The 54,326-nt window shown below is 70.1% G+C and carries 56 protein-coding genes and 3 tRNA genes (2 of these 59 cut by a window edge); 32 read left to right on the forward strand and 27 right to left on the reverse strand.

From position 1 onward, the window contains the following. The 3 genes from rph to rdgB all read left to right on the forward strand — a co-directional run. Positions 1-348, forward strand: partial view of a ribonuclease PH gene (gene rph / locus ACIRF9_RS00720; RefSeq protein ID WP_403814199.1) — the end only. Its footprint begins 390 nt before the window's first position; 348 of the gene's 738 nt are visible here — the last part of the coding sequence; the start codon falls outside the window, past its left edge; it ends in the stop codon at positions 346-348. 96 nt (positions 349-444) lie between these two features. Beyond that, entirely contained in the window at positions 445-858 is a 414-nt protein-coding gene (locus tag ACIRF9_RS00725; RefSeq protein WP_403816052.1) for a hypothetical protein, read from the forward strand. A gap of 33 nt (positions 859-891) precedes the next feature. After that, positions 892-1,494 (forward strand): RdgB/HAM1 family non-canonical purine NTP pyrophosphatase, encoded by a 603-nt coding sequence (gene rdgB, locus ACIRF9_RS00730; protein WP_403814202.1) that lies wholly within the window; start codon positions 892-894, stop codon positions 1,492-1,494. A gap of 16 nt (positions 1,495-1,510) precedes the next feature. Here rdgB and ACIRF9_RS00735 read toward each other — a convergent pair. The 4 genes from ACIRF9_RS00735 to bcp all read right to left on the reverse strand — a co-directional run bounded on the left by ACIRF9_RS00735 (position 1,511) and on the right by bcp (position 3,474). Further along, positions 1,511-1,597: transfer RNA gene (locus ACIRF9_RS00735), tRNA-Leu, on the reverse strand. A 155-nt stretch (positions 1,598-1,752) separates the two neighbouring features. Then, positions 1,753-2,013: a hypothetical protein gene (locus ACIRF9_RS00740; RefSeq protein ID WP_403814205.1), complete on the reverse strand. Its 261-nt coding sequence runs from the start codon at positions 2,011-2,013 to the stop codon at positions 1,753-1,755. Between the two features lie 113 nt (positions 2,014-2,126). Further along, complete coding sequence (locus ACIRF9_RS00745; RefSeq protein WP_403814208.1) at positions 2,127-2,831, reverse strand: 2OG-Fe(II) oxygenase; 705 nt, start codon at positions 2,829-2,831, stop codon at positions 2,127-2,129. A gap of 175 nt (positions 2,832-3,006) precedes the next feature. After that, positions 3,007-3,474, reverse strand: coding sequence for a thioredoxin-dependent thiol peroxidase (gene bcp, locus ACIRF9_RS00750; RefSeq protein ID WP_403814211.1), 468 nt, complete (start codon positions 3,472-3,474; stop codon positions 3,007-3,009). A gap of 96 nt (positions 3,475-3,570) precedes the next feature. Between bcp and ACIRF9_RS00755 the strand changes: the two genes are divergently transcribed. Both ACIRF9_RS00755 and ACIRF9_RS00760 read left to right on the forward strand, forming a co-directional pair. Continuing rightward, positions 3,571-3,900 (forward strand): DUF3618 domain-containing protein, encoded by a 330-nt coding sequence (locus ACIRF9_RS00755; protein WP_403814213.1) that lies wholly within the window; start codon positions 3,571-3,573, stop codon positions 3,898-3,900. A 107-nt stretch (positions 3,901-4,007) separates the two neighbouring features. Next, the gene (locus tag ACIRF9_RS00760) at positions 4,008-4,310 is read left to right on the forward strand and encodes a co-chaperone GroES (protein ID WP_179123375.1); all 303 of its coding nucleotides are present in this window, start codon (positions 4,008-4,010) and stop codon (positions 4,308-4,310) included. Positions 4,311-4,493: 183 nt separating this feature from the next. On the opposite strand, the gene ACIRF9_RS00765 is transcribed toward ACIRF9_RS00760, so the two are convergent. Then, entirely contained in the window at positions 4,494-6,902 is a 2,409-nt protein-coding gene (locus tag ACIRF9_RS00765; protein ID WP_403814216.1) for a transglycosylase domain-containing protein, read from the reverse strand. A 213-nt stretch (positions 6,903-7,115) separates the two neighbouring features. Here ACIRF9_RS00765 and ACIRF9_RS00770 point away from each other — a divergent pair, with 213 nt between their 5' ends. The 4 genes from ACIRF9_RS00770 to ACIRF9_RS00785 all read left to right on the forward strand — a co-directional run bounded on the left by ACIRF9_RS00770 (position 7,116) and on the right by ACIRF9_RS00785 (position 10,577). Then, positions 7,116-7,916, forward strand: a complete 801-nt coding sequence (locus ACIRF9_RS00770; RefSeq protein WP_403814219.1) for an ABC transporter permease — start codon at positions 7,116-7,118, stop codon at positions 7,914-7,916. A gap of 139 nt (positions 7,917-8,055) precedes the next feature. Then, the gene (locus tag ACIRF9_RS00775; protein WP_403816055.1) at positions 8,056-8,820 is read left to right on the forward strand and encodes an ABC transporter permease; all 765 of its coding nucleotides are present in this window, start codon (positions 8,056-8,058) and stop codon (positions 8,818-8,820) included. Positions 8,821-8,822: 2 nt separating this feature from the next. Next, positions 8,823-9,854 carry an ATP-binding cassette domain-containing protein gene (locus tag ACIRF9_RS00780; protein ID WP_403814222.1) on the forward strand — a complete coding sequence of 344 codons (1,032 nt, stop codon included), beginning with the start codon at positions 8,823-8,825 and terminating at the stop codon, positions 9,852-9,854. A 9-nt stretch (positions 9,855-9,863) separates the two neighbouring features. Then, positions 9,864-10,577 carry a DUF1707 domain-containing protein gene (locus ACIRF9_RS00785; RefSeq protein ID WP_403814225.1) on the forward strand — a complete coding sequence of 238 codons (714 nt, stop codon included), beginning with the start codon at positions 9,864-9,866 and terminating at the stop codon, positions 10,575-10,577. 5 nt (positions 10,578-10,582) lie between these two features. Here ACIRF9_RS00785 and ACIRF9_RS00790 read toward each other — a convergent pair whose 3' ends face one another. Then, the gene (locus ACIRF9_RS00790) at positions 10,583-11,941 is read right to left on the reverse strand and encodes an SGNH/GDSL hydrolase family protein (RefSeq protein ID WP_403814228.1); all 1,359 of its coding nucleotides are present in this window, start codon (positions 11,939-11,941) and stop codon (positions 10,583-10,585) included. Positions 11,942-12,119: 178 nt separating this feature from the next. On the opposite strand from ACIRF9_RS00790, the gene ACIRF9_RS00795 reads away from it, so the two are divergent. Further along, the gene (locus ACIRF9_RS00795; RefSeq protein WP_403814230.1) at positions 12,120-13,442 is read left to right on the forward strand and encodes a DUF445 domain-containing protein; all 1,323 of its coding nucleotides are present in this window, start codon (positions 12,120-12,122) and stop codon (positions 13,440-13,442) included. Positions 13,443-13,761: 319 nt separating this feature from the next. Here the strand turns inward: ACIRF9_RS00795 and ACIRF9_RS00800 are convergent, their stop codons facing one another. Then, on the reverse strand, positions 13,762-15,243 hold the full coding sequence (locus ACIRF9_RS00800; protein WP_403814232.1) for an alginate lyase family protein: 1,482 nt from the start codon (positions 15,241-15,243) through the stop codon (positions 13,762-13,764). Between the two features lie 57 nt (positions 15,244-15,300). Beyond that, the gene (locus tag ACIRF9_RS00805; RefSeq protein ID WP_403814235.1) at positions 15,301-15,750 is read right to left on the reverse strand and encodes a hypothetical protein; all 450 of its coding nucleotides are present in this window, start codon (positions 15,748-15,750) and stop codon (positions 15,301-15,303) included. A 153-nt stretch (positions 15,751-15,903) separates the two neighbouring features. Here ACIRF9_RS00805 and ACIRF9_RS00810 point away from each other — a divergent pair, with 153 nt between their 5' ends. Next, positions 15,904-16,866, forward strand: coding sequence for a GlxA family transcriptional regulator (locus ACIRF9_RS00810; protein WP_403814237.1), 963 nt, complete (start codon positions 15,904-15,906; stop codon positions 16,864-16,866). A 16-nt stretch (positions 16,867-16,882) separates the two neighbouring features. On the opposite strand, the gene ACIRF9_RS00815 is transcribed toward ACIRF9_RS00810, so the two are convergent. From ACIRF9_RS00815 to ACIRF9_RS00825, 3 genes are all read right to left on the reverse strand, one after another. Continuing rightward, positions 16,883-17,185, reverse strand: a complete 303-nt coding sequence (locus ACIRF9_RS00815; protein ID WP_403814240.1) for a hypothetical protein — start codon at positions 17,183-17,185, stop codon at positions 16,883-16,885. 90 nt (positions 17,186-17,275) lie between these two features. After that, entirely contained in the window at positions 17,276-18,397 is a 1,122-nt protein-coding gene (locus ACIRF9_RS00820) for a CU044_5270 family protein (RefSeq protein WP_403814243.1), read from the reverse strand. Next, positions 18,394-19,050, reverse strand: coding sequence for an RNA polymerase sigma factor (locus ACIRF9_RS00825; protein ID WP_403816058.1), 657 nt, complete (start codon positions 19,048-19,050; stop codon positions 18,394-18,396). Before ACIRF9_RS00825 ends, ACIRF9_RS00820 begins: the two co-directional genes overlap by 4 nt. Positions 19,051-19,239: 189 nt before the next feature. Between ACIRF9_RS00825 and ACIRF9_RS00830 the strand changes: the two genes are divergently transcribed. The 3 genes from ACIRF9_RS00830 to ACIRF9_RS00840 all read left to right on the forward strand — a co-directional run bounded on the left by ACIRF9_RS00830 (position 19,240) and on the right by ACIRF9_RS00840 (position 20,530). Continuing rightward, positions 19,240-19,593: an ArsR/SmtB family transcription factor gene (locus tag ACIRF9_RS00830; protein WP_403814246.1), complete on the forward strand. Its 354-nt coding sequence runs from the start codon at positions 19,240-19,242 to the stop codon at positions 19,591-19,593. After that, a complete protein-coding gene (locus tag ACIRF9_RS00835; RefSeq protein WP_403814249.1) occupies positions 19,590-20,000 on the forward strand; it encodes an SRPBCC domain-containing protein in 411 nt (136 codons plus the stop codon). Before ACIRF9_RS00830 ends, ACIRF9_RS00835 begins: the two co-directional genes overlap by 4 nt. Before the next feature lie 167 nt (positions 20,001-20,167). Continuing rightward, a complete protein-coding gene (locus tag ACIRF9_RS00840) occupies positions 20,168-20,530 on the forward strand; it encodes a hypothetical protein (RefSeq protein WP_403814252.1) in 363 nt (120 codons plus the stop codon). 85 nt (positions 20,531-20,615) lie between these two features. Here ACIRF9_RS00840 and ACIRF9_RS00845 read toward each other — a convergent pair whose 3' ends face one another. Both ACIRF9_RS00845 and ACIRF9_RS00850 read right to left on the reverse strand, forming a co-directional pair. Beyond that, positions 20,616-21,002 (reverse strand): hypothetical protein, encoded by a 387-nt coding sequence (locus ACIRF9_RS00845; RefSeq protein WP_403814255.1) that lies wholly within the window; start codon positions 21,000-21,002, stop codon positions 20,616-20,618. A 94-nt stretch (positions 21,003-21,096) separates the two neighbouring features. Continuing rightward, positions 21,097-21,564 carry a hypothetical protein gene (locus ACIRF9_RS00850; RefSeq protein ID WP_403814258.1) on the reverse strand — a complete coding sequence of 156 codons (468 nt, stop codon included), beginning with the start codon at positions 21,562-21,564 and terminating at the stop codon, positions 21,097-21,099. Positions 21,565-22,496: 932 nt separating this feature from the next. Between ACIRF9_RS00850 and ACIRF9_RS00855 the strand changes: the two genes are divergently transcribed. Continuing rightward, positions 22,497-23,771, forward strand: a complete 1,275-nt coding sequence (locus ACIRF9_RS00855; RefSeq protein ID WP_403814260.1) for a transcriptional regulator — start codon at positions 22,497-22,499, stop codon at positions 23,769-23,771. On the opposite strand, the gene ACIRF9_RS00860 is transcribed toward ACIRF9_RS00855, so the two are convergent. Together ACIRF9_RS00860 and ACIRF9_RS00865 are read right to left on the reverse strand one after the other, a co-directional pair. Further along, positions 23,752-24,414: an HAD family hydrolase gene (locus ACIRF9_RS00860; RefSeq protein ID WP_403814263.1), complete on the reverse strand. Its 663-nt coding sequence runs from the start codon at positions 24,412-24,414 to the stop codon at positions 23,752-23,754. The two genes, ACIRF9_RS00855 and ACIRF9_RS00860, sit on opposite strands and share 20 nt — an antisense overlap. An 81-nt stretch (positions 24,415-24,495) precedes the next feature. Beyond that, entirely contained in the window at positions 24,496-27,657 is a 3,162-nt protein-coding gene (locus tag ACIRF9_RS00865; protein ID WP_403814265.1) for a DUF3427 domain-containing protein, read from the reverse strand. A gap of 109 nt (positions 27,658-27,766) precedes the next feature. Between ACIRF9_RS00865 and ACIRF9_RS00870 the strand changes: the two genes are divergently transcribed. Next, complete coding sequence (locus ACIRF9_RS00870) at positions 27,767-28,612, forward strand: DUF6602 domain-containing protein (protein ID WP_403814268.1); 846 nt, start codon at positions 27,767-27,769, stop codon at positions 28,610-28,612. A gap of 1,296 nt (positions 28,613-29,908) precedes the next feature. Here ACIRF9_RS00870 and ACIRF9_RS00875 read toward each other — a convergent pair. Beyond that, complete coding sequence (locus ACIRF9_RS00875; RefSeq protein ID WP_403814270.1) at positions 29,909-30,919, reverse strand: hypothetical protein; 1,011 nt, start codon at positions 30,917-30,919, stop codon at positions 29,909-29,911. An 85-nt stretch (positions 30,920-31,004) separates the two neighbouring features. Continuing rightward, positions 31,005-32,480 carry a beta-1,6-galactanase gene (locus ACIRF9_RS00880; RefSeq protein WP_403814272.1) on the reverse strand — a complete coding sequence of 492 codons (1,476 nt, stop codon included), beginning with the start codon at positions 32,478-32,480 and terminating at the stop codon, positions 31,005-31,007. Positions 32,481-32,714: 234 nt separating this feature from the next. Here ACIRF9_RS00880 and ACIRF9_RS00885 point away from each other — a divergent pair, with 234 nt between their 5' ends. Beyond that, positions 32,715-33,500 (forward strand): class E sortase, encoded by a 786-nt coding sequence (locus ACIRF9_RS00885; protein ID WP_403814275.1) that lies wholly within the window; start codon positions 32,715-32,717, stop codon positions 33,498-33,500. 62 nt (positions 33,501-33,562) lie between these two features. Here the strand turns inward: ACIRF9_RS00885 and ACIRF9_RS00890 are convergent, their stop codons facing one another. Beyond that, positions 33,563-33,946, reverse strand: coding sequence for a GntR family transcriptional regulator (locus tag ACIRF9_RS00890; RefSeq protein ID WP_403814278.1), 384 nt, complete (start codon positions 33,944-33,946; stop codon positions 33,563-33,565). Beyond that, positions 33,939-34,697: a hypothetical protein gene (locus ACIRF9_RS00895; protein ID WP_403814281.1), complete on the reverse strand. Its 759-nt coding sequence runs from the start codon at positions 34,695-34,697 to the stop codon at positions 33,939-33,941. Before ACIRF9_RS00895 ends, ACIRF9_RS00890 begins: the two co-directional genes overlap by 8 nt. Positions 34,698-34,896: 199 nt before the next feature. Between ACIRF9_RS00895 and ACIRF9_RS00900 the strand changes: the two genes are divergently transcribed. From ACIRF9_RS00900 to ACIRF9_RS00910, 3 genes are all read left to right on the forward strand, one after another. Continuing rightward, on the forward strand, positions 34,897-35,208 hold the full coding sequence (locus ACIRF9_RS00900; RefSeq protein WP_403814284.1) for a DUF6412 domain-containing protein: 312 nt from the start codon (positions 34,897-34,899) through the stop codon (positions 35,206-35,208). Between the two features lie 95 nt (positions 35,209-35,303). Beyond that, positions 35,304-36,005: a YidC/Oxa1 family membrane protein insertase gene (locus ACIRF9_RS00905; RefSeq protein WP_403814287.1), complete on the forward strand. Its 702-nt coding sequence runs from the start codon at positions 35,304-35,306 to the stop codon at positions 36,003-36,005. A gap of 114 nt (positions 36,006-36,119) precedes the next feature. Further along, positions 36,120-36,977 carry a fumarylacetoacetate hydrolase family protein gene (locus ACIRF9_RS00910; RefSeq protein ID WP_403814290.1) on the forward strand — a complete coding sequence of 286 codons (858 nt, stop codon included), beginning with the start codon at positions 36,120-36,122 and terminating at the stop codon, positions 36,975-36,977. A 107-nt stretch (positions 36,978-37,084) separates the two neighbouring features. Here ACIRF9_RS00910 and ACIRF9_RS00915 read toward each other — a convergent pair whose 3' ends face one another. Together ACIRF9_RS00915 and ACIRF9_RS00920 are read right to left on the reverse strand one after the other, a co-directional pair. Next, positions 37,085-37,591, reverse strand: coding sequence for a heme-degrading domain-containing protein (locus ACIRF9_RS00915; RefSeq protein WP_403814292.1), 507 nt, complete (start codon positions 37,589-37,591; stop codon positions 37,085-37,087). Next, a complete protein-coding gene (locus tag ACIRF9_RS00920; RefSeq protein WP_403814295.1) occupies positions 37,591-38,688 on the reverse strand; it encodes a Gfo/Idh/MocA family oxidoreductase in 1,098 nt (365 codons plus the stop codon). Before ACIRF9_RS00920 ends, ACIRF9_RS00915 begins: the two co-directional genes overlap by 1 nt. Positions 38,689-38,744: 56 nt before the next feature. On the opposite strand from ACIRF9_RS00920, the gene ACIRF9_RS00925 reads away from it, so the two are divergent. From ACIRF9_RS00925 to ACIRF9_RS00950, 6 genes are all read left to right on the forward strand, one after another. Beyond that, a complete protein-coding gene (locus ACIRF9_RS00925) occupies positions 38,745-39,851 on the forward strand; it encodes an ROK family protein (protein WP_403814298.1) in 1,107 nt (368 codons plus the stop codon). A gap of 173 nt (positions 39,852-40,024) precedes the next feature. Next, positions 40,025-40,861: a hypothetical protein gene (locus ACIRF9_RS00930; RefSeq protein WP_403814300.1), complete on the forward strand. Its 837-nt coding sequence runs from the start codon at positions 40,025-40,027 to the stop codon at positions 40,859-40,861. 464 nt (positions 40,862-41,325) lie between these two features. Further along, positions 41,326-42,105, forward strand: coding sequence for an HAD-IIA family hydrolase (locus ACIRF9_RS00935; RefSeq protein WP_403814303.1), 780 nt, complete (start codon positions 41,326-41,328; stop codon positions 42,103-42,105). 104 nt (positions 42,106-42,209) lie between these two features. Beyond that, a complete protein-coding gene (locus ACIRF9_RS00940; RefSeq protein WP_403814306.1) occupies positions 42,210-42,806 on the forward strand; it encodes a hypothetical protein in 597 nt (198 codons plus the stop codon). A 3-nt stretch (positions 42,807-42,809) separates the two neighbouring features. Further along, positions 42,810-43,466, forward strand: coding sequence for a class F sortase (locus tag ACIRF9_RS00945; RefSeq protein ID WP_403814309.1), 657 nt, complete (start codon positions 42,810-42,812; stop codon positions 43,464-43,466). A gap of 102 nt (positions 43,467-43,568) precedes the next feature. Further along, entirely contained in the window at positions 43,569-44,585 is a 1,017-nt protein-coding gene (locus tag ACIRF9_RS00950; RefSeq protein ID WP_403814312.1) for a glycoside hydrolase family 6 protein, read from the forward strand. A gap of 83 nt (positions 44,586-44,668) precedes the next feature. Here ACIRF9_RS00950 and ACIRF9_RS00955 read toward each other — a convergent pair. Then, a tRNA-Lys gene (locus tag ACIRF9_RS00955) sits at positions 44,669-44,742 on the reverse strand. A 184-nt stretch (positions 44,743-44,926) separates the two neighbouring features. Here ACIRF9_RS00955 and ACIRF9_RS00960 point away from each other — a divergent pair. The 6 genes from ACIRF9_RS00960 (at position 44,927) to ACIRF9_RS00985 (ending at position 51,163) form a co-directional block, all read left to right on the forward strand. Further along, a complete protein-coding gene (locus ACIRF9_RS00960; RefSeq protein ID WP_403814315.1) occupies positions 44,927-46,282 on the forward strand; it encodes a peptidoglycan-binding protein in 1,356 nt (451 codons plus the stop codon). A 114-nt stretch (positions 46,283-46,396) separates the two neighbouring features. Continuing rightward, positions 46,397-47,662 (forward strand): SPFH domain-containing protein, encoded by a 1,266-nt coding sequence (locus ACIRF9_RS00965; RefSeq protein ID WP_403814318.1) that lies wholly within the window; start codon positions 46,397-46,399, stop codon positions 47,660-47,662. A 111-nt stretch (positions 47,663-47,773) separates the two neighbouring features. Next, positions 47,774-48,379 (forward strand): lytic polysaccharide monooxygenase, encoded by a 606-nt coding sequence (locus ACIRF9_RS00970; protein WP_403814321.1) that lies wholly within the window; start codon positions 47,774-47,776, stop codon positions 48,377-48,379. A gap of 97 nt (positions 48,380-48,476) precedes the next feature. Further along, positions 48,477-48,899, forward strand: coding sequence for a DUF3592 domain-containing protein (locus ACIRF9_RS00975; RefSeq protein ID WP_403814323.1), 423 nt, complete (start codon positions 48,477-48,479; stop codon positions 48,897-48,899). Positions 48,900-49,008: 109 nt separating this feature from the next. After that, positions 49,009-49,476: a DUF3592 domain-containing protein gene (locus ACIRF9_RS00980; RefSeq protein WP_403814326.1), complete on the forward strand. Its 468-nt coding sequence runs from the start codon at positions 49,009-49,011 to the stop codon at positions 49,474-49,476. A 34-nt stretch (positions 49,477-49,510) separates the two neighbouring features. Beyond that, complete coding sequence (locus ACIRF9_RS00985) at positions 49,511-51,163, forward strand: AMP-binding protein (protein ID WP_403814329.1); 1,653 nt, start codon at positions 49,511-49,513, stop codon at positions 51,161-51,163. Here ACIRF9_RS00985 and ACIRF9_RS00990 read toward each other — a convergent pair. From ACIRF9_RS00990 to ehuC, 5 genes are all read right to left on the reverse strand, one after another. Further along, positions 51,129-51,202: transfer RNA gene (locus ACIRF9_RS00990), tRNA-Lys, on the reverse strand. The two genes, ACIRF9_RS00985 and ACIRF9_RS00990, sit on opposite strands and share 35 nt — an antisense overlap. 106 nt (positions 51,203-51,308) lie before the next feature. After that, complete coding sequence (locus tag ACIRF9_RS00995; protein WP_403814332.1) at positions 51,309-52,067, reverse strand: IclR family transcriptional regulator; 759 nt, start codon at positions 52,065-52,067, stop codon at positions 51,309-51,311. A gap of 224 nt (positions 52,068-52,291) precedes the next feature. Beyond that, positions 52,292-53,068 carry an ectoine/hydroxyectoine ABC transporter ATP-binding protein EhuA gene (gene ehuA, locus ACIRF9_RS01000; protein WP_403814334.1) on the reverse strand — a complete coding sequence of 259 codons (777 nt, stop codon included), beginning with the start codon at positions 53,066-53,068 and terminating at the stop codon, positions 52,292-52,294. Further along, entirely contained in the window at positions 53,058-53,708 is a 651-nt protein-coding gene (gene ehuD, locus ACIRF9_RS01005; protein WP_403814337.1) for an ectoine/hydroxyectoine ABC transporter permease subunit EhuD, read from the reverse strand. Before ehuD ends, ehuA begins: the two co-directional genes overlap by 11 nt. Beyond that, positions 53,705-54,326: the 3' portion of an ectoine/hydroxyectoine ABC transporter permease subunit EhuC gene (ehuC, locus tag ACIRF9_RS01010; RefSeq protein WP_403814340.1), read on the reverse strand. It continues 23 nt past the right edge of the window; the window shows 622 of its 645 coding nt (coding positions 24-645); its start codon lies off the right edge, out of view; it ends in the stop codon at positions 53,705-53,707. The genes ehuD and ehuC overlap by 4 nt, the downstream gene beginning before the upstream one ends.

The raw sequence follows: 54,326 nt of genomic DNA on the forward strand, positions 1-54,326 counted from the left end.
ATCACCGGCGCGTACGTCGCCCTCGCCGACGCCGTCACCTGGGCCCAGGGCAGGAAGCTGATCAAGGCCGGCCGCCAGCCGCTGACCGGAACCGTCTCCGCGGTCTCGGTGGGCATCGTCGGCTCGGTCCCCCTCCTCGACCTCTGCTACGAGGAGGACGTCCGGGCGGACACGGACATGAACGTCGTCTGCACCGGCGACGGCCGCTTCGTCGAGGTCCAGGGCACCGCGGAGGCCGAGCCCTTCGCCCGCGACGAGCTCAACTCCCTGCTGGACCTGGCCGTTTCCGGCTGTACGGAACTCGCGCGCATCCAGCGCGCGGCACTTGATACCGTCCTCGGAAAGTAAAACGCAGACCAAGAGGGGTGCTGCCCGGGGGCAACCCCGCAGCGCCCCCCGGCGTCTTCGGCATTACCACCAACGGGGAGGAACACAGCAATGGCCATGTCCGCGAGCCGTCGACACCGGGGCCGAGGCCGCCGTACCGCCATCGCCGCGAGCGCCGCGGCCGTCGCGCTCACCCTGGGCTTCACCGTGACCGGCTGCGACGCCGTCAACAAGGCCCTGGACTGCGTCCAGACCGCCGACGCCATCGCCGACAGCGTCACCGAACTCCAGCAGGCCGTCGAGAACGCGTCCAACGACCCGACGCAACTGGAGGAGTCCCTCACCTCCATCGACAACAACCTCGACGAGATCGGCGACAAGACCGACAACGCCGACGTCAACAAGGCGGTCGACGACCTTCAGACGGCCGTCACCAACGTCCGTACGGCGGTGGAGAACGGCGACAACACCCCCGACCTCAGCCCGGTCACGGACGCGGCGGGAGAACTGACGAAGGTCTGCACGCCGTAGGGGCCCGATGCCGGGACTCGGGATACTGGGGACATGACCCGCCTGATCCTCGCCACCCGCAACGCCGGAAAGATCACCGAACTGAGGTCGATCCTCGCCGACGCAGGTCTCCCGCACGACCTCGTCGGCGCGGACGCCTACCCGGAGATCCCCGACGTCAAGGAAACCGGTGTGACGTTCGCCGAGAACGCCCTGCTCAAGGCCCACGCCCTCGCCCGGGCCACCGGCCTCCCGGCCGTCGCCGACGACTCGGGCCTCTGCGTCGACGTCCTGAACGGCGCCCCCGGCATCTTCTCCGCCCGCTGGTCCGGCACCCACGGCGACGACCGGGCCAACCTGGAACTGCTGCTCGCCCAACTCTCCGACATCGCCGACGAACACCGCGGCGCCCACTTCGCCTGCGCGGCGGCACTCGCCCTCCCGGACGGCACGGAACGGGTCGTCGAGGGCCGACTGACCGGCACCCTGCGCCACAGCCCCACCGGCACGAACGGCTTCGGCTACGACCCGATCCTCCAGCCGGACGGCGACACCCGCACCTGCGCTGAGCTCTCCGCGGAGGAGAAGAACGCGATCAGCCACCGGGGGAAGGCGTTCCGGGGGCTCGTCCCCGTCGTACGCGATCTCCTCGGGTAGGAGCTCACGTGCATGATGGTGCGGCCGGAGGGACTCGAACCCTCACGGGAGTTACCCCACTGGGACCTAAACCCAGCGTGACTGCCAGTTCCACCACGGCCGCCTGACACTGCCCGGCCATGCTACTTGCCGGGCGGCCTGCCCTGATCCCCGATTCCGTGATGATCTTGGCCACGTGCCCGTCACGCGGAGGCCGGACCCGCCCGGCGGTCCCGGAGCGCGCCGTGCGTTCCGGGACCGCCGGGGCACTCGGCACCGCTACGGGGCGGGGCTGGGAACTCCTGGAACTCCGGGAACCCCGGGGGCGTGGTTGAACAGGCTGAGGTTGAGGATGCTGTCCAGGATCTTGGGCGCGAAGACATAGGTGTTGCCGCAGTTGCCCATCACTGCCTCCTGGGCCAGGGCGCATACGACCTGGGGTGAGCCGTGCTGCTCGCCCGAGTCGGCCACGGCCCAGCCGGCGTCCGCGAGGACGAGACCACCGGCAGCTGCCACGATGACGGCCGCTTTCCTGATCACTGTGCCTCCTTTCCGTGTCGGTGTTTCGGCATCGCTGTCTCGACCACAATTCCAGGGCCGCCCACCGCGCACGGGGCAGCGGGGACCGACAGGCCACGGGGCCGGGCCCGATTTCACCCGTGCCGCTCAACCGCGCTGTCGGAGCGGCGGCACAGCCAGCCGTTGACGGCGAAGCGGCTGTCCTCGGGCCGTCCGCTCGGGCAGCCGACCTCGCGGACCTCGTGCCAGGCGGTGGGCCGGAAGAACACGATGCTGTCGTGCTCGGGCTCCCAGTCCCGCCAGGTGCGGTCCTCCCACGTCCCGACCCGGTCCGAGCCGAGCGGCAGTGCCACGTCGAACACGCGCAACGCGCCGCCCCGGAAGGGCCGTGGGGTGCCGTGCAGGTAGTAGACGAAGGTGAGCAGACGGTCGGAGGCGTAGCCGACACCATCGGTGTCCTGGTGCACGCCGTAGAAGTCGCCGTCGTTGTGCACGTTGAGGCCGTAACTCGGCTCGGTGTCACGGCAGGAGACACCGAGCGTGTGCTCGACGGCCTCCAGCACCTCGTCGATGGCCGCCAGCAGCTCCGGCGCGGCGAAGTCGCCCGAACGGGAGCGACGTACGGCCGGGATCACCTTGTTGCCGTCGACCGTGGACGGTGTCAGACCGCCGCCGGCCGCGGCGACGGCCCGCTCCAGCAGGGTGGCCGACGTCCGCCCGCCCAGGAAGCCGGTGATGCGGCAGACCGTCACCGGAAGCCGCCAGACCGCGTCCGCCGACACGTGTGACGACAGCTCCTCCGTCTCGGATGTCGATGTCGTGGTGTCCTGCACTGTCATCGTGCCCTGCCTTCGCGATCGCGTTGAGCGGGCCGCCCGCACGGGCCGACCCGCCCAAGGGGTGCGGATGCCGCTCTGTCGAAACCCCCCACGCGGCAACGACCGGTCCGGATGGTCGGTCACCCTCCTGCATTCGGTTGGCGGACAGCCGTGCGCGCATCGCGAAAGCGGGAACTCAGATGCCGAGGTCCTTGATGATCTTGGCCACGTGGCCCGTCGCGCGGACGTTGTAGAGGGCGTGTTCGACCTTGCCCTCCTCGTCGACCACGATCGTGGAGCGGATGACGCCCAGGTAGGTCTTGCCGTAGTTCTTCTTCTCGCCGAAGGCGCCGTACGCGTCGAGGACGGTCTTCTCGGGGTCGGCCAGGAGGGTGACCCTGAGGGACTCCTTCTCGCGGAACTTGCCGAGCTTCTCGGGGCTGTCCGGGGAGATGCCGATGACGTCGTAGCCGGCGCCGGCCAGGAGGTCGAGGTTGTCGGTGAAGTCGCAGGCCTGCTTGGTGCAGCCGGGTGTCAGGGCCGCCGGGTAGAAGTACACGATGACCTTGCGGCCCTTGTGGTCCGACAGGGACACCTCGTTGCCGTCGGCGTCGGGGAGGGTGAAGGCGGGGGCCACGTCCCCGGGCTGCAGTCGCTCGCTCATCGGTCCAGCGTAACCGGGGGTCCTGACAGTGCGGGGACGACGGGAACTGACAGACTGTGCAGAACAAGCATCAGCGGTGATTTCGGAGGCCTTACCGTGGCGGACACGTCGGACACCAGAACCCCGGCGCAGATCGAGGCGGACATCAAGGCCCGCCGTGTGAAGCTGGCCGAGACGCTGGACGAGATCGGGGTGCGGGTGCACCCGAAGACCATCGTCGGGGACGCCAAGGCCAAGGTCGTCGCCAACGTCGATCACACCCTCGGCAAGGCCTATGTCCAGGTCAACCGGGTCGTGACGGACGTCAGGGCGCAGTTCGTGGACGAGGACGGCGCGCCGCGGCTTGAGCGGGTCGTGCCGGTGGCGCTCGTCGTGGTCGGTGTGGTCGGGCTGCTCGCCCTCAGCACCCGGCGCCGGAAGTCGTAACGGCCCACCCGGCGGCGTTCCCGTACGGCGAAGGCAGGTAGGTTCGAGGCGTGAGCGGTAACAGAAGCGACCACAGCGGTCCCCAGCACGACAAGCTTCCCATTCGGATGCTCCACGACCGTGTCCTGGTGCGCCAGGACGCGAGCGAGGGCGAGCGGCGTTCCGGCGGCGGGATCCTGATTCCCGCGACGGCGGCCGTGGGCCGTCGGCTGGCGTGGGCGGAGGTCGTCGCGGTGGGGCAGAACGTACGGACCGTGGAGCCGGGCGACCGGGTCCTGTACGACCCGGAGGACCGGGCCGAGGTGGAGGTGCGGGGCGTGGCCTATGTGCTGATGCGGGAGCGCGACCTGCACGCGGTGGCCGCGGACCGGTTCGAGGGCTCGGAGGACACGACCGGCCTGTACCTGTAGATCGACGTACCTGCAGATCGACGCACCTGCAGATCGACGCACCTGCAGATCGACGCACCTGCAGATCGACGGCGAAAGGGGCCGGTGACCATCGTCACCGGCCCCTTTCGCTGCCATGCTCCTCGCCCTGTTCCTGGTCGCCGTGATCGGTCTCAAGGCGACCAGCGGCCACTGAGCCGTGTCCTAGTCCAGCTCCCTGCGGGTCGTGAGCTGCGTGCCCGTGCCCGTCGTCGTGCCCTGCGAGCCGCTGCCCGGGGTGCCCGCGTCGCCGGTGCCGGTGGAGGTGCCCGCGTCGCCGGTGCCCGTGGAGGTGCCGGCGTCGCCGGTGCCGCCGTCGGCGGTCCCGGTGGAGGTGTTGCCGTCGGTGGTGCCCGAGGAGGTGTTGCCGTCGGTGGTGCCGCCGTCGGTGGTGCCCGTGCCGGAGGTCGTCGAGCCGCCGTCCGTCGTGCCGCTGCTGGTCTGGCCCTGGGTCTGGCCCTGCGTCTGACCCTGGTCGCCCTGACCGCCGGGGGTGGGGGAGCCACCGGTGCCGGGGCTCGGGGAGGACGGGCTGGAGGGGATGCCGGTGTCGGCCGAGCCCGGCTGGACGTCGAGGTCGAAGTCGTGGGCCGTGGTGCCCTTCAGGGCCTCCTTGATGAACTGCGCCCAGATCTCGGTCGGCGCGCCGCCCCCGTTGATACGGGCGAGGCCCATGGCGCCCTTGAGGGACTTGTGGGCGGCGGTCTCGGGGTCCTGGCCCATGACGGCGACGACGGTGGCCAGGTCGGGGGTGTAGCCCGCGAACCAGGCGGCCTGGTCCTCCTCCGCGGTGCCGGTCTTGCCGGCGGCGGGGCGGCCGGCGGCGAGGGCGGCGGTGGCCGTGCCGTTGTTGACGACGCTCTGCAGGACGGCGGTCGTGGTGTCGGCGGCCTCGCGGCTGACGGCCTGGGTGGTCTTCCGCTTGGGCAGGTCGACGCTCTGGCCGTCCTTGGTGACCTTCTCGATGATCGTGTACGTGCCGTGCTTGCCGTGGTTGGCGAGCGTGGCGTACGCCTCGGCCATGTCGAGGACGCTCGCGGTGGCGGTGCCCAGGGCGATGGACGGGTAGGGGTGGAGGTCGGGGGTGTCGGTGGGCAGGCCGAGGTCGATCGCGGTCTGCTTGACCTTGGCGGGGCCGACGTCGACGGCCATCTGCGCGTACACGGAGTTCACGGACTTGTCGGTGGCCTGGCGCACGGTGATGTTGCCGTAGTTGACGTAGTCCTCGTTCTCGGGCGCGTAGGTGCCGCCGCTCCAGCCCTGGACGGGGCGCCTGTTGGTGCCGTCGTAGATCGTGTTCGGGGTGATCGTGCGGCCGTCCTGGGTGGTGGAGTCGTTCTCGACGGCCGAGGTGAACACGAAGGGCTTGAAGGTGGAGCCGACCTGGAAGTCCTGGCGGGTGGCGTTGTTCGTGTACTGCTTGATGTAGTCGATGCCGCCGTACATCGCGAGGACCTTGCCGGTCTTGGGCTCGACGGCGGCGCCGCCCGCGCGGACGTAGGTGTCGACCTTGCGGTTCTTCTTGTCGAGCTTGTCCATCAGCTGGTCGTTGACGGCGTCGACGAAGGCGTCCTGCTTCTTCTTCTGGATGGTGGTGGTGATGCGGTAGCCGCCGGCCTCCAGGTCCTCGGAGGTGACGATCTTGTTGTCCTTGAGGTAGTCCTTGATCGCGTTGACGAGGTAGCCGCGCTGCCCGGACATGCCGGTGTCGGCGCCGGAGGTCTCCTTGGGCGTGGGGAACTTCATGCCCTGGCGCTCGGACTCGGAGAGCCAGCCCTTGGTGACCATGCCGTCGAGGACGTAGTTCCAGCGGGCCTCGGCGGCCTTCTTGTTCTCGGGGTGGGCGATCACGTCGTACTCGCTGGGCGCGTTGACGAGTGCGGCGAGGTACGCGCCCTGGGCGGCGGTGAGTTCGGCGGCGTCGATGCCGTAGTAGGCCTTGGCGGCGGACTGGATGCTGTAGGTGTTGCGGCCGAAGTAGCTGGTGTTGAGGTAGCCCTCGAGGATCTCGTCCTTGGACTTCTCACGGTCCAGCTTGATCGCGATGAAGAACTCCTTCACCTTGCGGGTGACGGTCTGTTCCTGCGCGAGGTAGTAGTTCTTGACGTACTGCTGGGTGATCGTGGAGCCGGACTGCTTGCCCTTGCCCGTCGCGGTGTTCCACCCGGCCCGGAGCATGGCCTTGGGGTCGACGGCGGACTCGCTGTAGAAGTTGCGGTCCTCGGCGGCGAGTACGGCGTGCTGGGCGTCCTTGGAGATCTGCGAGAGGTCGACGTTCTCCCGGTTGATCTCGCCGTCGCGGGCGATCTCGGTGCCGTCCGCGTACAGGTAGACGTTGGACTGCTTGGTGGCGAGCGCGTTGGCCGGCGGGATCTTGACCGTGGAGTAGCCGAGGTAGAACAGGCCGACGAGGAGCAGCACTCCGAGGACGAAGGTGCCGAGCACCATGCGCCAGGTGGGGATCAGCCGCCGCCAGCCGGTGCGCTTGGGACGCTTGGGCTTCTTGGCGTCCCCCGGCGGTTCACCCGGTGCCCAGCCCTCGGTCGGCTGCTGCGGCTGCGGCTCGTCACTCATGTGTTGCTCGGACTCCTGTTTCGCGTCGTACGTTCCCGTACGTCTCGTACGCCTTCTGCGTCCCCTGTTGAAGACTCTCGCACCAAGCGTTCCGTTCCCGGCAATCGGCACGCGTTGTGCCCGAAAACGCGTGGCACGTCACAGTGCCCGCGGACTAGGCTCCTGCGCTTCGGTGTCGTAGAGGTGGACGAACGGGCGAGGAGGAAGGTTGCCGTGGGTTCGGCGCGGTTGTACGCGGCCGTCGCAGCGGGGGGTTTCAGAAGGTACGCGACCTATCGGGCGGCGACCGCCGCAGGGGTGTTCACCAACACCGTTTTCGGCCTGATCCTCGTCTACACATACCTGGCGTTGTGGGACGAGCGGCCGCACCTCGGGGGCTACGACCAGGCGCAGGCGGTCACCTTCGTCTGGCTGGGCCAGGCGCTGTACGCGACGCTGGCGATCCAGGGCGGCGGCTTCGAGATCGATCTCATGGAACGCGTCCGTACGGGTGAGATCGCGATCGATCTGTACCGCCCGGCCGATCTGCAGGCGTGGTGGCTGGCGAACGACCTGGGGCGGGCGCTGTTCCAGCTGCTGGGGCGGGGGGTGATCCCGTTCGTGTTCGGGGTGTTGTTCTTCCCGTCGGCGCTTCCGGACGATCCGGTGACGTGGCTGGCCTTTCTCGTGGCGCTGTCGCTGGCGATGGTGGTCAGTTTCGGGATCCGGTTCCTGGTGGCGTTGAGCGGTTTCTGGCTGATGGACAGTCAGGGGGCGCTGCAGGTGCTGATGGTCACCGGCATCTTCTGCTCGGGGATGACGCTGCCGCTGAACGCCTTCCCGGGCGGGCTCGGCGAGGTCGTACGGGCGCTGCCGTGGGCGGCGCAGTTGCAGATGCCGGCGGATCTGCTGATGGGGGAGGCGGACGCGCTGCCGGTGTTCGCCTTCCAGGCGGTGTGGGCGGTGGTGCTGCTGGCGGCGGGGCGGCTGGTGCAGTCGGCGGCGACGCGCCGGGTGGTGGTGCAGGGTGGGTGAGAACATCCGGTCGGTGGAGGACGTCCGGGCGGTGGAGGACGTCCGGGCGGTGGAGAACATCCGGTCGGTGGAGGACTTTCCGCTCACCGGGGGCAACCGTCTCGCGGAGGGGCTGCGGGCCTACCGGCTGATCGCCGGGATGTGGATCCGCTCCACGCTGGCCTACCGGGTGTCGTTCGTGATGACGGCCTTCGGCGGGGCGCTGGTGACCGGGCTGGACTTTGTCGCGATCTTGCTGATGTTCTCCCGGGTGGACACCCTCGGCGGCTACACGCTGCCCGAGGTCGCGCTGCTGTACGGGCTGTCGGCGACGTCCTTCGGGATCGCGGACCTGATGATCGGTTCGGCGGGCCGGCTGGGCACCCGGGTGCGGGACGGCACGCTCGACACACTGCTGGTGCGGCCGGCGCCGGTGCTGGCGCAGGTCGCCGCGGACCGGTTCGCGCTGCGCCGGCTGGGCCGTATCACCCAGGGGATCCTGGTCCTGGGCTATGCGCTGGTCGCGCTGGACGTCGGCTGGACGCCGTCGAAGGTGCTGCTGGTGCCGGTGATGGTGGTCTGTGGCGGGGTGATCTTCTCGGCGGTCTTCGTGGCGGGCGCGGCCTTCCAGTTCGTGGCGCAGGACGCCTCCGAGGTGCAGAGCGCGTTTACGTACGGCGGTCAGACGCTGCTGCAGTATCCGCCGACGATCTTCGGCAAGGAGCTGGTGCGCGGGGTGACGTTCATGTTCCCGCTGGCCTTCGTCAACTGGGTGCCCGCGGCCCATGTGCTGGGCCGGCCGTATCCGCTGGGGCTGCCCGAGTGGGCGGCGTTCGCGCCGCCGTTGGTGGCGGTGGTGTGCTGGACGGGGGCCGGGCTGGCGTGGCGGGCGGGGCTCAGGTCGTATCGGAGTACGGGGAGTTAGCCGTGGCAGACAACAGTGCTGAGCACGCGTTCATCGAACTGGACCGGGTGGAGAAGGTCTTCGACGTGCGCAAGAAGACCGGCTTCCTGAAGCGGGAGGTGCGGCGGGTGCGGGCCGTCGACGCGATCTCCTTCACCGTGGCGCGCGGCGAGATGGTCGGCTACATCGGGCCGAACGGCGCCGGGAAGTCGACGACCATCAAGATGCTCACCGGCATCCTGGTGCCGAGCGGCGGCCGGCTGCGGGTCGCGGGCATCGACCCGTCGCGGGAGCGGACGCGCCTGGCGCACCGCATCGGGGTGGTGTTCGGGCAGCGTACGACCCTGTGGTGGGACCTCCCCCTGATCGACTCCTACCGGCTGATGCACCGCATGTACCGCATCCCGGACGCCCGTTACCGCGAGAACCTCGACCGTCTGGTCGAACTCCTCGATCTCGCCGACCTGTTGGACGTCCCCGTACGGCAGCTCTCGCTCGGCCAGCGGATGCGCGGCGACATCGCGGCGGCCCTGCTGCACGATCCCGAGGTGCTGTACCTCGACGAGCCGACGATCGGCCTGGACGTCGTGTCCAAGGCGCGGGTGCGGGAGTTCCTGCGCGAGCTGAACGCCGAGCGCGGCACGACGGTCCTGCTCACCACGCACGACCTCCAGGACATCGAGCAGCTGTGCTCCCGGGTGATGGTCATCGACCACGGGCGCCTGGTCTACGACGGTGCGCTCGCCGGTCTGCACGAGGCGGGCGAGAGCGAGCGGACCCTGGTGGTGGACCTGGAGCGGGAGCTGCCGCCGATCGAGGTGGTCGGCGCGCAGGTGGTGAGGGTGGAGGGGCCGCGGCAGTGGCTGGCGTTCCCGGCATCGGAGTCGGCGGCTCCGCTGGTGGCGCGGATCGCGGCGGAGTATCCCCTGGTGGATCTGTCGGTCCGCGAGCCGGACATCGAGGCCGTGATCGCGCGCATGCTGTACTCGTTGGGGGACACCCCCAAACCCCCGCCGGAACGGGAGACCGTAGTGCCGGGCGCGCAGAGCTCGTAGGCTGCTGACATGACCGACGACGCAGTCCCGGACCTCCGCGCCTCCGACGCCGATCGGGAGCGGGTCGCCGAGGTCCTGCGGGACGCCCTCGCCGAGGGCCGTCTCGACATGACGGAGTTCGAGGAGCGGCTGGAGCAGACGTATCAGGCGCGGACGTACGGGGAGTTGGCGCCGATCACCCGTGACCTGCCGGTCGCCGGGGTGACGCCTGCGCCGCCCGTGGTGTCGCTGCGGAAGGATCCGCCGGCGGACGGGAGTTGGGCCGGGCGGATCACGGGCGGCGAGGGGTCGTCGACGTGGGCCGTGGCCGTGATGTCCGGCTTCCAGCGCAAGGGCCGCTGGATCGTGCCCCGGCGGTTCAACTGCTTCGCCTTCTGGGGCGGCGGGGAGATCGACCTGCGGGAGGCGGACTTCGCCGCCGGTGAGGTCGAGATCAACTGTGTGGCGATCATGGGCGGGGTGCAGATCGTGGTGCCGCCGGGGGTGGAGGTCGTCGTCCGGGGGATCGGGATCATGGGGGGCTTCGACCAGCGGGAGACGGGGGTGCCGGGGGAACCGGGGGCGCCTCGGGTGATCGTCACCGGGTTCGCCTTCTGGGGCGGGGTCGGTGTGGAGCGCAAGCTGACGCGGGCAGCCCGGCGGCAGGCGAAGCTGGAGCGGAAGGCTGCGCGGGCGGAGCTGCGCGAGGGGCGTCGGGACCGGGACCGTCACTTGGGGCACTGATCCGGTTACGCGGGAACAGCCGTGCCCTTCAGGTCCTCCAGGTCCAGCGTTTCCGCCATCACCCGGTACCCCCGGTCGCTCGGGTGGAGGTGGTCGCCCGAGTCGTAGTCGTCGCTCAGGCTTCTGGGGTCGTAGGGGTCCCTCAGGGCCTGGTCGAAGTCGACGACGGCGTCGTACACGCCGCCCTCGCGTATCGCCTCGTTGATCCGCTGTCGCACGCCCTCGCGGGCGTCGGTGTAGCCGCGGTGGCCGCGGAACGGGGTCAGGGTGCTGCCGACGACCTTGATGCCACGGGCGTGGGCGCGGTCCACGAGCGTGCGCAGGCCGGCCACGACCGCGTCCGGGTCGGCCAGCCGGGGGTTGCGGAGGATGTCGTTGATGCCCAGGTCGATGACGACGACCTTGACGTTCGTACGGCCGAGGACGTCCCGTTCGAAGCGGTTGAGGCCACTGGCGCCCCGGCGGGGGTCGTCGGCGAGGACCTGGTTGCCGCTGATGCCCTCGTTGACGACGCCGTAGCGGGGCGCGTCCCCGCCGGACCGCACGGTGGTGCGCAGGCGGTCGGCGAGGACGTCGGGCCAGCGGCGGTCGGCGCCCGCGGTGGAGGTGATCCCGTCGGTGATGGAGTCGCCGAAGGCGACGACGGTGCCGTCGGCCTCGTTGCTGAGGACGTCGAGCGCGGTGAGGTAGCGCCAGTACTCGGTGGTGCCGGTGTACGCGGCGCCCGTCTCGTCCTCGGTGTGCTCGCCGTCGGCGACATAGCTCGTCTGCCGCGCGTGCGGGTGGTAGGTGACGGGGCCGGAGGAGGTGGGGGAGTAGGTGCTGACGAGGATGTCGGAGTCGTGCGGGAGGGTGACGGAGACGGCGTCGCTGACGGTCTCGCCGCCGGGCGGGACGGTGACCGTGGCGGCGCCGCCGAAGGTGAGCCGGCGCAGGGTGCCGGTGGCCGCCGCCGCGCTGTCGTCGCCGGCGGCGACAGCGAGGGTGGCGTGGGTGACGGTCAGCGGGCGGGTGCCGTAGAGATTGGACAGCGTGACGCGGGCACTCGTACCGCCGACACTGGTGTGCACGACGTTGCGGACGGTGCGGCCCGCCATACCGGTGGTCCCGGTGCCCGGTTCGCCGCCGACGGGGGAGGCGGCCCAGGTGCCGGCCCAGACGCCGGTGGAGACGGGGGCGGCCGGGTCGTCGGGCGCGGCCGGTGCGGCCAGGGCGCTGTCCGCGCGGCGGCCGGGGCCGTGGTCGGCGGCGACTCCGACGTACAGCGCCGTGGACAGGGCCACGACAAGCGCGACGATCGCGCCCAGAAGGGCGCCGTGCCGTGTGGGGGACACCCCCACACCCCCGGCGTACTGCCTGGTCATGCGGGTCCGGTTCTCCTCGGTGAGGGAGCTGTGCCGCTCCGAAGGTCCTGCGTAGGAGTTCTCACCGTTGAGTCCCCCGTTTGAATGACGCCGGGAACTCTTGTTCCGTTCCAGGAGTCGGTCAAGTAGGGACAATGTTTGCGTGCGGGACGCGGGGGATGGGGAACGGGTGGAGTTGATGGATCGTACGGAAGCGGAACCGACCGTGACGGACCCGGCACGCGCGTCGTATCGCGCCATGACCGTCTTCAGCGCGGCCGACGAGGAGAAGCAGCGCGGGGTGCGGCGCATGAAGCTCACCGCGGCCGGGCTGCTGCTGTTCGTCGCCGTGGTCTACGTGCTGGCCGAGTGGGCCTCCCACCAGGGCGCCGGCGCCTGGGCCGGGTATGTGGCGGCGGCCGCGGAGGCGGGCATGGTGGGCGCGCTCGCCGACTGGTTCGCGGTCACGGCCCTGTTCCGGCACCCGCTCGGCCTGCCCATCCCGCACACCGCGATCATCCCGAACAAGAAGGACCAGCTGGGCGTCTCGCTCGGCGAGTTCGTCGGCGAGAACTTCCTCTCCGAGGACGTCGTACGGCAGCGGCTGCGCGCCGTCGGCATCGGCACCCGGCTCGGTGCCTGGCTCGCGGAGCCGGAGCACGCGGACCGGGTGACCGAGGAGCTGGCGACGGCCCTCAGGGGCGCCCTGACCGTGCTGCGCGACTCGGACGTGCAGGCGGTGGTCGGGGAGGCGATCACCCGGCGGGCCGACGCCCAGGAGGTCGCGCCCGGCATAGGCAAGATGCTGGACAGGGTCGTCGCGGACGGCGGCCACCGGCGGGCCGTGGACCTCGTGGTGTCCCGGGCGCACGACTGGCTCGTGTTCCACGGCGACTCGGTGATGGACGCGGTGCAGGGCGGCGCGCCCGGCTGGACGCCGCGTTTCGTCGACCGGAAGGTCGGCGAACGGGTCTACAAGGAGCTGCTGCGGTTCTGCGCCGAGATGCGGGACATGCCGTCCCACCCGGCCCGGGGCGCCCTGGACCGCTTCCTCGCCGACTTCGCCTCCGACCTGCAGTCCGACACCGACACCCGGGCGCGGGTGGAGCGGCTCAAGGGCGAGGTGCTGGGCCGGGGCGAGGTCCAGGACCTGATCGCGTCCGCCTGGACCGCCGTCCGCTCCATGATCGTGGCGGCCGCCGAGGACGAGCGCAGCGAGCTGCGGCTGCGGGTGCGGGCCTCGCTGCTCACGCTGGGCCGGCGGATGGCGACCGAGCCCAAGGTGCAGGCGAAGGTCGACAGCTGGGTCGAGGGCGCGGCGGTGCACGTCGTGACGACGTACCGGAAGGAGATCACCTCCCTGATCACCGACACGGTGGCGAGCTGGGACCCCGAGCACACGACCCGCAAGATCGAGGCCAACATCGGCCGTGACCTCCAGTTCATCCGGATCAACGGCACGGTGGTGGGCTCACTGGCGGGCCTGCTGATCTACACGGTGGCGCGGGCGCTGGGGGCGTAGGCCGCACCCCGGCCGAGGGCAGTCGTGCCGCCCACCCGGCGGCGGCCGTCACACCTCCCCAGCGCGGGCAGTCGTGTCGCGGGGCTGGCGCCCACCTGGCGGCGGCTGCCGTATCTGCTGAGCCGCGGGCAGTCGTGTCGCGGGGCTGGCGCCCTCCCGGCGGCGGCTGCCGTATCTGCTGAGCCGCGGGCAGTCGTGTCGCTGGGGCGATGGGGGTCCCCCGCTCGAGCGAAGCCGAGAGTGGGGGAGGGTGGGCGCGGCGGCACCCCTCAGCGGGCAGCGCCTCGACCCACCCCCGGCCCGCGCCAGCAGGCGGCGCCTACTCGGCCGCCCGCCTGGCCCGGTCCCTCCGTCGCAGCAGCAACAAGCCTCCCGCGAGGGCCGTGAGGCCGGTGGTCGCGGTCCAGGCGACGACATCGCTGGAGCCGGTGGCCGCGAGGTCACCGCCCTTGCCGGAAGCAGCCGTCGCAGAGGCGGAGGCCGAGGCGGCAGCTGGGGCCGTGGGCGACGGATCCGCTGCCGCCGACGAGCCGCTCGCGGAGGGCGAGGGCGTCCCGGACGCAGCGCCGGCGGACGCGACCCTGTCCCGCGTGAACGCCAGCGTCCCGAACCCGAGCTGGTCGTAGCCCCCGCTGTTGGGCCCGTAGTCCCCACCACCCCCCTCGGGCGCCGCCTTCGCCGCGATCCGCGTGAGGTAGGGCGCGGACACCCCCCGCCGCTTGGTGTAGTGATTGGCGATCATCGCCCAGATGGGCCGGGTCATCGCAGGGTCCACCCCCGCCGCGTCGGCCGCCGTCTCGGTACCCGACCACCCCCCGATCGCGCCCTTCTTACGGGTATTGGCGGTGTAGCTCACCTCGCCGCCCAAGCTCCACTTGGCCACGTACTGGGCACCCTTGAGGAAGCGGCTGTCGTCGTAGCCGTACAGATCGATGCCCTGGTTCCACGCCATCTCGCAGAACGTGCCCATCAGCCCGACCCCGAGCAGCGCGTGCCCCTGGTCGCGCCCGGCCTCCAGCCACTCGGCGAGGCCGTCCTCCTGCACGACGGGGATGGCGTTCTTCACCGAGCCGAGCCCGGCACCGTGCTTGAAGTACTCCACGGCCTGCTCGACCTTCGCCGTGTCGTCGCAGAAGATGCCGGTGGCCAGGACGCAGGCCATGGCCGTGAGGTCCCAGTTGGGCCAGTAGTTGGTGACGACGGCGCCGTTGTGCTTGACCAGGAAGCTCTCGCTCAGCGGGGAGAAGACGGACGTCAGCATCTTCTGGAAGCGTTCGAGCTCGAAGTCCGGCCGGTCACGGACGAGCTCGGCGGCGTTGGCGGCCTGGTAGCCGTACAGTCCTGCGGCCAGGAACCGGTCGGCGTTGCCCGCGAGCGAAGTCAGCTTCGCCGACCAGGCGTTGAGGATCGCGACGGCGGTGTCCGCGTGCGCGCTGTCGCCGCTGACGTGATACCGCAGGCCGTTCTGGTACGCGGCGTGGAGGTCGTTGTAGAGGATCGCGTAGTTCTGGCCGGTGCCTCCCCGGACCACGGTCGTCTGCGGGTTCGCCGCCCAGCCGCTCTGCGCGTGCCGGTTGGCGGTCAGCTTGGCGTACCCGGCCGTGTAGGGCGCGGCCCCCGCCTTCACCTTGGCGGCCATCCGCTCCAGGTCGGCGCGGGTGTGCAGCAGACCGGGGTGCGCGTAGCCGGCCGCGGCGGCCGGCGGGGCCGTGGCGGCACCGACCGCGGCGGCCCCGGCCGCCACGCCCGCGGCCTTCAAAACGCTCCGGCGGCTGATCTGTCGAGGTCGAGTCAGGTGCATGCCCAGGGAGACGGGCAGGCCCCGCACCGATAACGAAAACTCGACCGCCCGAAGCCGCTACGCCCCCGTCGTCGACCCCGGCCGTACGATCATCAGGACCGTCACCGCCGCCCACAGCAGGTTGAACATCCCGGTGAACATGGCGAGCCGGACGGTGGTCTCCCGCGTCCCTCGGCCCTCGACCAGCACCTCCTGCCGGGGCAGGACGAGCACGAGCAGCACACCCGCGGCCAGGACGGTCAGCACGATCGACGCGATCAGCCAGGCGTCGCCCATCACCCCCATCGCGCCCGCCGTGGCGAACCCGAAGACGGGCACGGCGATGCCGACGGCCGCGTACACCTGGCAGATGCGGTGCAGCAGCCGTACGGTCGCGCCCGCCCGTTCGTCGTCGGGCGCGGCGAGGAACTGGCGGGCGGCCGGCGGGAACATGCTGGCGGCGACGGTGACGGGACCGATGGCGACGATCGCGGCCAGCACATGCACGGCGAGCAGAAACTTGGTCACGGACCGACGCTAGGCGGCACGCGGATCTTGGAGAAGTGGCGCAAGTGCCAGGGATCAACGGATTCCCGCCAGCCCCGCTCGTCAGGGGCGACGTGCCCGGCACTGCCAGGAGGCCCGGTTGGCGGAAAGCCGTCGTATGCCTACGCTCTCGCCATGCACACCGTGGCCGTACTGGCGCTGGACGGGGTCATCCCCTTCGACCTCTCCGCCCCGATAGACACCTTCGGCTGGGCGCGGCTGCCCGACGGCCGCGAGGCCTACCGGGTGCGGGTCTGCTCGCCGGATCCCGGCGGGGAGGTGCGGGCGGGGACGTTCACCGTGCGCGCGCCGCACGGGCTGGAGGCGCTTGCGGAGGCGGACACGATCGTGCTGCCCGGCGTCGCGCACCCGCCGGAGGTGCTGCCACCGGGCGTCGCCGAGGCGCTGCGGGACGCGGCGGCGCACGGCACGCGCATCGCCTCGATCTGCGTGGGGGCGTTCCTGTTCGCCGCGACGGGCCTGCTGGACGGCCTGCGCGCCACCACGCACTGGATCGCCGCGCCGGACCTGGCGGCGAGGTACCCGAAGGTCACCGTCGACCCGCACGTCCTGTACGTCGACAACGGCCAGTTCCTCACCTCGGCGGGCGCGGCCGCGGCCCTGGACATGTGCCTGCACATGATTCGCAAGGACCACGGCTCGGCGGTCGCCGCGCACGCGGCGCGGATGGCGGTCATGCCGCTGGAACGGGAGGGCGGCCAGGCCCAGTTCATCGTCCACGACCCGCCGCCCGCGCCCGCCGGGGCGACCCTGGAGCCGCTGCTGTCCTGGCTGGAGGACAACTGCGGACGCGACCTGACACTGGACCAGATCGCCGAGCAGGCCGGCATGAGCAGTCGTACCCTCAACCGCCGCTTCCGCGAACAGACCGGCACGACGCCGTTGCAGTGGCTGCACCGGGCGCGGGTGCGACGGGCGCAGTACCTGCTGGAGACGACGGCGCATCCCGTCGAACGGATCGCCGTCCAGGCCGGTTTCGGCTCGCCGACGGCGTTCCGGGAACGCTTCCGCAGGGTGGTCGGGACGAGCCCGCAGGGGTACCGGAGGACGTTCCGGTCGGGGGCGGCGCGAGCATGATCACCGCGGTGCGCCGTCAGCCCCGCCGGTCCGCCACCGCCCAAGAGGCCAGCGCGACGGCGCCCGCGACCCCGAAGACGGCCGGCCAGGCGCCCACCTTCTTCGCCAGCGGATGGGACCCGGCGAAGGCGGCGACATACGCGGCGCTCAGCGCCCCCGCGGCCTTCCCGCCCGCCCGCTCCCGCCACTGCTGCGCGGCCGCCGCCCCCGCGACGGCCAGCACGGCCCCACCGAGCTGCCGCTTCTTCGTCCACCGGGCCACCCCGTACCCACCGACGAGCCCACCGGCGGCGATCACCGAACTGGGAACCTTCGCCATGCCTGCCTCCTCCAAGGTCATCTCAGTGGTTACGAGGCTAACGGGACCCGCTCGGAGGTCCGGTGTCGGCGTGACCGTCCCGGACTCCGCTCAGCTCCGCCCCGCCCGACGGCGCTCGCCCGGCTCCTGGCCCCGCTTGTCCATCACAGCTCGCTCCAGCACCGCGCTGGTGAAGAGGACCGTCCCCTTCTTGCCCCGCTTGGTGTCCCGGCTGAAGACGGTGCGTTCGCCGAGATAGTCGAGGGTGGTGCCGTCGAAGATCCACTCCGTACGGGTCCCGTCCGCCGTGTCCTCACGGGCGATCGCGATCCCGTGCCGCCCCGCCGCGTCGACGGCGTCGGGCAGCTCGGTCACGCCGGGAATCCGCGCGGCGGCCCGGTAGAAGGCGGCGGCAGTGGCGGAGGGCATGATCTGCTCACTGATGAGGTCGCCGATCTGATTGAAGACGGCCTGGCCCCGGTCCGCACGGGTCTCGTCCCGCGGCGTCTCCTTGTAGAGCAGCTTCAGCAGCGCGTCGGGATCGGCGGGCAGGGAGGCGAGCCAGGCGTAGGTGGGCCGTCCGATGCCGGCCGGATACCCGGCGTCCTTCGGATCCATGCCGTCCGGCACACCCACCTCGATCGGCCAGTCCTGCCCGTACTCGCGGATCAGCCCGATGTCGATCGTCGACTCCTCCCGCTGCGAGAACCACACCTGCCGCTCATGCGGCTTCCCCAGCTTGACGGGTCCTTCGAAGACACCTTCGTTGTCGGCCGTCCTGCTGCGCACGTACACGAACTGGTCCTCGCCCACCGGTGTGACATCGGTCCGCATGGCGACGGCGGCGATCCGGTCGAGGGTCACGGCGGCGCTACGACTCCCCCCTCCCGTACGGGCGGCACCGGGCCGCGTGGCTGTGCCGTCGCCGTGCTGCCCCGCGCCGATCCCCACGGTCAGCCCGGCGGCCAGCGCGACGGCGACGGCCCCCGCGACGAGAGCGGGCCGGGAGAACCTGCGGGGCCTCGGCAGGGAACGGTCGCTGTCCGCACGCCGGTCGCGGGCGTGGTCGCGGGCGTGGTCGCGGGCGTGGTCTCGATCGATGAGCTGCATCAGTACGTCCTTGTGATGGGAGTGACGCCCGGAAGGCAGCTCCCGCTCGACGGCCCCGGCGGGCAACAGCCGTGCCAGTTCCTCGAGTTCCTCCTGCTCGGATCCGGCCGGAGTGGAGTTCATCGGGCTTCCTCCTGAATGGGCAGGGCCACGAACGCGGCCTCACTCCCTACCTCTCCGCGACGAACCCGCGGTTCCATAAATCCTCTATGCGAGTTAGATGGCGTACGTCCCGCGCGCGCGTCCCCGTCCACGAACCCCCGCAGCCGCGCCCGCGCCCGCGACAGCCGCGACCGTACGGTCCCGACGGGCACCCCGAGCGCCTCGGCGGCCTGCGCGTAGTCGAGCCCACCCCACACGCACAGCGCGATGACCTCCCGCTCGTGCCGCCGAAGCCGCCCCAGCACCCGCCGTACGTCGGCGAGACGCCGAGCGTCATCGACCCTCCCGGCGACCTCCTCGGCGAAGTCGTCGACCGCCTCGGCCTCCACCTCCGGTACCCGCCGGGCCAGAAAGGCGAGCCGCCGCCGCAGACTCCGGTCGGCGTTGCGCGCCTTGTTGGTGGCGATCCCGAACAGCCACGGCCGCAACGACCCCCCTTCGGCCTCCACGTCCCCCCGCCCCCGCCAAGCGGCCAGAAACGTCTCCGACATGACCTCCTCGGCCGCCGACCAGTCGCCGGTCAGCCGCAGGGCATGGTGGTAGACGGCCGTGGCATGAAGCTCGTACAGCTCGGCGAACGCCTCACGTTCCCCGCCCCGCACCCGCCTCCGCAGCCGCCCGTCGTCGTCATCGTTGGATCTCTCGGACCTCACAGACCTCACACATCTACCTCTCCGCGCCCCGGGAGCCGGTTCCCGTGGCGTGGCTCACATGCGCGACCGCCGCTCCCGCTGCGCCCGGGGGCGGGTCGACGCGTCGGAAATCATTGACGTGTCGGAAATCCCCGACGTATTGTCGATGCCATGCCCCAGGACGTCTTCGGCGCACTGGCCAACCCCGTACGGCGCCAACTCCTCGATGCCCTACGGGACGGCCCCCGGGCGGTCAACGACCTCGCCGGCCGCTTCGAACTGAGCCGCCCCGCCATCTCCGAGCACCTCCAGGTCCTCCGCCAGGCCCGCCTCGTCCGCGAGGAGCCACGCGGCCGCCAGCGCTTCTACCACCTGGAACCCATGCCACTGGCCGAGGTCGGCGAGTGGCTGCACCCCTTCGAGCACTACTGGCGGGCGAGGATGCGCTCACTGGGCGACGTGCTCGACGAACAACGAAACGAAGCACACCGGAACGACCACCCCACCAAGGACCCCCAGCCATGACCCCCGCCCCCTCCGCGATTCACTGCGACCAGTTCCTGCCCCACCCCCCGGCCGCCGTCTGGAAGGCCCTCACCGACCCGGACCTGCACGCCCGCTGGTGGGCCGCCGGCGACGTACGCCCCATCGTCGGCCACCGCTTCACCCTCGACATGGGCCCCTGGGGCCAACAGCCCTGCGAGGTCCTGACCGTCGACCCGGAACGCCTCCTCCGCTACAGCTTCGCGGAAGGCAACCTCGACACGACGATCACCTGGCGCCTCGAACCCGAGGGCACCGGCACCCGCCTCTTCCTCACCCACGAGGGCTTCGACCTCGACTCCCCCCTGGGCAGGGCGGCCTTCGAAGGAATGGGCGAGGGCTGGCCGCACGTACTGGCGAGCCTGTCGAAGACCCTGGATCAGGCGTAGACGGACCCACGACGGCTCGCGAACGATCTCCTTCCGGCGAGTACTGATCACCTGCGGAGAGGTCCGCGTGTCGCGCGCCCGACGGTGCTGACCTGGGGACGCGACATGACCCGGGACGACGAGAGTCGGATCCCGGCGTCACCCTCCACCACACCGGAAGGAACCGCATGAGCGACATGACCGCCGCTGCCCGCCGGCCCGCCTACGCCCTGGCCGCGGTCACCGCGATCCTCCTTGCCCTGGTCGCGTTCAACTCGTTCCCCTCGTTCTCGCCCTCCGCCGACGCCGCGGCCGCCAGGCCCGTCGTCAAATCGAAGTACTTCTTCTCCGAGACCACCATCTCCTGCCCGTCCGGCTGGAAGGCAACGGGCGGCGGCGTCGGAGCCGACGACGAGTTCAACGTGTTCGTCTCCCGCACGGAACCGACCCGCAACTCCTCCGGCAGGCCCGTCGGCTGGAAGGCCAACCTGAAGCAGAGGTCGAACGGCAGCGGGGCCAACGGCACGATCTATGTGATCTGCGCGCCCTGACCCGACCGTTCGCCGTAACGAAACGCGAAGGCCGCGGCCCTGTGGGGCCCGGCCTTCGCCTCCAGTACGCGCGGATCGCGGTCTGTCACTGTCCCTGAATACGGCCCGAGCCAACTGAGCTACGACCGGTCATCAGCACTGCATGATTCGCGAAGAGCGAGTCGAGTTCGAAGCGTCGGCGGATGTGTGCCGTCCACTTGGCGTCCGGAAGATCGGTGTACGACGTGACCATCCGGGCCCGGCCGGCCTGGGTGAGGATCCATCGGGCCTGATCCGCACCGCTGGCGCGACCGCCGAGGTCGCGCGCGAGGCGCCACAGCTCCTCCCCGTCGGTCTGTTCATCGACGACGGTGACGAGCCCGATGTCGCCGAGGCCGCGTTCGTCGCTGGACTGGGTGGTGTAGGCGACGGTGAGGTCTTCGAGGGGGAAGACGGTGACGCGGCTGGTGGCGGTGAGCTCGGTCAGGCGCACGCGATGAGTCCGTTCTGGCACTGGGACTGGCACTGGGACTGCGACGGGCGGGGCGACCGTGAGGACGGCCGACCCGCACTGTCGGCGGAAGGAATCAGCAGCCGTCGCCGTCGCCGCAGCAGGCGGGCGGGTTGCAGTCGGCGGCCGTGCCCCACAGCCGCTCGTCGACCTCGAAACCGGCGGCCCGAATCCTGTCGACGACGTCGACCATGAGCCCACGCGTGCGGACCTTGCCGTTCGGCTGGTGGTGCAGGAAGTAGCCGAAGCTGCGCTCGCACCACTCGGCGTACCAGCCGGTGTGCAGGATGAGCGTGTGCCAGCCGGGATCGACCCGTTCCGACGGCGCCATGCTCGCCCCCTCACCACTCGTCCCCATCACGAAGACGAGCGCGAGCGCCTGGTCGACGACCCGGTCCGCGACACAGCGCTCCAGGCCGTACTCGTCGGCGCAGAACGCGGCAAGCGTGTCGAACTCGGCGTTGGTGACGAGGGAGCGGCCGGTGCGGGGATGGGTGGCGATGGGGACGGAGGGGAGGCTGGGAGCCGGGATGGTGTGGAGCAAGGGTTCACCTCACAGGGGGAGAGGACCATCGGACAGGTACCGGGGGCATTCGGCGCGGTGGCTGTAGGTCGTGTACGGCGGTCCGGATGCCCTGTCGTGGATATGGCTGTCGTACGTCTCAGCCGACTGAATGCGGAGCTGGCATCTACAACAGATGAGAACCAGCGAAGGGCTTCGCGGGGCGGCAGCGGCGGCAGCCGTTCCGTCCCAGGAGCTGATGGAGGGCAAGGTCAGCTCCCTGCTCAGCCAGCCTCAGCCTGGCTGGTCAACCGCGACCGCCCAGTCTGGACCAAGGCAACGATCGACCGCGGCGGGACCAAGTCGCCCTCATATCGCGGTGGGACCACCCAGTACGTGCCTGGAGGCTGCTGCTGGTCGAGACGTGGCACTCCCAGGTAGGTGCCTTGGCTGAGACAAGTAGCGACCTCCCCGTACGGCCAGACCAGACCCACGTGACCCTGGATGAGGGCGTAATACGTTCCGCCAGAGACTCGGTGGTCGTAGATGATCGATCCTCCGAGTAACGTCCCCAGGCGAACCGCTACTTCGTCCCGATCCTCGGTTCTGACAGCAGCATGGACCACGACACCTGCCATACGTACTGCAGCGAAGCGCTCGCCGAGAGGCAGCAGCGCCACGCCTTGTGTCACCCATTCCCTTCGCGGCCGCTGCGGTACTGGGTGGGCTCTGGCGAGCCACTCGGCGATTGCTCTGTCCAAGGCCGCTTGTGTGTCCATGGTCTGCCCTGCTCCCTTTCGTCGTTCGGCGGTGGGGCATGACTAGAGTCCAGGACCTAGGCGTGCGATTCGAGGACTTCAGTAGGCCTCTAAACGGACTTCAAAAGGGCCTTAATGACGCCCCAGGGGTGATGTACTGCTTCACAGAGGACTTACTGTGGGAAGGTGGGAGCGTCCGTCAATGGGAGGTGTCTCGTGCCTCGACCTGCAGGCAACATTCGGCTCAAAGCCGCCCGCGTGGCTGCTGGCTTCAACTCACAACAGGACTTGGCCGACGCCCTGACCGAGAGCGCGAAACCCCTGGGCATCCGTGGCCTGTCCATCGGCGTGCGCCAAGTGCGTCGCTGGGAGTCGGAGAGCCCGCCCTGGCCGCAACCGGACTGCCAGCGAGTACTCGTACATCTCCTGGGCCAGAACATGGAGTCGCTCGGCTTCACACCCCCATGGGGTTCCAGTGGGCCACAGCCCGACCAGACACGGCGCACTATGGTCGCCGGCGGAGCTGCCGCACTGGGACTGGCAGTCGTGCAGAGCCGAGCCGTAGCCTCACCTCAACCGCCAACGGCTGGCACGGACTTCGAGACCGTGACGCGGTCCCACCGTCGGCTCTACTGGTCTGTCGCCCCCAGCAAACTGCACCCCGCAGTCGTAGCGCACGCAACGCTGGGCTGTTCCCTGCTTCCTGAGACCACCGACTCCACGCGGCGCACGATCGCAGCCGCGCTCGCCGAGACTTATCTCCTCGCAGGACGCATCGAGTTCTTCGACCTGCGCGAACCGAGCACCGCGAGCGAGACGCTTCTTCTGGCCCTGCAAGCCGCGGGCGAGGCCGACGACCAACTGCTCGGCTCGGCGATCATCGCGCACATGGCGTTCATCCCTGGTTGGGCGGCCGATCGCGAAGCGGTCCTGGAGCGTATGACGGCGGCGCGTACCTACGCCCGCCGTGCCTCCACGTCCGCTGAGTTCCTCGCATGGCTCGACGCGGTGGAAGCCGAATGTGAGACCCGTTGTGGCAATACCCGGACGGCCCTCCACCTCATCGGTCACGCCGAGGACATTTTGAAGGCCGGTAACGACCACCCGTCGCCCGAGTGGATGGACTGGTTCTCGCCGGCACGCCTCGCTGCCTTCAAGGGAAACACCCAGCTCATCGCGGGCCACCTCCCGCAGGCCCGCGACACTCTGCTGGGAGCCCTGGAGGCGATGTCACCTGCAGAGGACAAACAACGCACAGTCATTTACGGCGACCTGGCGGCGGTCGAAGCAGCGGCCGGAAACCTCGAACGCGCGTGCACGTACGCGGGCAAGGCCCTCGATCAGCTTGCCGTCACCTGGTATGCGACCGGTATGGACCGGGTACGTGAAGTGCGACGAATGCTCGCCCCTCATCAGCACGATCGTTGTGTACGTGACCTTGACGATCGTCTGTATGACTGGCAGACGACGGTCAGCGCTCTGACCCGTTGAACTTGCTTACCAAATCCGGAAGTTCAAGCAAGCTGTCGACCCGGAACGTCGGCAACTCCCGGGCCTCGGTGCTGTTCCACTGGATGGTCGCCCACGGCCCGCGACGCACGAGCGCTGTTGGCATACCCGCCTCCCGCGCCGGGCGGATGTCGTTGTCGCACCGATCCCCGACGTAGAGGATCGAGTCGACTGCGAAGGGCACCACGTGGGCAACGCGCTTGAAGAACTCGGGATCGGGCTTACTGGCCCCCCAGTCGTCCGACGTGCCGATGAGATCGACGTCCCGGGAGAACAAGTCACGCAGAATCCGCCCCGCCCGCACGGTCTGGTTGCCCGCGATGCCGAGCCACAGCCCAGCGCCCCGAAGCTGGGCCAGCGCCGGCCGAACATCCGCGTACAGATCTGTCTCACCGAACGCCTCCGCCTGCCCGGCGGCAGCCCGCTTCTCACGTTCCTCGTAGAGATCGAACCCCGGCTGGAACTCCTGGAAGGTCTCTCGGTAGTCCCGACCCTGAGCGATGACAGCCCCAAACATGGCGTGGAATGTGTGCCTCGGCACCCCCAGCCAGTCGGCCCATGTGCCGTACTCCCGGGTCTCGTCCACCAGGCACTCACCGACGTCAAAGACGACTGCGCGAATCATGGGGGCAGGGTATCGAGGCACACCGCGCACTTACTGGTCACGAGCAGCTTCCATGGGGCTCAGCCCCACCGAAGTGAGATGTCACCCTGCCGTGATCGCCGAGTACATCCAGACGTCCGCCGGGATCTCATGTCTCAACTGCCATGTGATCGCCATCGGCTTGCTGCCTGTGTGTTCGACGTACTGGGCTGGTCCGAGCAGCATCCACGGCTGAGCTCCTCCGATGTCCGTGTTCTTGTAACGGCGCACGAAGAGCAGGACGTGGCTGCCTTCTGCGACGTGATGCTGGTAGCGGAGGCCAGTCGGGGACGTTGCCGAGGTCTGGTTCTGGGACTCCCAATGGAAGAGCGTCTCGCTCTGGGCGTAGTCGTGGTAGCGGGTCTGTGGGGAGAAGTCCTTCTCGTCCTTCTGCAGGGTGATGAGGAGAGCGTCGGTCTTGATCGACTCGCACCACTTCACCCCCTCGCGGAAGTCGCCCGGCATGAAGCCGCCGACGACGGACTGACCGAGGGCGGGGAGGATCTCTTCGCGGCTGTACGAGGCGTGTACGGTCAGCGGGATACCGTTCTGCCCACCAATCCCGACCAACGGGATCGGGACGTGTTCGGTACGGGCGAGGTTGTACTCCAGCACCTGGCGGAGTTCGCTGCGTACAGCGTGCTGCTGTCGCAGAGTCGCAAATCCGGCGTCGTAGTGCGCGAAGCCCTTGCGTGTGATGCCACCGAGCGGCCACAGCTGGAAGAAGAGCATGCGGGCGTAGGCCTGTCCCTGTTCATCGAGTGCATCGTAAGCAGGGGCGTCGTCCTCCAACATCCGCGTGTACGCCGCGACACGCAGCGGATCATCCACGTGTAGGAAGGAGGAGACCCTCTTCAGGAGGGCCGCTTCACCTTCCGGTGCTTCTCCCTTCAACAGTCCAGACCGGCGCAGGAGTCCGGTCCATGAGTTTCCGCTGCCTCGGTAGAGCTCTTTGAGCTCACGCCCGCTCTCGCCGAGGTAATGACTCAGCTTGGGCTCGGCGTAGTTGGCGACCTCGCGCGCCAGCGCAGTGACGTTGACGCCGATCTGCTCCTTGATGTTGGCGAGGATGGTGTTCTTCGCCTTCTCCTCAAGGATGATCTGGCAGCCGGACGGAAGCTGCGGGAAGTCATGCTCGATGTGGTCCAGGAGCCGCTTGCGGGTGAGGTTCGTTAGCGCTCGGAACTGGTTCTCGAAGCGGAATTCCTTGCGATGCTGGCCGATGAAGTCCAGAACAGTCAGTACGGCTTTGCCTTCGGTCCGACGGAGACCTCGGCCGAGTTGTTGGAGGAACACCGTTGCGCTCGAGGTGGGGCGCAGCAGGAGCAGTGTGTCGACGTCTGGGATGTCGAGTCCCTCGTTGAAGAGGTCGACCGAGAAGATCACTTGGAGCGCCCCCGACCTGAGGGCATCCAGGGCGTGCTTGCGTTCCTCGGCTGGACTCTGACCAGAGAGGGCGATGGCGTTGAGGCCGGCGGTTTGGAAGTACTCCGCCATGAACTTCGCGTGCTTGACCGACACGCAAAAACCCAGCGCTCGCATGGCACCTGGGTCCACAACCGTATCCTCGACGGCTTTCACGATCAGCCGGGCCCTCGAATCGTCTCCGGTGAGCACATTGCTCAGACCGATGGCGTCGTATGCCCCGCTTTGCCACTTCACCGCGCTCAGGTCAGTGTTGTCGCTGATGCCAAAGTAGTGGAAGGGGCTGAGGAGATCGTTCTCCAGGGCCTCCCATAGCCGCATCTCCGCGGCGATGCGGCCATCGAAGAACTCGTCCTGGATGTTCTTGCCGTCCATACGCTCGGGCGTCGCTGTGAGGCCGAGCAACTCCAACGGCTGGAAGTGATCGAGGATCTTCCGATACGTCGGAGAGGTCCCGTGGTGGAACTCATCGATCACGATCACGTCGAAGTGATCAGCCGGGAGTCGGTCCAGTGCTCGCGAGTTCAGCGACTGCACGCTGGCGAAGACGTGTGTCCAGCGCTCCGGGATCTCGCCGCTGTGGAGGGGCTCGCCGAAGTTCGCGTCCACCAAGACGTCTTGGTACGTGCGCAGAGACTGCTGCAAGATCTCTTTACGGTGGGCAACGAAGAGCAGCCGTAGATCACGGCCATGCTTCTTGCGCAATTCCTTGTAGTCGAGCGCTGCCATCACGGTCTTGCCGGTGCCGGTCGCGGCCACCAGGAGATTCCGGTGTCGGTCATGCACTTCGCGTTCAACGTCCAGTCGCTCCAGCATGTCTCGCTGGTGTGGGTAGGGGCGTACCTCAAGGCCGGACAACGTGATGCCGCGTTCCGCCGAGGGCTTCGAGGAGGTACCTCCGGCGATCGCCAGCGCTTCCTGCAAGCGGGCTCCATCAGTGTGCGGGTCGTACGCCTCGAAGGACGGGTCGCTCCAATACGACTCGAAGGTCGCGTCGAACTTTCGTAGAACATCTGGCGTGGCGATGGACGACAGCCGGACGTTCCACTCAAGACCATCGAGCAGCGCGGCTTTGGAGAGGTTGGAGCTGCCGACGTAGGCAGTGTTGTAACCGCTCTTACGGCGGAACAGCCATGCTTTGGCGTGCAGGCGCGTCGACCGCGTCTCGTAGTTGACCTTGACCTTGGCATTGAACTCCTGGACCAACCGATCCAGCGCACGCCGCTCTGTCGCGCCGATGTACGTAGTCGTGATGACGCGTATCGGCACATTCCGCTCGCGGGCCGCCTTGAGGGACTGCTCGATGATGCGCAGCCCGTGCCACTTCACGAAGGCGCAGAGCAGGTCGACGTGATCAGCGGTAGCCAGCTCGGCGCGCAGTTCGAAGCCGAGGCTGGGGTCCTCTGGCGAGTTGGTGATCAGCGCGGTGTCGGAGAGAGGGATAGCGGGCCTGACGGCGAAAACACCCGGTGCCTCCTGCCGGGTCAATGCAAGGAGTTGGCGAGGCCCTTCGGCCACCAGGTCCACCCACTCCTGGGCCCCTTCAAGAGTGCTGATGGACTCCAGGATGTGGTTCGCCGCGTGCACCCGCTCCTGGGCGGGGAGGGAGTCCAGCACGCGCCGCACGGTCCCGGCGACGTGTCTTGCGAGGACATGGGGGACCGATTCGGTACCGACCGCGTCGCTCACTGGCAGCCACCCGAGGCTTGCGAGCTCCTTCAGTTTCTGCTCGCACCGAAGCGTGACGAGTTCCTCGTACACGCCCGCCGCAGGCTGTGACACATCCACGGCATCGGACACCCTGGCCCCCCTCGGTCGCTTTGGACAGCTGCGCTCATATGTAACAGAAGCTACTGACACCTCACGCGAGGGGGGTGGAGAAGCGAGTGGCGCGCTCTACGATCTCAACATGACTCAGGAGAAGCTCGGCCCCATCCTCAGCTCGGTTGCCAAGAGAATGCGAGCCGACTTTGAGCAATCCAGGAATTTCAATCATAACGGCGAGGCCGGCACCTCACGCGAATTGATAATTCGCGACTTCTTGGCGGGATATCTGCCGTCTCATGTCGAAGCGGTGCATAATGCGGAAATAGTGACGGCTAGCGGGGAAGTCTCCCCGCAGAGCGATATCGTGCTCGTTGACCGCGGGGCGCCGTCTTTCACGACCTTGGGTGGATATCGAATAATCCCCAATGAGTGCGTATATGGGGTCGTGGAAGTGAAGACAAAGCTGGATGGCAATGAGCTTGTAGATGCCTGCAATAAGATAAGTAAGCTACGCAAGTTGCCTAAGGACTCTTATCGCCCAACGCCGGGTCTAGTTCCGAGATACACGTCAGCGTATGGGAAGGTCCACGAGTTCTTCCCGACTTCTGGAATCATCGTCGCCTTTGACAGTCTAAGACTTGAGACTATTGGAAATCATCTGGTGAGGTGGTGTAGTGGGCGAGATCCTGTTGAGTGGCCGGACAGCGTCTGGGTGCTAGGTAAGGGGCAATTGCAGTGGCAGAACCCGGCGAATCATTACATTGAAAGGTCTCCCGAGCCGGGTGCATCGCTCCTCCAGATCGATGCGATACCTGAGCAAGATATCTTGCTGGCCCTTGCGCTCCACTTAAACGTTCACTTTTCGGATGCGTGGATGAAGCCTCTGGACCTTATTCCGTACTCAGGTGCCACCCGACTCGGAGAAATCTCCCGTCGTTGGCCGTCGCCCGGAACTAGGCGTCAGGCTAAGGCGCTAGAGCAGCCGTAGCTTCCCTCGGGGGATCTGTAGGGCCGACAAACCGCCCGCTTTCCGAGCGATGGATGATCCCAACCGAATACCTCGCGCAAAGATCGTACATGTCTGCGTCAGGTGCAGCGGGTAGCAGGATTAATTTCCGAGGGGGCTCAGGGTGTGTTGCAGTGTTCACGTAACGACTGTAATCCAAGAGTTGACCGAGGGCCATTCTCACATCCTCCCGGGCGCTTGCACCCTTTGCCTCGTAGAGTGTGTGGGCCGTTGCGTCATACAGGCCGGTCCGAAGTATGGAGCTCAAGCCTTTGACCTTTATTTGGAAAGCGCCAACTTCGTGCCCCAGAGACTCTAGGTGGGCCTTGTATTCCTGCGTGAGCTCCGCCTTGCGTCGCACGGCTATCAGAGATGCTGTGGCGGAGCGAAGGCTCATTCTTGTGTTGAATGCCTCTGAAACGACAAAGGTCCCACTGGTTGCTGTGTTGGCCGACCTGCTTCGTTGGCTCTTCTTCTTTCGTTGCTTCGGAACTGATAGCCCGCCAGTTGTTGCCGGGGCAGGTTGCAGCATGGCCGCTGTCACTACCGTCAACGGAACTAGCTCCGCGATGGTTTCCTCGGCTACAGGTATCAATTTCCTTTCGGAGCGTTGTATCACCTCGCCATCGGGCCTTAGTCGAAAGACTATTACGCTGCGGACTTGATTGCTGGAATCGTGTACTCGTCGCCAAACGTACGGCTGTAGATGGTCCAGGGAGAACTCGCCGAGATATTTGTGCGTCTTGGTGCCAGTCCCCGGTATTTTGCCTACCTGTGTGAATACTCTAAGGGTGCGCCCTTGCTCGGAATGCTGCAGGATTGCTTTGTTGCCCGACCCTGCCTGCCCTTCGAAAGTTTGATCTCCCGACTTTCCCGCACCGGTGTATTCGAAGGTCGGACCTAGGTCGTCATCCTCTGCAAGCCATCCATCGTAATAACCTAACCGCTCGCCTACGCTCGGGTCGGAAAAGAGATTGATGCTCTCTTTTTCGGTGGAGGCGCAGATTCCGCCTTGTGGGCTCCCCCCGAACACCTTGCGGATCTGGGCTCGAGTGACAACGTCCCCAGGAGTGATCCTGCTAGCGCTATCTGTCATGCCTCGATCATGCCACTGCCGGTTTGGAGCTCAACAGGTATCGAGGCTGCGTAAATCGTTTCTTCCGCCTCAGGGAGACACCAGCTTGTTCCCCATTGTCGGCAGAGCGCACCTGGATTCACCAAGACCGGACCGGCTCGCGAGCGATGCCGGCCCAGTGGTTGAAGGACGGGGCTCGGCCGTTACACCCCGTGGCACCCCTCATATGCGCTCCCCGATCCGCACCAGCAGGACGCCCCCCTCTGCGGCGGCCAAGCCACAGCCCGCCCCCGTGCTGCCAGCGTCGTCGCGTACTGCGGCAGCAGGTCGCCGTCCCCCGGGGAGGCGCCCTCCGAGGCGGCGAAGGCCTCGTAGGAAGGGACCGTCCCTGTGACGATCCCGAGGTTCGGGGTGCCGGAAGCCGACAGTTCCCGCAAGGAGCCTTCTATCGTCTCGAGGTGCTCCTCGTGGGAGGGGTACTCCGTTTCCAGGGTCGGGTAGGCGGCGAGGAGTTCCGTCAGTTCGCCGGACGGCCAGTGGAGGACCGCGACCGGGAAGGGCCGGGAGAGAGCCTCCCGGTATGCGCCCAGTTCGGCCCGCAGGCGGGAGATTTCTGCCGCCAGTTCCGCGGGGTTGTCCGAGCCGAGGGACCAGACGCGTTTCGGGTCGTGGAGTTCGTCCAGGGAGACCGGGGAGGAGTGGAGGGTGTCGGCGAGGAGGTCCCAGTCGTCGTGGGGGGCGCCGAGCATCCGCCGTACGCGGTGGCGGCCGAAGAGGAGGGGATGCGTGGAGTACGGGGGCTCCGTCACGTCCGTCAGGAGCAGGCCGGCTCCTTCCGTGAACGCCGCCTCCGCCGCCTCCAGCTCGTCGTGGGACTCCAGGGACTCCGCGACGATCACCCAGGGGGCCGGGTCGCGGGGGGCGGCGGCGCGCAGGCCCTCGATGATCGCTCGGGCCTCTGCCTCGTGGCCGTACTCCCAGAGGTTCGAGGCCTTCAGGGCCCGGACCAGGTGGGGGGTGTCCAGGCTCTCAGGGGAGGACAGGAGGCGGTCGTAGAAGGCCGTCGCCGCGGGGCGGTCGCCGGCCAGTTCCAGATGGGCCGCGGCCTGCAGGAGCAGGGCTTCCGCGTCCTCGGGATACAGGCCGGCGGTTCGCTCCAGGCGTGCCGCTTCGGCGGTGTGGTCGACGTTTTCGGCGGGCGTGTCGGGGCGCATGCACGACACCGTACTGCCCGCCGGTGACGAAGGTGAGGTATCTGCAGGCCAGAGGCCTCACCTCGCGGGGGGACCGGTGACCGTCCTAGATCGTCACCCCGTCCACCTGCAGCGTCTGCACCGACTTCGCCGGGAAGGACAGTGCCACCGTCTTGCCGCTGAGGTAGGTGTCCGAGCGGGCCGTGTACAGGTCGCCGCCGCCCGTGGTCAGGGTGCTCCAGCGGGGGACCAGGCCGCCCGTGCCGCCGGTCACCGTCGTGAAGTTCGAGAGGTTGAAGGTGAGGGTCTGGGCGGAGGTCGAGGTGTTCAGGGCCACGATCACCAGGCGTTTCGCCGAGGAGTCGTAGGCGGCCGTCGCGTAGCTCACGCCCGTGTCGAGGATCTTCATGCCGGGGCGGATGTGGCGGCTGAACTGGGCCATCACGTAGTACTTCGTCTCGACGGCGCCGGCCTGCAGCGTGCTCGCGTCGTACTTGATCACTCCCCAGCCCGCCGTCGGGTCCATGACCTGCCAGTAGACCCAGGCCGTCGGGTGCAGCCAGCGGAAGTCGTAGAGGAGGTTGAAGGCCATGGTGTAGCCGGTGCCGTCGCCGTCGCCGGTCTCGGAGTTCCACAGGGCCTTGCCTGCCGTGGTGACGACGTCCGTGTAGAGGAGGTCCCGTCGGCCGCCCGAGCCCTGGTAGCCGTGGACGTTGACCCGGTTCACATAGCCCTTCGTCGTCGACGAGAAGGAGTTCCAGGTCGTGCGGGCGAGGTCGTAGCTGGTCTCGTCGCTCGCGGAGATCTTCGTCGACGTCAGGCCGCGCTTGTCCAGCTCGCTGCGCATGTACGGCAGTACGGCCGCCTGGACGGTCGAGTCCATGTGGCAGCCCTCCTGGGTCCCGGTCGCCGTCCACCAGGACGAGGACGGTTCGTTGAAGGGGTCGACCGTCGCGAAGTTCACGCCCCAGTTGTTCTTGGCGTACAGGGCCACGGCGGCCAGATGGGAGGCGTGCTGGCGGTAGTTCCAGGACTGGAGGTTGTTGCCGCCGCCGGAGGCGCCGGAGGGGTTGTGGTTCAGGCACATCCACCACATGGGGGAGTTGGCGAAGAGCTCGGTGGTCGCGCCGCGCGCCACCGCCTTCTGCAGCATCGCGCGCTGGGTGGCGTCCGCCGTCCAGTCCCAGGCCGAGGACGTGGGGTCCTCGTTGTTCCAGTCCTGCCAGTAGCCCTCGATCTGCTTGAAGGCGGGGATGTTGGCGGAGGCCACCATCGACTCGCCGTTCACCGTGTTCCAGCTGCACGCGCCGAGGTTGTAGCGGGCGATGTTCAGGCCGAGGCCGGGGAGGGTCGTGCCGTTGTAGGACACGGAGTTGGTCGTGAAGAAGGCGTCGGCGAAGTCGTTCCGGGTGCCGAAGACGTTCGCCCACCAGGCGAGGGAGGTGCCCCAGCCCTCCCAGGTGCCGTAGTTCGTCGACGGGTTGACGGAAATCGTCGCGTCGGCGTGGGCGGTGCCCGTGGCCAGCGCGCTTCCGAACAGCGCGCCGCCGGTGGCGGCCAGCAGTGTCCTGCGTCGGATCATGGCTACTCCGCTCCGAGTCATGGCCGATTGCGTTCGGCCGAGTGGCCGGTCCCGTTCGGCCGACACGAAGCATCGGGTGTGGCGTGTGGGGTTGTCGAGAGTTATGACAGCCCTTTCTCAAACCTGTGGAGAAAGGGCGTCCGCGGGTTCGAGGGGACGAACGGGGCGGAGTGGGAGCGGGTGTCGTATGTACGGGTCTGGAGACCTTGTCCCGCTCCCCTTATCGTGCCCGGCGTGCGGATCCCCCTTGTGCAGCACAGCACCCGCCGACGGCGCGCCCGGTATCGGAGGGTGCTCTGGACCGGCGCGGAACTCCTCGTGACCGGCGGGGTGTTGGTGCTGCTCCTGGTCGCCCATCAGCTGTGGTGGACCAACCGGGAGGCGAGGGAGGGGGCCGAGCGGCGGGTGGAGGCGCTGGAGCGGGAGTGGGAGTCGGGGGTCGGGGCCGACGACGGCTCCGGGGACGCCGGCGGTGAGAGCGGCAGCGACGGCGAGTCCGGCTCGGGTGACCGCGACCCCGCCCGGTCCGGCGGCACCACCAGGGCGTCCTCCTCCACCCCCCGCCCCTCCCAGGCCTACGCCGTCCTCCGCATCCCGAGCCTCGGTCTCCGCGTCCCCGTCGCCGAGGGCACCAGCAAGCAGAAGGTGCTCAACAAGGGGTACGTCGGCCACTACGCCCACACCCAACAGCCGGGCCAGGCAGGCAACTTCGCGCTGGCCGGGCATCGCAACACCCACGGCGAGCCGTTCCGGTACCTCAACCACGTGGGGAAGGGGGACAAGGTGGTGGTGGAGACCAGGGACGCGACGTACACGTACGTCGTCGACAAGATTCTGCCGCAGACCGCACCCCGTGATTCGGGCGTCATCCAGCCCGTGCCCCGTTCCCTCACCAGGCCCGCCTACGGCTACACCACCGCCGGCCACTACCTCACCCTCACCACCTGCACACCCGAGTACACCTCGCGGTTCCGGCTGGTGGTGTGGGGGAAGCTGGTGGCGACGCAGCCGCGTGCGTGACGGAACGCGTTCACGGCCGTCGGCGGTGGGTCGCTGGTCGCGTCGGACGGCGGGTCCTCGGGCTACGACCGCTCCCGCAGCGCCTCCCGTACGGCGGTCAGGATGGCGTCGGTGCCGGCGCCCAGGGCGCGGGCGGCCGAGGTGAAGTCGCGGGCCAGGGTGGCGAGTCGGGCGGCGTCGGGGTGCTGGGGCTCGGAGGGCAGGGCCGCGACCCGGGTGCCGGCGCCGCGGCGGGTGCGGATCAGCTCGGCGGCCTCCAGTTCGCGGTAGGCGCGGGCCACGGTGCCGGGTGCCAGGCCGAGGTCGGCGGCGAGCTGGCGTACGGTCGGCAGGCGGTCGCCCTCGGTGAGCCGGCCGGTGAGGATCAGGGCGGCGAGCTGGGCGCGGATCTGCTCGTACGGCGGCACCTGGCTGGTGGTGTCGACGCGGACGGCGGGCTCATTCATCGTCCACGGCCCGGGGGACGACGATGGTGAACAGGCACCAGCCCAGGGTGAACAGGCTCAGCAGGCCCAGGGGGTAGATCACCAGGGCGGTGATGTTGCCCAGCATGCCGGCGCATCGCGAGTAGAACAGCACTCTGCCGATCATCCCCAGGACGAGCAGCAGCTGGCTGGAGACCAGCAGCCCCCAGGCCGCGGTGATCGCCCAACTGCGGTCGTGGCGCTGCTGGTTCTCGCCGGGGCGGTGGGCGATGCGGCGCAGGGACCAGACGCAGGCGGCGGTGCCGAGGGTGAGGGAGACGAGGATGAGGGGCGCGTAGTACAGGCCGGGCCAGGGGCCGAGGAGCCGGGTGGGGCCGAGGGAGCAGGTGACGGCGAGGGCCCGGCCGGCCCGGCCCGCGGAGTCGGCGTCGGCCATGGCGGCGCCGATGGCCAGCAGGACGGCCACGCATCCCGCCTGGACGACGAGCAGCGGGGCCATCCGCGGCGGTACGTGGTCCCGGACCCGGCGCGGGGCGAGGCCGGCGGTGCGGACCGGATCCTGCGGGGCGGGCGTGAGCGAGTCGCCGAGGAGGACCCCGCCCACCGCGCACAGCCCGAAGGCGGTGACGGCGGCCACGAAGGGCATGGACATGTCGTCGCTGTCCATGGTGGCCAACGCCTGGGCGACCGCGACGCCCAGGGCCAGTCCGGCCCAGCGGGCGCAGAGGTCGGCGCGGGTCAGGAGTCTCTCAGGTGGGACGGTGTCGAGCATGGGCCCCCCGGGTCGGTACTTGTATCAAGTGGTGAGTACAAGATGCCGTGGGCGGGATGTTGTGTCAAACCCTTGATACAAGTGGGGACTTGGGCGCAACCTCACCCATGTGTGGAACCCTGGTGCCGGTCCCGGACGTCCTCATGGGGAGAACCGATCGAGACGGGTCAGGCGTAGGAACCGACGAGGGGAGGGGCACGTGATCCGCGACCGGCTCGCGCCGCGTTCCGCCCCGCTCCTCCTCTTCCTCGTCCTCGACGTCCTCCTCCTCGACTCCGGCAGCCTCTCGGCCGCCGTCGCGCTCGCCGCGACCGCCGCCGTCTCCTCCACGCTCGCCGTCTGCTCCCTGGTCGCCGCCCGCAGCGCCCCCGCCGTACCGCCCACCCGGGTGCGTACGGCCATCAGGGACCGCGCCCGCCGTACGGCCTTCCTGCCGCAACGCGACCCGGACGCCTCCGGCCGGGCCCGCCCCCGGGCGCCCGGCCACGCCCTCCCGACGACCGCCGCGTAGGGCACGCCCGTTCATCCCGGTGACCCCACGCGGGTCGTCATGCCGCGCATCCCCGCTGTTCCGGCACGACGAGACCCCCGGAGGGCTCCTCACCCATGTCCGTTTTCGCCACCCTGGTCGAGCACCTCGCCGACCTGCTCCAGCCCTTGTTCGGCGCGGCCGCCGCGGCCGCCGCGATCGTCCTGTTCACCGCCGCCGTACGACTCCTCGTCCATCCCTTCTCCCGGGCTGCGGCCCGGGGCCAGAAGGCCCGTACCGCGTTGCAGCCGAAGATCGCCGAGCTGCGGAAGAAGCACGCCAGGAACCCGGAGAAGCTGCGGCAGGCCGTGCTGGAGCTGCACGCCCGGGAGAAGGTGTCGCCGCTGTCCGGGCTGCTGCCCAGCCTCTGCCAGTTGCCCGCCTTCTTCCTCCTCTACCACCTCTTCTCCAGCACCTCGATCGGCGGCGAGGCCAATGCGCTGCTCGGTCACCAGCTCCTCGCCGCACCCCTCGGCGACCGGTGGGCGGACGCGCTGACCGGCGACGGGGTGTTCGGGCCGGCGGGGCTGGCCTACCTCGGGCTGTTCGCCGTCGTCGCGGCCGTCGCCACGTTCAACTTCCTGCGGGCCAAGCGGGTCCCGCTGCCCGAGACCGGCACCGGCCAGGACGTGCCCGGAGTGGGCGCGATCACCAAGGTCATGCCGTTCCTGTCCTTCTTCACCCTGATCACCGTGGCCGTCGTCCCGCTGGCCGCCGCGCTGTACGTGATCACCAGCACGACGTGGAGCGCGGTCGAACGGGCGGTGCTGTACCGCTGACGGTCCAGTACGTGAACCGGGTATTGCGGAGCCGACGCCGAGCTTGGAGGATCGGCCAGTCATCCGATGGCTGCACCCGTCGGCGGACGCTCCGCGATCGAGGGGATTGTGATCATGAAGCTGCTGCGAGTCGGTACGGCGGGGGCGGAGCGCCCCGCGCTGCTCGATGCCGACGAGACCCTGCGGGACCTGTCGGGTGTCGTGGACGACATCGACGGCGCGTTGCTCGCCGACGACGACGCGCTCGGCCGGATCCGGGCGGCCGCCGAGTCCGGCGAGCTGCCGGCGCTCGACGCGACCGGGCTGCGGATCGGCCCGCCGCTGGGCCGCATCGGCAAGATCGTGTGCATCGGGCTGAACTACCACGACCACGCCCGGGAGACCGGCGCCGAGCCGCCCGCCGAGCCCGTCGTCTTCTTCAAGGCCGCGGACACGGTCGTCGGGCCGTACGACACCGTGCTCGTCCCGCGCGGGTCCGCCAAGACCGACTGGGAGGTGGAGCTGGCGGTCGTCATCGGGCGTACGGCCCGCTATCTGGAGTCGGCCGAGGAGGGGCTCGCGCATGTCGCCGGGTACGCGGTGGCGCACGACGTGTCCGAGCGGGAGTTCCAGATCGAGCGGGGCGGGACCTGGGACAAGGGGAAGAACTGCGAGACGTTCAATCCGCTGGGGCCGTGGCTGGTGACGGCCGACGAGGTGGGCGACCCGCAGGATCTCTCGCTGCGGCTGTGGGTCAACGGGGAGTTGAAGCAGGACGGGACCACGGCTGAGCAGATCTTTCCCGTGGGGGAGGTCGTGCGGTACGTGAGTCAGTTCATGGTGCTTTATCCCGGGGATGTGATCAATACCGGGACGCCGGCGGGGGTGGCGCTGGGGGCGCCTGAGCCGAAGCCGTTCCTTCGGGGCGGGGATGTGGTCGAGTTGGAGATCGCTGGACTCGGCCGTCAGCGGCAGGAGTTCAAGGACGCCTGAGAAACCATGGGCGCGGGGGGTGCGGTGTGTGCGGGCCGTTCGCGGTTGCTCGCGCCCACGCGGCGGAGCCGCACATGTCGCAGCCCCGCGCCCCTGAGGCTTCTCACCTACAGGTACTTCTCCAAGAACCGTTCCAGTACCTCCACCACGAACCGGTGGTCCTCCAGCTGGGGGAGGCCCGACACCGTCACCGACCCCACGATGCCCACGCCCTCCACGTTGATCGGGAAGGAGCCGCCGTGGGCCGCGTACTCGTCGGGGTTCAGGCGGGAGGCGTCCTCGAACGTCGTGCCCTTGGCGCGGTAGCGGGAGCCCACGAGGTAGGAGGAGGCGCCGAAGCGTTCCACGACCCGGCGCTTGCGGGTGATCCAGGCGTCGTTGTCGGGGGTGGAGCCGGGCAGGGCGGCGTGGAAGAGCTGCTGGCCGGCGCGGTGGATGTCGACGGCGACCGGCGCCTGGCGTTCCCGGGCCAGCTCCACCAGCAGTGAGCCGAGCGCCCACGCGTCGTCGAACGTGAACTGGCGGAAGACCAGCCGCCGTTCCTGGGCCTGGAGCTCCTCCAGGCTGGGGGTGATCTCCGGGGTGAACTTCGGGGTCAGCTCGTGGGTGCCCATTACAGCGTCACCACCACTCCGTCTCGTGCCGAACGGCGGGCCGCCTCCAGTACGTCGAGGGCGGCGGCCGCCTCGACGGCGGTCACCGGGTTGGGGCCGCCGTCGATCAGTGCCTTGGCCACCGCAGCGTAGTAGGCCGGGTAGTCGCCGGGGAGGGTCCGTACGGGTACTCCGCCGCCGGTCATCGGGGATTCCCCGGAGCCGAGCCGGCCCCACAGCTCCTCGGGCTCCGTACCCCAGTCCGCCGTCGGGCCCGGGCGCTTGCCGTCCCGCAGGTCCGCCTCCTGGGGGTCGAGGCCGTACTTCACATAGCCGGCCTTCGAGCCCAGCACCCGGAAGCGGGGGCCGAGTTGGGCGGTGGTGGCCGAGACGTACAGGTGGGAGCGGACGCCGCTCGCGTGGGTGAGCGCGATGAAGGTGTCGTCGTCGGTCTCCGCGCCCGGGCGGCGCACATCGGTCTCCGCGTACACGGAGGCCGCCGGGCCGAACAGCGCCAGCGCCTGGTCGACCACATGACTGCCGAGGTCGTACAGCAGACCTCCGATCTCTGCGGGGTCGCCGGACTCCCGCCAGCCGCCCTTCGGCTGCGGCCGCCACCGTTCGAAACGGGACTCGAAGCGCCATACGTCGCCCAGTTCGCCCTCGGAGAGGAGCGAGCGCAGGGTGAGGAAGTCGTTGTCCCAGCGGCGGTTCTGGAAGACGGAGAGGAACAGGCCGCGGTCGTCGGCGAGGGTGGCCAGCCCACGGGCCTCGGCCGCGGTGCCGGCGACGGGCTTGTCGACGACGACCGCGAGACCCGCCTCCAGGGCCGCGGTCGCCAGCGGGACGTGCGTCCGGTTGGGGGACGCGACGACGACCAGGTCCAGTTCGTCGGCGCGGGCGAGCAGGTCCTCGGCGGTGGCGGCGAGCCGTACGTCCGGGAACTCGGCGCGGGCCTGTTCCTGCCGCTCGGGGTTCGAGGTGACCACGGTGTCGAGGGCGAGGCCCTCGGTGGCGGCGATCAGCGGGGCGTGGAAGACGGAGCCCGCGAGGCCGTAACCGATCAGGCCCACGCGCAGCGGGGTCTCGCCCGTCTCACCAGTCTTGCGTCCAGTCATGAGCCCCACTTTCGCAACGCTGTTGCCAAAGTGCAAGCAGGGGGGAGAATGGAGAGGTGAACAGGACGAACGGAGGCGGGCGCACGACCGGCGTGAACCTGCCGGACCTGCGCAACCACAACGCGGCGCTGGTGCTGGACCTGCTGCGCTCGGCCGGCCGGGACGGCATCAGCCGGCTGGAGCTCGCCGATCGCACCGGACTCACCCCGCAGGCCGTCAGCAAGATCACCGCGCGACTGCGGGAGGAGGGCTTCGCGGCGGAGGCGGGCCACCGCGCCTCCACCGGGGGCAAACCGCGCACGCTGCTGCGGCTCGTCCCCGAGGCCGGACACGCCGTCGGCGTCCACCTGGACCGGGACGAACTGCGGGCCGTGCTGGCCGACCTCGACGGCAGCGTGGTCGGGGAGCGGCGCGTGTCGCTGGACCTGGGCGCGGGCGCCGAGGCGGTCCTGGAGTGCGTGGTGCGGGAGGTCGGCGAACTGGCGCACGACTCGGGCGGCTCCCTCCTCGGGGTCGGTGTCGCCCTGCCCGGCCCGCTCGACCACATCCACGGAGTCCTCCATCGGGTCACCGGCTTCCCGGAGTGGGACGGCTTCCCCCTGCGCGACGCCCTCGCCGACCGACTCGGGGTGCCGGTCGTCGTCGACAAGGACACCAACGCCGCCGCCCTCGGACTCGCCGTCGGCGGCGAACACGGCTCCTTCGCCTACCTCCACCTCGGTACGGGCCTCGGGGCCGGCCTGGTGATCGGCGGGACCGTGCACCGGGGGGCCCGCACCGGGGCGGGTGAGTTCGGGCACCAGGTCATCCAGATGGACGGCCTGCACTGCTCGTGCGGGAACCGCGGCTGCGTCGAGGCGCTGTGCCTCGCGGCCATGGGCAAGGGTGACGTGAGCGAGGCCGCCCGGGTGCTCGGCGAGGGCGCCGCCAACCTCGTGGGCCTCCTCGACATCGACCTCGTCCTGCTGGGCGGCCGTACGGTCACGGCGGCGCCGGGGCCCTTCGTGCGCGGGGTCACCTCGGTGCTCGCCGACCGTGCCCGGCGCGAGGGGTCGCCGGAGGGCGCCGTACCGGTACGGCTCGCGCCGGGCGGGGACCGGGTGGTCGCCGACGGCGCGGCCCAACTGCTCCTCGCGCCGGTCTTCGGCCGGGGGGACGGCTGAGGGGCCCTGCCGGGTGGGCTCAACAGGCCCGTACTGCACCGAAGGGCCGTACTGCACCGAAGGCCCGTGCTGCACCGAACAGGTGAAAAAGCCGTATATCGCATGGTCGTACGGAGTGTTGTCGCCGCGCACCCCGTCCACCCGGGCAAGCTCACATGACCATGCGAGTGTCCATGCCCGCCGCCCTCCGTCGCGCCGCGTCCGCCGCTGCCGTCATCGCCGCCGCGACCGCCGCGCTCCTTCCCCTGCCCGCGCACGCCGACGAGGACTCGCCCTGCGCCGGCCCGGACGCCGGCGCCTTCCCCCTCACCACCCGGCTGTACGGCGGCCCCGACTCCTACCGGGCCGGAGGCGGCTACGGCACCTGGTACCTCGACCTCACCAACACCACCGACCGCACCTGCGCCGGGATCCACCCGGTCGTCGTCCTCGTCGACGCCGAGCGCGCCCTGCGGCCCTCCCAGCCCCACCTCGACTTCTACGCGGACGGCCGGCCGCACCCGGTCCGCTTCGAACCGACCGACGAGGACGAGTTGGTCGGAGCCTTCACCGACGGTCCCGACGGGGCGGCCGGAGCCTTCCCCGGCTTCACCGTCGGCCCCCGCAAGACCCTCACCGTGAAGCTGCGCCTCGCGCTCACCTCGGACACCGCGTCCAACGACATCACCGCCAACGCGGCGGTCGTCCAGCGGCACGGCGACGACGGCGACTGGGTCGGGCAGTCGAACGACTACCGCTTCGCCGTCGAGCCCGGCTCCGGGCCCAAGCCGGATCCCCACGCCGATCCCGAGCCGCACCGGACCTCGGCCGCCGGCACGGCCACCGCCGCCACCCCCGCCCCGGAAGGCGACGCCTCGGCCTCCCCCCACGCCACCGGCGCTCCCTCCCTCGCCGACGCGGCCGCGGAGCTCGCCCGCTCCGGCCTCACCGCCGCCCCCGTCCTCCTCGCCGCCACCGCCTGCCTCCTGGCCGCCGGCGTCGCTCTCCTGCTGGCCCGCCGACGCAACTGAGCCCCGCCGGCCCCGGCCCCGTGGCTGAGCCGAGCCGCCCCGGCCGTGCGGTGGTTTCCCCGGAGTCTGCCCCGGCCGTGCGGTGGTTTCCCGGAGCCTGCCCCGGCCGCGCGGCGGTTTCCGGAGCCTGCCCCGGCCGCGCGGCGGTTTCCGGAGTCCGCCCCGGCCGCGCGGCGGTTTCCGGAGCCTGCCCCGGCCGCGCGGCGGTTTCCGGAGTCCGCCCCGGCCGCGCGGCGGTTTCCGGAGCCTGCCCCGGCCGTGCGGCGGTTTCCGGAGTCCGGTCCCGGCCGTGAGGCCGAGCCCCGTCCGTCCCAGCCGGTGGACGCCCTGATTCCGGGCATTCCCTCAAGATCGGGCGTGTGATTAGGCTGGGGCGCACGCAGCCCCGCGTGCACCGGCACAGGCGTGCGCGGCACCGCACCGCGTACCTACGCACGTACGGCGTACGGCAGGAGATCCCGCACATGGCAGAACGCAGGCCCATCGAATCGTGGCTCACCGACATGGACGGTGTGCTCATCCACGAGGGCGTCCCGATCCCCGGCGCCGACGCCTTCCTGAAGAAGCTCCGCGAGTCGGGCAAGCCCTTCCTGGTCCTCACCAACAACTCGATCTACACGCCGCGCGACCTGCACGCCCGCCTCCAGCGCATGGGCCTGGACGTGCCGATCGACAACATCTGGACCTCGGCCCTGGCCACCGCCCAGTTCCTGGACGACCAGCGGCCCGGCGGCACGGCGTACGTCATCGGCGAGGCGGGCCTGACCACCGCGCTGCACGACATCGGCTACATCCTCACCGACCACGAGCCCGACTACGTCGTCCTCGGCGAGACCCGCACCTACTCCTTCGAGGCGATGACCAAGGCCGTCCGGCTGATCAACGACGGTGCCCGTTTCATCTGCACCAACCCGGACGAGACCGGCCCCTCCACCGAGGGCCCCCTCCCGGCCACCGGGGCCGTGGCCGCGCTGATCACCAAGGCGACCGGCAAGCAGCCGTACTTCGCGGGCAAGCCGAACCCCCTGATGATGCGCACGGGCCTGAACGCGATCGGCGCCCACTCCGAGACCAGCGCGATGATCGGCGACCGCATGGACACCGACGTGCTGGCCGGCATGGAGGCCGGGATGCAGACCTTCCTGGTGCTCACCGGACTGACCCGGCCCGAGCAGGTGGAGAACTTCCCGTACCGCCCGTCGAAGGTCGTCGACTCGATCGCGGACCTCGTCGACCGGATCTGAAACCCGGTCGGCACGGGAAGCCACCCGGACGGAGCAGCGAGACCCCGCCAGAGGATGCGGATCAGGTCCCGGCGGGGGAGTCTCCAGAGAGCTGGAGGTTCACGATGAGTTCACTGAAAGTCACGTTCTGTGCGGGCGTCGCGGCCGCTGCCGCGGTGTTCGTTCCGACCGCTCATGTCTGGGGCGTGGACGGCGGGAGCGGGGGCGGCAGCGTCTCCGTGACGCCGTCGACGCCCGCGCCCGGCGCCGAGGTCACGCTGAAGGTCAGCGGCTGCGGCGGCAGGACGGCCACCGCCGCCTCGGCGGCCTTCGTCTCGGACGTCCGGCTCGTCGGTACGGACGGCACGCTCGTCGGCGAGACCCGGGTTCGCTCCTCGATCGAGGCCGGCACCTACGACGTGAAGATCAGCTGCGTCGACTTCCAGGTGAAGGGCCGGATCCAGGTCGTGGCCCAGGCACCGCCGCGGTCGGACCAGCCGTCGGCCCCCGCCACCCACGCCTCTCCCGTCGCCCCCGTGCAGGCGGGCGGTGGCGGCGCCGCGCCGCTAGCCGCCGCCGACGAGGCACGGGTGGAGGGCCCCGGCACCGCCCAGGCGGTCACCGGGCTGGTCCTGGCGGGTGTCGCCGCGGGCGTCGTCGCGTACCGCAGCACCCGCGGTGCCCGCGGGACCCGCGGTGCCCGCCGGAGCCGCAGGGGCTGAGCCATGTCCGACCGCGAACGCTCCTCCGGGCGCTTCGTCACCGGCCTGGCCTGGGCGGTGCTGCTGCTCGGGCTGTGGCTGTGGGGGCGCGAGGTGACCGACGTACGGCCGGGAATGTCCGCGCCGACCACGGGTGACGTGGCCGCCGTGGGCCGCCCGGCGGACGCCGCGCTGCCGCCCGCCGCCGAGCCGTTGGCGGCGGCGCTGCCCCAGCGCGTCGACATCCCCGAACTGGGTGTCCAGGCGCCGGTCGTCGCCCGCGGACTGGACACCCAGGGCGCGATCGACCCGCCGCCGTTCGACCAGGCGGGCGTCGTCGGCTGGTACGCGGCCGGCGCGAAACCCGGCGCCAAGGGCACCGCCCTGATGGTCGGGCACGTCGACACCCGGACCCGCCCCGCCGTCTTCTACAAGCTCAGCACCATGCGGGCGGGGGAGACGATCCGGGTGGCCCGCGACGACGGGAGGATCGCCGAGTTCACCGTCGACGACGTCGAGGTCGTCCAGCGCGACCACTTCGACGCCCGACGGGCCTACGGCAGCCGCCTGCCGGACCGCGCCGAACTGCGCCTGATCACCTGCGGCGGCACCTTCGACCGGGCGAGCGGCAGCTACACGGCGAACGTGATCGTGTCGGCGTATCTGACCGGCCGCACCTGAACCCCGACGCCCCCCGGCCCCTGCCGCTCTCGTGGGCGGCGCGTGTCCTATGTCGATGTCAGGATAAAGCGGGGTAAGTCCGTGCAGCGAAGGGGGATGCGGATGTACGTCAGGAGGGGGACCGCGGCTCTGCTGGGCGCGGCACTGCTGCTCGCGGGATGCTCCACGGGCGGCGACACCGAGGGCGGCACCGGGACCGAGGCGGCCGAGCGGACCACGACCGAGCCCGGTGGCACCCAGGAGCCCCGGGATGCCGACCCGTTCTGGGTCAACCCCGACGGCTCGGCGCCCCGTCAGGTCGCGGCGTACGAGGAAGAGGGCAAGCAGGCCGAGGCGGCGGCGATCCGCCGGATCGCCGAGCAGCCGAGCGGCCAGTGGCTCGGCCCCGAGAACCCGGAGGCGGAGGCCCGCGGCTTCACCGAGGCCGCGGCCCGGGCGGGCCGCACCCCGGTCCTCGTCCTCTACGACATCCCGCACCGCGACTGCGGCCAGTACTCCAAGGGCGGCGCGGCCGACGGCGCCGCCTACCGCGCCTGGACCGCCGCGGTGGCGCGGGGCATCGCCGACCGCCCCGCGCTCGTCGTCCTGGAACCCGACGCGCTGCTCCACCTGGTCGACGGCTGCACCCCGGCCGCCCTCCACGAGGAGCGCTACGACCTGCTGGACGGCGCGGTCACCACCCTCAAGTCCCTGAAGAACACCAGGGTCTACCTGGACGCGGGCAACGCGGGCTGGGGCCACCCCGACCGGATCGACGGGCCGCTGGAACGCGCCGGCCTCGCCCGTGCCGACGGCTTCGCCGTCAACGTCTCCAACTTCTACTCCACCGAGGACTCCCTGGCGTACGGCAAACAGCTCTCCGCCAAGGTCGGCGGCAAGCACTTCGTCATCGACACCAGCCGCAACGGCAACGGCCCCTACCGGGAGGGCGACCCGACGGAACGCTGGTGCAACCCCCCGGGCCGGGCCCTCGGCGAAACCCCGACGACCTCCACGGCCGACCCCCTCGTGGACGCCTACCTGTGGGTGAAGCGCCCGGGGCAGTCGGACGGGGAGTGCAAGGGGGGCCCGAAGGCGGGGGAGTGGTGGCCGGAGTACGCACTCGACCTCACCCGTTGACGGTCACGGCACTCTCACCCACCGCGTCTGGGTGCCGGGTGACAAGAAGGCCCCTCGCTTTCGCGAGGGGCCTTCTTGGTCGGTGCGCCGCCAGGGACTCGAACCCCGGACCCGCTGATTAAGAGTCAGCTGCTCTAACCAACTGAGCTAGCGGCGCCTGCTGACGTCGTCACTCTACAGGACCCCGAGGGGTGTGTTTGACCACCCGCTCCCGACCCCGAACCCTCCCCGGGCCCGCGTACATCATTCGGACCGTCAGCATGCGCGTCCGGAACACAGTTGAGAAACTGGCGAACGTACACAGCCGCGGACATTTCCATCTGGAGTGTGAGGGGAATCGCATGGAGACTCCGGTATTCGAGGAATTCGATCCCGCGAGTGACTGCGACTGCCCCGGATGCGTTCACCGGCGCCGGACGAGTCCCTCTTCCTCTTCCCCGGGGCATGCCCGGTTCGGTGGTCACCCCGCCGCCCACCGGACCCTGGTCGTCGCCGCCGCGACCGCCGCGGCGATCGGCGCCGGTCACGGCGTACCCGCCCTCGCCGCCCCGCAGACACCCGCCAGGCCGAGCATTCCCGCAGGTGACGAGCCCGAGACCCCGCAGGGTGGCAAGGCGCCGCTGCACGGCCCGGGCGGGAAGCCCGCACAGCCGACGGGCGTCCTCGGAACACCCGTGACGACCCGCGCGGAGATCATCCGGCGGGCCAGGGAATGGGTCGCGGCACGGGTGCCGTACAGCATGAGCGCCTTCTGGTCCGACGGTTACCGGCAGGACTGCTCGGGATTCGTCTCGATGGCCTGGCATCTGCCCGGGAACGAGTGGACGGGCACCCTCGACCAGTACGGCACGCGTATTTCCAAGGAGGAACTCCAGCCCGGCGACATTCTCCTCTTCCACAATCCCGAGGACCCCCGGAAAGGCTCGCACGTCGTCATTTTCGGCGGCTGGACGGACTACACCCACAGCTACTACATCGCCTACGAGGAGACCCGCCCGACCGCCCGCCGCCAGGCCACCCCGTACGCCTATTGGACGCATGCGGACAGCTATGTCGCCTACCGCTACAAGGGCCTCGTGGCGGGGACGGGCGCGCAGGAGCCGGTCGGTGCGGCGGGCAGGGGTGACACCCCGGGTGCCGGGCCCGGGGCGCGGGAGACGCCGTACCCCGGGCGGTCGTTCTTCGGCCCCGGCGCCGACAACCCGTACGTCACCCAACTGGGCCGGCTCCTCGTCGCGCGCGGCGCGGCCCGTTTCTACACCTCGGGGCCCGGTCCCCGCTGGTCGGACGCCGACCGCCGGGCCACCCGGGCCTTCCAGCAGGCCCAGGGCTGGCGCGACGCGGACGCGGACGGCATGCCGGGACCGCGGACATGGTGGCTGCTGGTCACGGGGAAGGGCAGGGACGTCGCGGCGACCGTGGGGCCGTTCCCCGCCGCTCCGTCCTCGCCCGCGGGTGCCCCGGCCTTCCCGGGGCGGGGCATGTTCCGTCCCGGCGCCCACAACACGTATGTCACCCAGCTGGGGAGGCAGCTGGTGCAGAAAGGGTTCGGCAGGTACTACGCCAAGGGTCCGGGACCGCGCTGGGGCGAGGCGGACCGGCGTGCCGTCGAGGCGTTCCAGCGCGCCCAGGGCTGGCGCGGCGGCGCGGCGGACGGCTACCCGGGCCCGGAGACCTGGCGCCGGCTCTTCTCGTGACCCGGCTGCTCCTCGTGACCCGGCTCTTCCCGTGACCCGACTGCTCCTCGTAACCGACTCACTGTCACCGAACGACTGTCATGGCGTATCTGGCGCGGAGGCTGGAGGCACGCAATGCACACGACCACTTCACAGACACCTGAGCCCGAGCCCCCGTCCGGACCGAGCGGACACACGTCGGCGGACGCCCCGGCCGAGGAGTCGTCCCGGTCCGCCGCGCCGGGGGAGCCGACCGTGGAGCCGGGGCCGGACGGGGTGCACGGCAGGGTGGCCGAGCAGGCGTCACGGGGCGAGGGGGGCGAGGCCGGGCAGGGGCGGCCCACGCGGCTCATCCAGGTCGAGTCGACCACCGAGATCCCCGTCCATCTGCTGTTCCGGGACGAGGCCGGGCCGCGGGCGGTGCCGGTCGGGCCGACGGTGGTGGGGAGCCGGGCGGGGACCGGGGAGCAGCCGAGGCTGCGGCGGCCGGTGGCGGCGAAGGCGCGGCCGCTCGCCGAGGTCGACCCCGCCCTGGTGGAGCGGCCCGCGCGGGTGCTGCCCGGCGCGGCCGGTGTGGTCGCCGGGGTCTGCGGGGCGGCGGGGTGCGTGGCCACCTCGTGGTGGGCGGGGGTGCTGCCGCCGCTCGTGGAGGAGGCGCTGCGGTTGCCCGCGTGGGCGGGGTCCGGGCTCGGTCCGGCGCAGTGGGCGGCGTACGCGGGCGCGGGCGCCCTGGGCCTGTTCGGCTTCGGCGGGCTGGCGCGGGGGCGGACCGGGCGGGCCTGGGTGCTCGGCCTGTTCGGCCGCTACCGGGGGACCGTCCGCCGTACCGGTCTGCTGTGGGTCAACCCCCTGCTGCTGCGCCGCCGGGTCGACGTACGGCTGCGGCACTGGCGCAGCGAGCCGATGGCGGCGGCCGACGGCAGCGGGGTCGCGCTCCGGGTGGTCGTCCTCGTGGTGTGGCGGGTGCGGGACACCGCGCGGGCCACGCTGGGCGTCGAGGACCACGAGACGTATCTGCGTGACTGCGTCGAGGCGGCGCTGGCCCGGATCCCGGTGGAGCCGCCGGGCGCGGGCCGGGGTTCGGTCGAGGCGGCGGGGGAGGTGCTGACCCGGCGGGTCGCGCGGGACGCGGGGGCGATCGGCCTGGAGGTGTACTCGGTGCAGCCGCTGCGGATCGAGTACGCCCCGGAGGTCGCCGCCGCGATGCACCGGCGCCGGATCGCCGCGCTCGACGCCCAGCACCGCGCGACCGTGCTGACCTCGGTCGTCGACTCGGTGGAGGACACGGTGACCCGGCTGACCATGCGGGGCCTGGTGGATCTCGACGACTACGAGCGCAAGGCGCTGGTGAAGGACCTGACGGTGGCGTTCGCCGCGGGGCGCGGGGAACAGGCACCGTGATTGGTCTGGACATGCCCATGAAACGGCAATAATCTCGAACTTGGTCTAGACCTGCACGGCTCTCGGGCTCATCGGCCCGAAGAACTCCCCACGTTCTCCAGGAGCGGCAGCATGCGCACAAGGACCAAGCTCTACGCCGCCGTGCTCGGGCTCACCACGGCGGGAGCCTTCGTGCTCTCCGCCGGCGGCGCCAGCAGCCACGGCTACACCGACCTCCCCATCAGTCGGCAGAAGCTCTGTCAGAACGGCACGGTGACGAACTGCGGCGACATCCAGTGGGAGCCGCAGAGCGTCGAAGGTCCGAAGGGCTTCCCGGGCTCAGGGGCGGCCGACGGACGGATCTGCTCCGCGAACAACACCCGCTTCGCCCAGCTCGACAGTCCGAAGACCCCCTCGGGCGGGGCGTGGCCGACCACCAAGGTGTCCGGCGGTCAGAGCTACACCTTCCGCTGGCAGTTCACCGCGATGCACGCCACGACCGACTTCAAGTACTACGTCACCAAGCAGGGCTGGAACCAGAACCACAACCTGGCCCGCTCCGACCTCAACCTCACCCCGTTCCTCACCGTCCCCTACAACAACCAGCGTCCGCCCGCCACCCTCTCCCACAGCGGCACCCTGCCGTCGGGTCTCAGCGGGCACCACGTGATCCTCGCGGTCTGGACGATCGCCGACACCGGCAACGCGTTCTACGCCTGTTCGGACGTCACTTTCTGAGGCACTCTCGAGTCAGGTCCACGTGCGCCGGAACCGGAATCGCCTCCGGGCCGGCGCGCGCGGGTCCCGACGACGGCATACGGGGGGTGCGTGCCGCATGGACGGCTCCGACGTCTTCGCCCTGCTGATGGTCGTCCTCTGCCTGGTGGCCGGGGGCTCCGTGGTGCACCGCGCCCTGCGGCGGCGGGCCGCCTGGAACGGACTGAGCGCGAGCGGCCGGGTGGTGCGGGCCTGGGAGACCACGGAGACGGTCGTTTCCGCGGCCCGTCGGGTGCGCTGGCACGAGTACGAGTTCACCACCCACGACGGCCGGGTCGTGCGCTTCACGGAGAGCGGCGGACCGTCCTCACGTGACGCCGGTGACGAGGTCCGTGTCCACTACACGGCCGATGCGCCGGAGCGGGCCACGGCGTCCGAGCCGCGGCACGGCAGGAATCTCGCGGGCGCGGTGCTCGGGGTGGCCTGCTTCGCCGTCGTCGGCCTCGTCGTCTGGCTGTGGGTGTCCGCGTCCGATCTCTGAGCGCCCTCTCCGATCTCTGAGCATTCCTTGAGGCGATCCGGCGCTACCGCCGGGTACGTTCCCAGCACACCGGCCGACCAGGCTGGTGCTCGGAGTTCGGGGGACCCGTATGGACATCTTCTTCTTCATCGTGCCGTCGATCATGATCGCCGGACTGCTCCTCGCGATGTACGGGGTGATCAACCGCTCCCGCCGGGCCACCCGGGCCTGGGACAGCGGTCTGACGGCCGAGGCGCGCTGTCTGCGGACGTACACCACGACCAGGACCACCAGCGGTGAGCACCACCGGGTGGTGACGACCCTGCACCACGTCTACGAGTTCACCACCAGGGAGGGCCGCACGGTCCGGTTCGAGGAGGAGGACGGCCCGGGGACGACCCTGGAGGGTGACATCGTCACCGTCTTCTACCCGGCCGACCGCCCCGAGCAGGCCACGGCCCGACCCCCGGCGCACGGGCGGCTCTTCGCCGAGTCCGGCTGTCTGCTGGTCTTCCTCGGCCTGATGATCGCCTTCTGCGTCGGCTTCATGATCACTGCCCACGCCGCGTTCTCCGTCTGGGAGGACGTCGCGCCCTAGTCATCTGACGGTGTGTCAGCTACCGTGCGCCTTCATGGAGTCCGTCGCCGAGCTCGTAGCGCAACGCTGGGACGACCACCGGCCGGGACTGTGGTGCGGGGACCCCGGCAACTCCGTCCTCACCCACCACGAGGTCGCGGCCGGGGCCGCCGCCCGGGCCGCGCTCCTCGACGACCTGCTGCCGCCGGGCGGCCCGCCGCACCTCGGGGTGCTGCTGGACAACACCGCCGAGTTCCCGCTGTGGCTGTCCGCCGCCGCGCTCGCCGGTGCGGCGGTCGCCGGGATCAACCCCACCCGCCGGGGCCCTGAGCTGGCCCGGGACATCCTGCACACCGAATGCCGGCTGCTGATCACCGAGCGCACCCACCTCGGCCTCCTCGCCGGCCTCGACCTCCCCGGGGTCCGCGTCCTGGTGACGGACACGGAGGAGTACGCGGCCCTGCTCGCGCCGTACGCCTCCGCCCGCCCCGACCCGTCCCGGGCCGGCCCCGCCGACCGGCTCCTTCTCTACTTCACCTCGGGGTCGACCGGCGCCCCCAAGGCCGCGATCTGCACCCAGGGCCGGCTGGCGGCGGCGGGGCGGTCGCTGGCAGCGCAGTTCTCCGTCACGCCGGACGACGTGCACTACGTCTGCATGCCGATGTTCCACGGCAACGCCGTGATCGCCGACTGGGCGCCCGCGCTGGCGGCCGGGGCGGGCGTGGCGCTGCGACGGCGCTTCTCGGCCTCCGGCTTCCTGGCGGACGTACGGCGCCACCGGGCGACGTACTTCACCTATGTCGGCCGTGCGATCCAGTACCTGCTGGCCACCGAGCCGGGCCCCGCCGACCGGGACCACCGGCTGCGGCTCGGCTTCGGGACGGAGGCGGGGGTGGTGGACGCGACCGCCTTCGAGCGGCGGTTCGGGGTGCCGCTGGTGGAGGGGTACGGCTCCTCGGAGGGCGGCGCGGCCGTGCAGTGGACGCCGGGGACACCGGCGGGGGCGGTGGGGCGGGCGGGGCCCGGGCTCGCCGTACTGGATCAGGAGACGGGGGTGGAGTGTCCCCCGGCCGTCCTCGACGCCGCCGGGCGGCTGCTGAACGGGGACGAGGCGATCGGTGAGCTGGTCAATCGCGGGCCCAACCCCTTCGAGGGGTACTGGCGCAATCCCGCGGCGGAGGCCGAGCGGCGCCGGGACGGTCTGTACTGGACCGGCGATCTCTTCTACCGCGATCCCGACGGCTACCTCTACTTCGCCGGCCGCACCGACGACCGTCTGCGGGTCGACAGCGAGAACCTGGCCGCCGCGATGATCGAGAACATCCTCGCCCGGTACGAGGGCGCGGACGCCGTCGCCGTCTACGCGGTCCCCGATCCGGTGACCGGGGACCAGGTGATGGCGGCGATCGCCGGCGACTTCGAGCCGGAGGCCTTCGCCGCGTTCCTGCGCGCCCAGCCGGACCTGGGGACGAAGATGGCGCCCCGGTTCGTGCGGGTGGTGGAGCGGATGCCCGTCACCGCCACCAACAAGATCCATCGGGCGCTGCTGAGGAGGGAGGGGGTGCGCTGTGCCGATCCGGTGTGGTGGCGGCCACCGGGGGAGTCCGGCTACCGCAGGCTCGTGGAAGGGGAAGCCGAAGGGCCCCTCGTGTCCACGAGGGGCCCTTCTTCGGTGCGCCGCCAGGGACTCGAACCCCGGACCCGCTGATTAAGAGTCAGCTGCTCTAACCAACTGAGCTAGCGGCGCATGACTCTCGCCCTCCGCACTTCGGCGGCCGGCGACAGAGAAAATACTACCTGGTCCCCAGGGGTGCTTCCGACCACCGCCGGGCCGTGATCCAAGCGGCAGGTTCTCAGATCGCGAGGGACAGCAGCACCGGTGCCGCGTTCCTGTTCAGTGCGTCGGCGGCCTGGCGGAGGCGGTGGGCGTGGGCGACGGGCAGGGACAGGGCGAGGCAGCCGACGGCGGAGCCGGCGGTGATCGGGACGGCCGCGCAGACCGTGCCGACCGCGTACTCCTGGAGGTCGAGGTGCGGGACCGTGGGCGGCTGGGACTCCAGGCGGGAGAGCAGCAGCCGGTCGCTGGTGATGGTGCGCGAGGTGAGGCGGGCCATCTTGTGCCGGGAGAGGTGGTCCCGCCGGCCGTTGTGGTCGAGCTGGCCGAGCAGGCTCTTGCCGAGCGCGGTGGCGTGCGCCGAGGAGCGGAAGTCGACCCACTCGTGGACGGCGGGGGTGGCGGGGCTGTCGGCGTACTGGGCGATGGTGACCTCGCCGTCGACGTACCGGCTGACGTAGACGGCGGCGCCGATCGAGTCGCGCAGCCGGTCGAGCGTGCGCTGGAGCTGGTCGCGCAGGGCCTGCTGGTGTTCATGGGCGGAGCCCAGGCGGGTCAGTGCCTCACCCGTGACGTACGCCCCGTCGGCCACCTGCTCGACGTAGCCCTCGCGGCGCAGCATGCGCAGGAGCGTGGTCAGCCGCTCCGTGCCCAGGCCGGTCTGCCGTGCGAGCTCGGCGTCGGTGACACCGGTGGAGTGCCGGGCCACTGTCTCCAGGACGCGCAGGGCGTCCTGGGCCGAGTGGTACGGCGCGGTCGGCTCGTGCTTCAGCGCCACGGTGTTCCCCCCTGGTCGCTTTCTCTGGCCGTGAGTCATGATCCGTAAAGCATGATCGGTGATCCTGGCAGCGAATCATCTCCACGATAATGGCCAAGGCGGCGGATGGGAGGGGTTGTTGGCGAGAATGTGGTGCACCTTTGGTGCCCTCAACTGCGGTACTGACCCTCTGGCATATGCCGCAGTCATTCCCCGCCGCCGCGACCCGGTCCGGACCTGCCGCCTTACAGCACCGCGCTCAGAAACTCCCGGGTCCGCTCCTCCTCCGGAGCGCTGAAGATCTTCTCCGGGGGACCCGCCTCGACGACCCGCCCCTGGTCGAACATCAGTACCTGGTCGGAGATGTCCCGGGCGAAGTTCATCTCATGGGTCACACAGAGCATCGTGATGTCGGTGGTGCGGGCGATGTCCCTGAGGACGTCGAGGACTCCCGCGACCAGCTCGGGGTCCAGGGCCGAGGTCACCTCGTCGAGGAGCAGGATCTGCGGCCGCATCGCCAGGGCCCGCGCGATCGCCACCCGCTGTTGCTGCCCGCCCGACAGCCGGGACGGCTTCGCGTCGCACTTGTCGGCCAGCCCCACCAGCTCCAGCAGCCCGCGCGCCCGCTCCTCAGCCTCGTCCCTCGACAGACCGAGCACGGTCACCGGCGCCTCGGTGACGTTTCTGAGCACGCTCATGTTCGGGAACAGGTTGAACTGCTGGAACACCATCCCGATCTTCTTGCGGACCTCGCGGACCTGCTTCGGCGGCGCCGGGAACAGCCGCTGCCCGTCCACGGTGATCGTGCCCTCGTCGGGCCTGGTCAGCGTCATCAGCAGCCGCAGGATGGTGGTCTTGCCGGAGCCGGAGGGCCCGATCAGCGTGACGTGCCGGCCCGGCTCCACGGAGAAGTCCAGGTGATCGAGGACGGTGTGGTCGCCGAACCGCTTGGTGACCCGCTCCAGCCGGATCAGCTCGGTGGTCTGCTGCTTCTTCAGGGTGGGGGTGGTGTCAACGGACAAGGCGACGCTCCAGGGTGCGCAGAAAGAGGGAGGCGAGGTAGGAGATGACGACGAAGGCCACGCCGATCACCGTCAGGGGCTCGGTGAACCGGAAGTGCTGCTGGGAGAAGAGCCGCGCCCGGCCGAGCATCTCCAGCACGGTGATCGCCATCAGCAGCGGCGTGTCCTTGAGCATCGCGATCACGTAGTTGCCGAGCGCCGGCACGACCCGGCGGACCGCCTGCGGCAGGATCACCGCCCGCCAGGTCCGGCCCCTCGGCAGGTTCAGCGCGGTCGCCGCCTCCCACTGCCCGACGGGCACCGCGTCGATACCGGCCCGGTAGACCTGCATCGTGTACGTCGAGTAGTGCAGGCCGATCGCCACGACCCCGGTGGTCATCGCGGAGAGGGTCAGCCCCCACTCGGGCAGCACATAGAAGAGGAAGAACAGCTGCACCAGCAGCGGGGTGTCGCGGACGAACTCCGTGACGATCCCCACCGGCCACTGCACCCACCGCGTAGGCATCCGCATCAGCAGCGCCCACCCGAGCCCCAGCGTGAACGAGATCAGCGACCCGAGGGCCAGCGCCTGGAGGGTGACGAGGGTCCCCTCCCAGAACAACGGCATGAAGTCGCTCACGGCACTCCAGTCCCAGTTCATCGGACACCCGCCTTCAACCGGTGCTCAAGACCTCGCATCAGCCGCGTCAGCAGGAACGCGATGACGAAGTAGATGAGCAGGACGTACGTGTAGATCTCCGCGCTCTCCTGGAGCGCGAGCCGGACCAGGTTGCCGCTGAAGGCCAGGTCGCCCATGCCCATGACCGACACCAGGGCGGTGCCCTTGAGCAGCTCGATCAGCAGGTTGGAGAACGGCGGGATCATCTCCGGCACCGCCTGCGGCAGCAGGATCTTCCGCATCCGCTGCCCCGGGGTGAAGCCGAGCGCGACCCCGCCCTCGCGCTGCGCCGGATCCACGGCACCGAGCGCCCCGCGCACGATCTCCGCGCCGTACGCCCCGTAGGTCAGCCCGAGCGCGAGGGTGCCCGCCCACATCGGCACCAGCTGCCAGCCGAAGGCGGGCGGCAGCACGAAGAACACCCAGAAGATCATCACCAGCGCGGAGGTACCGCGGAACACCTCGGTGTAGAAGCCGGCGAGGAAGCGGACGATCCACAGGCGGTGGGTGCGCGCGATCCCCACGGCGAAGGCCACGACGGCCCCCAGCAGGGCGCTGAAGACGAGGAGTTGGAGGGTGGTCCAGATCCCCTTGAGGACG

The organism is Streptomyces sp. NPDC096132, assembly GCF_044763345.1.
Taxonomy (GTDB): Bacteria; Actinomycetota; Actinomycetes; order Streptomycetales; family Streptomycetaceae; genus Streptomyces.

Bases quoted from the DNA above. Each gene is read 5' to 3' on its own strand.
- ACIRF9_RS00725 (WP_403816052.1), top strand. From the start codon at position 445: ATGTCCGCGAGCCGTCGACACCGGGGCCGAGGCCGCCGTACCGCCATC.
- rdgB (WP_403814202.1), top strand. From the start codon at position 892: ATGACCCGCCTGATCCTCGCCACCCGCAACGCCGGAAAGATCACCGAA.
- ACIRF9_RS00745 (WP_403814208.1), bottom strand. From the start codon at position 2,831: ATGACAGTGCAGGACACCACGACATCGACATCCGAGACGGAGGAGCTG.
- bcp (WP_403814211.1), bottom strand. From the start codon at position 3,474: ATGAGCGAGCGACTGCAGCCCGGGGACGTGGCCCCCGCCTTCACCCTC.
- ACIRF9_RS00760 (WP_179123375.1), top strand. From the start codon at position 4,008: ATGCTCCACGACCGTGTCCTGGTGCGCCAGGACGCGAGCGAGGGCGAG.
- ACIRF9_RS00765 (WP_403814216.1), bottom strand. From the start codon at position 6,902: ATGAGTGACGAGCCGCAGCCGCAGCAGCCGACCGAGGGCTGGGCACCG.
- ACIRF9_RS00775 (WP_403816055.1), top strand. From the start codon at position 8,056: ATGTGGATCCGCTCCACGCTGGCCTACCGGGTGTCGTTCGTGATGACG.
- ACIRF9_RS00785 (WP_403814225.1), top strand. From the start codon at position 9,864: ATGACCGACGACGCAGTCCCGGACCTCCGCGCCTCCGACGCCGATCGG.
- ACIRF9_RS00790 (WP_403814228.1), bottom strand. From the start codon at position 11,941: ATGACCAGGCAGTACGCCGGGGGTGTGGGGGTGTCCCCCACACGGCAC.
- ACIRF9_RS00795 (WP_403814230.1), top strand. From the start codon at position 12,120: ATGGATCGTACGGAAGCGGAACCGACCGTGACGGACCCGGCACGCGCG.
- ACIRF9_RS00800 (WP_403814232.1), bottom strand. From the start codon at position 15,243: ATGCACCTGACTCGACCTCGACAGATCAGCCGCCGGAGCGTTTTGAAG.
- ACIRF9_RS00810 (WP_403814237.1), top strand. From the start codon at position 15,904: ATGCACACCGTGGCCGTACTGGCGCTGGACGGGGTCATCCCCTTCGAC.
- ACIRF9_RS00815 (WP_403814240.1), bottom strand. From the start codon at position 17,185: ATGGCGAAGGTTCCCAGTTCGGTGATCGCCGCCGGTGGGCTCGTCGGT.
- ACIRF9_RS00820 (WP_403814243.1), bottom strand. From the start codon at position 18,397: ATGAACTCCACTCCGGCCGGATCCGAGCAGGAGGAACTCGAGGAACTG.
- ACIRF9_RS00830 (WP_403814246.1), top strand. From the start codon at position 19,240: ATGCCCCAGGACGTCTTCGGCGCACTGGCCAACCCCGTACGGCGCCAA.
- ACIRF9_RS00835 (WP_403814249.1), top strand. From the start codon at position 19,590: ATGACCCCCGCCCCCTCCGCGATTCACTGCGACCAGTTCCTGCCCCAC.
- ACIRF9_RS00840 (WP_403814252.1), top strand. From the start codon at position 20,168: ATGAGCGACATGACCGCCGCTGCCCGCCGGCCCGCCTACGCCCTGGCC.
- ACIRF9_RS00860 (WP_403814263.1), bottom strand. From the start codon at position 24,414: ATGATTCGCGCAGTCGTCTTTGACGTCGGTGAGTGCCTGGTGGACGAG.
- ACIRF9_RS00870 (WP_403814268.1), top strand. From the start codon at position 27,767: ATGACTCAGGAGAAGCTCGGCCCCATCCTCAGCTCGGTTGCCAAGAGA.
- ACIRF9_RS00875 (WP_403814270.1), bottom strand. From the start codon at position 30,919: ATGCGCCCCGACACGCCCGCCGAAAACGTCGACCACACCGCCGAAGCG.
- ACIRF9_RS00880 (WP_403814272.1), bottom strand. From the start codon at position 32,480: ATGATCCGACGCAGGACACTGCTGGCCGCCACCGGCGGCGCGCTGTTC.
- ACIRF9_RS00890 (WP_403814278.1), bottom strand. From the start codon at position 33,946: ATGAATGAGCCCGCCGTCCGCGTCGACACCACCAGCCAGGTGCCGCCG.
- ACIRF9_RS00895 (WP_403814281.1), bottom strand. From the start codon at position 34,697: ATGCTCGACACCGTCCCACCTGAGAGACTCCTGACCCGCGCCGACCTC.
- ACIRF9_RS00905 (WP_403814287.1), top strand. From the start codon at position 35,304: ATGTCCGTTTTCGCCACCCTGGTCGAGCACCTCGCCGACCTGCTCCAG.
- ACIRF9_RS00910 (WP_403814290.1), top strand. From the start codon at position 36,120: ATGAAGCTGCTGCGAGTCGGTACGGCGGGGGCGGAGCGCCCCGCGCTG.
- ACIRF9_RS00915 (WP_403814292.1), bottom strand. From the start codon at position 37,591: ATGGGCACCCACGAGCTGACCCCGAAGTTCACCCCGGAGATCACCCCC.
- ACIRF9_RS00920 (WP_403814295.1), bottom strand. From the start codon at position 38,688: ATGACTGGACGCAAGACTGGTGAGACGGGCGAGACCCCGCTGCGCGTG.
- ACIRF9_RS00930 (WP_403814300.1), top strand. From the start codon at position 40,025: ATGCCCGCCGCCCTCCGTCGCGCCGCGTCCGCCGCTGCCGTCATCGCC.
- ACIRF9_RS00935 (WP_403814303.1), top strand. From the start codon at position 41,326: ATGGCAGAACGCAGGCCCATCGAATCGTGGCTCACCGACATGGACGGT.
- ACIRF9_RS00940 (WP_403814306.1), top strand. From the start codon at position 42,210: ATGAGTTCACTGAAAGTCACGTTCTGTGCGGGCGTCGCGGCCGCTGCC.
- ACIRF9_RS00945 (WP_403814309.1), top strand. From the start codon at position 42,810: ATGTCCGACCGCGAACGCTCCTCCGGGCGCTTCGTCACCGGCCTGGCC.
- ACIRF9_RS00950 (WP_403814312.1), top strand. From the start codon at position 43,569: ATGTACGTCAGGAGGGGGACCGCGGCTCTGCTGGGCGCGGCACTGCTG.
- ACIRF9_RS00960 (WP_403814315.1), top strand. From the start codon at position 44,927: ATGGAGACTCCGGTATTCGAGGAATTCGATCCCGCGAGTGACTGCGAC.
- ACIRF9_RS00965 (WP_403814318.1), top strand. From the start codon at position 46,397: ATGCACACGACCACTTCACAGACACCTGAGCCCGAGCCCCCGTCCGGA.
- ACIRF9_RS00970 (WP_403814321.1), top strand. From the start codon at position 47,774: ATGCGCACAAGGACCAAGCTCTACGCCGCCGTGCTCGGGCTCACCACG.
- ACIRF9_RS00975 (WP_403814323.1), top strand. From the start codon at position 48,477: ATGGACGGCTCCGACGTCTTCGCCCTGCTGATGGTCGTCCTCTGCCTG.
- ACIRF9_RS00980 (WP_403814326.1), top strand. From the start codon at position 49,009: ATGGACATCTTCTTCTTCATCGTGCCGTCGATCATGATCGCCGGACTG.
- ACIRF9_RS00985 (WP_403814329.1), top strand. From the start codon at position 49,511: ATGGAGTCCGTCGCCGAGCTCGTAGCGCAACGCTGGGACGACCACCGG.
- ehuD (WP_403814337.1), bottom strand. From the start codon at position 53,708: ATGAACTGGGACTGGAGTGCCGTGAGCGACTTCATGCCGTTGTTCTGG.